Raw genomic sequence first — 54,441 nt, forward strand, 5'->3', positions numbered from 1 at the left:
CCGCCGAGCCACCAACGTCGACGGAAACAGCTTCACCCGTTCGCCGCGGGAGCCGGCCACCCGGATTCCGTCGTCCAGCACCAGGTCCACCGCCGCTCGGGCCATCCCCGTACGGTCCGTCGCGATCGTGGTCAGGGGCGGGTCCGTGAGAGCCGCCTCCTTGACGTCGTCGAAGCCGGCCACGGCCAGCTCGCTCGGTACCTCGATCCGCAGTTCGCGCGCGGCGCGCAGAACCCCGATCGCCTGGTCGTCGGTCGAGCAGAAGATCGCCGGGGGCCTGTCCGGGCCCGACAGCAGCTTCAGTGCCACCTGGTACGCGTCGTACCGGTTGTAGGGCGCCTGGAACAGCCGTCCCTCCGTGGAGATCCCGGCCTCGTCCATCGCGCGGCGCCAGCCCTCAACGTGGTCGGAGACGGGGTCGCCGATGAGCGGGGTCTCGGCGACACCGCCCATACAGGCGACGTACGCGTAGCCGTGGGAGAGCAGATGGTCGACGGCGAGCTTGGCGCCGCCGATGTCGTCGGTCACCACGGCCACGTCGTCGATCGCCTCGGGCCGCTCGTGCAGCAGGACGACCCGCGCGTCCCACGCCTCGATCTCGGCGGCCGCGTTGTCGTTGAGGGCGTGGCTGACGAGGATCAGCCCGGAGACGCGCATCCCGAGGAACGCCCGCAGATAGTGGACCTCGCGCTCGGCGACGTAGTCGGTGTTGCCGACGAGCACCATCTTTCCGCGCTCGGCGGCGGCCTGCTCCACGGCGTGGGTCATCTCGCCGAAGAAGGGCTGGCGCGCGTCCGGCACGATCATGCCTATGAGGTCGGTACGCCGGGATGCCATCGCCTGCGCGACCCGGTCCGGGCGGTACCCCAGCTCCTTGATGGCGGCGAGGACACGCTCGCGCGTGGCCGGTGCGACCGGCCGGGGTCCGTTGTTGATGACGTAGCTGACGACGGCGGTCGATGTACCCGCCAGTCTTGCCACGTCATCCCGAGTCACCTTGGCCACGCGCGGAGTCTACGCGGATGGACCGGCCCTGGGCAGGGCGTACGACGGCGCACCTGTGAGTTACCTGTGCGTACGCCGCCGCGGTTCCCCGTCACTACGCCTCGGCCGCGATCTCCACGGCGTCCAGGGGCGCCGTCTCGTCCGCATCCTCCGCCTTTGAGGGGGCGGCCTTGGGCTTCGCCTCGTCAGCGGCGCGTTCCGCCTTCTCCGGCGTAACGAATCGATAACCGACGTTCCGGACGGTTCCGATCAGCGACTCGTGCTCGGGGCCGAGCTTGGCGCGCAGCCGTCGTACGTGCACGTCGACCGTCCGCGTACCGCCGAAGTAGTCGTAGCCCCAGACCTCCTGGAGCAGCTGGGCGCGGGTGAAGACGCGGCCCGGGTGCTGGGCGAGGTACTTGAGGAGCTCGAACTCCTTGAAGGTGAGGTCGAGGACGCGCCCCTTGAGCTTGGCGCTGTAGGTGGCCTCGTCGACCGAGAGATCGCCGTTGCGGATCTCCATGGGGGAGTCGTCGTTGACGATCTGCTGCCGGCCCATGGCCAGGCGCAGGCGCGCCTCGACCTCGGCGGGTCCGGCCGTGTCGAGGAGCACGTCGTCGATGCCCCAGTCGGCGGTGACGGCGGCGAGACCGCCCTCTGTCACGACGAGGATGAGGGGGCAGCCGGGCCCGGTGGACCGCAGCAGCTGACACAGGCTGCGGACCTGTGGGAGATCACGACGACCGTCGATGAGGATCACGTCCGCACCGGGGGTGTCGACGAGAGCGGGGCCTTCCGCCGGAGCCACGCGCACGTTGTGCAGCAGCAGGCCGAGGGCCGGAAGCACCTCCGTCGACGGCTGGAGGGCGTTGGTCAGGAGCAGCAGAGAACTCATGCGTCTGGTTCCTCCTCGGTCCCTGCGAGGACGCGTGTGGCGGCGGCTTGTACAGCTGCGGTCACCTGGCGTTTTTCCGCTCGTATACAAGCTTGCCTAAAGCACGAAAGGACCCGGGGGCGACATTGCCCGAGTCCTCTGTCCAGCAGAATAGCCCACATGAGTGCTGGTCCGGCAGGTCATGTGACGCGATCTTTCGACATTCCGAACTCTGAGACGGCCCGTCGAACCCTTTCGCGGCCGCCACGAACCCCTTTGCGCAGGTTTCTGCGGACTGACGACGGGGTGAATATCGAGGCTGTATACGATCCGAAAGCCGTTGTATACAACGGCTCCGACAGCACCGGGACTTCACCGGGCGGCCACCTCGCCGACCATCTCGCCGTGATCGTCGCGCATGGCTTCACGGGTCACGCTGATCGTCCACATGTTCGAAGGGTGGCGGAGGTCTTCGCCCGGTACGGGTCCGTCGTCACCTTCTCCTTCCGGGGCCACGGAAGGTCCGGTGGCCGCTCCACGGTCGGTGACCGCGAGGTGCTCGACCTCGCGGCCGCGGTCCGCTGGGCCCGTGAACTCGGCCACGCGCGCGTCGCCACCGTCGGGTTCTCCATGGGCGGCTCGGTCGTCCTGCGCCACGCGGCCCGACCGGACGCGGGCACGGACGCCGTCGTCTCGGTCAGCGCCCCGGCTCGCTGGTACTACCGGGGCACGGCCCCCATGCGCCGGGTCCACTGGCTCATCACCCGCCCCGAGGGCCGCCTCCTCGGCCGCTACGGCTTCCGCACCCGTATCCACCACCGCGACTGGGACCCCGTCCCCCTCTCCCCGGTGGAATCCGTGCCGCTCATCTCCCCGACCCCGCTGCTGATAGTCCACGGCGACCGGGACGGCTATTTCCCGCTCGATCATCCGGAGACGCTGGCCGCCGCGGCGGGCGGCCACGGCGAACTGTGGCTGGAGAGAGGCATGGGCCACGCGGAGAACGCGGCGAGCGGGGAATTGCTGGAGAGGGTCGGGGACTGGGTGGTGAAAGGGGTCGCGGCCAGGGGCGTAGCCTGACCCCGTCACGACTCATACAAGAGGAACGCAGATGCCAAAGGGCACCGTCCGCTACTGGGCCGCAGCCAAGTCCGCAGCCGGCGTCGCCGAGGAGCCCTACGACGCGGCCACCCTCGCGGACGCCCTGACCGCGGCCCGCGACCGACACCCCGGCGAACTCGTCCGCGTCCTGCGCCGATGCTCGTTCCTCGTCGACGGAAACCCCGTGGGTACCCGTGCGCATGAGACGGTACGTCTGGCCGAGGGCGGCACGGTCGAGGTGCTCCCGCCGTTCGCAGGAGGGTGACCCCCACATCATGAGCAACCAGCCGTACGGGTACGAGGGCCACCCAGGGCAGCAGGGCCATCAGGGGCAGCAGGGTTACGACGCGTACCAGCAGTCGCAGCCCCAGGCGCAGCCGCACTGGCAGGGCTACGACGAGGGCCAGGCCGCCCACGCCCAGCAGTACACCCAGCAGTGGGAGGGCCAGACCTGGGAGACCCAGCTCCAGCCCCAGACCCCGCCCGCGGCCAACCTGACGGAGACGGCGTACCTGCCCCAGCAGACGGACGCCCCGAACGGCTCCCCGAACGGGCAGTACGGCCGGCACGCGCAGTTCGGCCAGAACGGGCAGTACGGCGGCCAGTACGCCGCTCAGGCCCAGCACCAGCCGCACCAGCACCAGCAGCCCCAGGCGCAGCCCCAGTTCCAGGCGCAGCCTCAAGCGCCGGCGCAACCCCAGGCCGCTCCCGACGCCGCCGCCGATCCCGCGCCCGGCTACGGTCCGCCCACGCTCACCGGCAACACCCGGGTCACCGACGCCCAGCGGGCGCGGGCCGAGGGCCGGTCGCCGATCATCGAGCCCGGGATGCAGCCGGCGCTGATCACGGCCGTCCTGGGACTGCTGCTGGCCGGCGCCGCCGCGGTCGGGGAGTACGCCCTCGCCGTACCCCTGGTGGTCCTCCAGGCCGTGACGGCGGCGGGCTGGTTCCGGCTGAACGGCATGTGGCCGGCCCGGCAGGGCATCGTGCTGGCCTTCGCGGGCGCCCTCGCGGCGGACGCGGCCCTCTTCGCGGCCGGCCGGGAGCACGCGCCCGCCGCGATCCTCGGGACGCTCGGCGTGTGGGTGCTGCTCGGCATCGTGCTGGGGCTGCGCAGCCACGCGGACCCGGACGAGCGGATGTACGGCCTGATGGCGACGGTGGCCTCGTCGGCGCTGGCGATCATCGCGACCGGCTATCTGGCGGCCGTGGCGGACGCGGTGACGGTCGGCGGGGTCGCGGTCGCGGTGGCCGTCCTGGCCCGAGCCCTGCCGCTGCCCACCGCGGCCTCGGTGGTCGTCTCGCTGCTGGCGGCCGCCGGCGCGGGCATCGCCGTCGGCGGTGCGACCGAGCTGGGCACGTCCGGCGCCCTCCTCGGGGCCGGTGCCGGCCTCTGCGCCCTCATCGGCCACCGCGTCGCCGGCTACGACTACCCCTCCCGCTTCGTCCACTTCACCGCGGGCGTCGCGCTCCCGCTGACGGCGGCGGCCCCGGCGGTGTATCTGCTGGGCCGCGCGTTGGTCTGACGAGAAAGCCCAGGCCCCGCGCCCCTGTTTTCAGGGGGCGCGGGGAACTGCGCGAGAAGCCCCACACACCCGCACTCGACACCGCACCCCTGTCACAGCTGATCAACAAGGCGGGCCGAGCCACTCCGGCCCGGCGCCCGCGCGATTACCCTCGCGTAGATACCGTTCGGCCGCCGAGTGGACTACGTGGGGAACACCGAGAGATGCGCGCACTGCGAATACTGGTCATCGTCGCCGTGATACTGGGCGGCCTCTTCGTGGTCGCGGACCGCGTGGCCGTCGGTTTCGCCGAGGACGAGGCGGCCCAGCAGCTGAAGGCGAGCGAGGGCCTGACGAGCACCCCGGACGTGTCCATCAAGGGCTTCCCGTTCCTCACCCAGGTCGCGGGTGGCGAACTGGACGACGTCGAGGTCGGCATCGAGAACTTCGAGGCGAGCACCGGCAAGCCCGACGAGAGCATCCGCATCGCCGACCTGAAGGCGACCATGCGCGGTGTCGCGTTCTCCAGCGACTACAGCTCCGCCACGGCCACCAGCGCCACCGGCACCGCGACCATCGCGTACGACGAGCTCCTCAAGGCCGCCAAGTCGGAGCCCACCGATGTGGGTCTCGGCTTCACCGCCCGCGTCGTCGGCCTGTCCGACGGCGGCAAGGGCAAGATCAAGGTCAACGTCGAGATCGACCCGCCGGCCCTCGACCCCCAGACCGTCTCCGTCCTCAGCACCGTCAGCGTCAAGGGCGACAGGGTCGAGGTGCACGCCGACTCCCTGCCCAGCGTGGGGGGCGCCGACCTCGCTGAGAACGTGGTCCGTTCGATCACCGACTTCCAGCAGGCCATCGACGACCTCCCCGGCGGCATCAAGCTCGACAAGGTCGAGGCGGCGCCCGGCGGTGTGGAGATCACGGTGAAGGGTTCGAACGTCAGGCTGGCGGGGTAGGACGACGGTCGGCTCTCCCCGCGGCGGCACTGCCCCTCGGCGGCACTGTCCTCGGCGGTGTCCGAAAGGCGAGACGACGCCGTCCGTACCGTAGATGTGACGACGGCTACAAAGCTCCGTCCGCCCCGCCACCACAGCCTCGGCAGCCACTTCGTCCCATATTCCGGACGATCGCGTCTCACCATACGACATGCCGGTGACACGCCCGCCCGTCCGTCCCTACGATCGACACTCATGAAGCGACAGGCGGATCTCACGAAGCGGCGGGCAGTAGACCTGTGCCGCGTCGCCGCCATGCTCTGTCGCCCCTTCTGAGCGGCGGCTTTCCGCTGTCGCGTTTCCCCGCGCCCTGTCCAGCCAGGGCCCACCCCTGCGTGCCCCGGCCGACGCCGGAGGCAACCCGCACGCCCCGCCGCAACTGCCCCGGAGGAGAAACATCATGAGCCGCAGCGACGTCCTGGTAGACGCCGACTGGGTCGAGGCCAACCTCGACGACCCGAACATCGCCATCGTCGAGGTCGACGAGGACACGACCGCGTACGAGAAGAACCACATCAAGAACGCGATCCGGATCGACTGGACGAAGGACCTCCAGGACCCGGTCCGCCGTGACTTCGTCGACCAGGAGGGCTTCGAGAAGCTCCTGTCGGAGAAGGGCATCGGCAACGACACCCTGGTCGTCCTCTACGGCGGCAACAACAACTGGTTCGCGTCCTACGCCTACTGGTACTTCAAGCTGTACGGCCACGAGAACGTCAAGCTGCTCGACGGTGGCCGCAAGAAGTGGGAGCTGGACGCCCGCGAGCTGGTCGACGAGGTGCCGGTGCGCCCCGCGACCGAGTACAAGGCCAAGCCGCAGAACACCGCGATCCGCGCCTTCCGTGACGACGTCGTCGCCGCGATCGGCTCGCAGAACCTGGTCGACGTGCGCTCGCCCGACGAGTTCTCCGGCAAGCTGCTCGCCCCGGCCCACCTGCCGCAGGAGCAGTCGCAGCGTCCGGGCCACGTCCCGTCCGCCCGCAACATCCCGTGGTCGAAGAACGCCAACGACGACGGCACCTTCAAGTCGGACGAGGAGCTCAAGGAGCTCTACGCCGAGGAGCAGGTGGACCTCGCGAAGGACACCATCGCCTACTGCCGCATCGGTGAGCGCTCCGCGCTGACCTGGTTCGTCCTGCACGAGCTGCTCGGTGTCGAGAACGTCAAGAACTACGACGGCTCCTGGACCGAGTACGGCAGCCTCGTCGGCGTCCCGATCGAGCTCGGCGCCAACAAGTAAGCACCCAGCGGTACCCGCACACCCCCGTTCGTCCCGACCGGCCTTCCTTCCGGTCAGACCCCTGATGGAGAAAGACATGTGTGGAGCGAAGGCCGGCGGCCCCGACGCCTCGACGATCAAGCCCGGTGAGACCACGATCCAGGGTCAGGTGACCCGCGACGGCGAGCCGGTGACGGGCTACGTCCGTCTGCTGGACTCGACCGGCGAGTTCACGGCGGAGGTCCCCACCTCCGCGACGGGCCAGTTCCGCTTCTACGCGGCCGAGGGCACCTGGACCGTCCGCGCGCTCGTCCCCGGCGGCACCGCCGACCGGACCGTCGTCGCCGAGAAGGGCGGCCTGGCGGAGGTCGCGATCGCCGTCTGAGACGGGCTCGTCGAACAGTCGAACAGCTGAGGGCCGCACTCCACGGAGTGCGGCCCTCAGCCGTGCGCGGACCTACGCTGGAGGTATGTACGCCCGCAGGCGCCACCTGTACTTCGCCATGATGGGCACGTGCCTGGCCCTCTTCGTCCTGGCCTGGGGCGTCGTACGCCTCTGGTCGGTCCCGGTCGCGGTCGGCATGTGCGTGGTCGCCATGGTCATCCCGCCGCTCGCCGCCGTCGTCGCCAACCGGCGCGGCCCCGACGACCGCTGGTGGGACGATCCCTCCGGCGACCCGAAGTCCGACGAGTGGTGGGACGAGCTGGACGGCAAGAGACGCCGAACGTGAGCCCGGACGCCCGGTGGACCGGTGGACCGGCGCGCGCCGGACGGGTGCCGGACGAGTGCCCTCAGTAGACGAGCGCCTGGGTGTCGTCCGTCATGGCCTCCTGCACGAACACCTGGGCGCCGGCGATCCGTACGCCCTCGATGACGTCCTTCTCGGTGATGTCCCGGCGGGCCGCGCACTGGGTGCACAGGGTGATCCGGCCGCCCGCGAGCAGCGAGTCGATCAGATCGGGCAGCGGGGCGGCGTGCGGCAGCTCGAACTCGGCGGCGCGGCCGGGCAGCGCGAACCACGCGGACTCGCCCGTCAGCCACAGGGACACCTCGACGCCGCTGGCGACGGCCACCGCCGCCACCGTGAACGCCTGTGAGCACCGCTCAGGGGCATCGGCCCCCGCCGTCACCTTGATCACGAGCTTCTTCGCCATGCCCGCAGCGTAGTGCCCCGCCGGGCGGCGCCCCCGGTCCCGGCACGGCCGTCTCCCTGCCCGCACCCCGGAGGCGTACCTCGCGGACGGGGCCGGACCCCGGCCGCGTAAGCTGGGGCCCGGCCCTGTGTGCTTACCGCACGTCTCCCGCTCAATCGAGGAGCACCTCGTGATCATCTTCTTCGAGACCCTGCTGGTCCTGGTCGCCGTCGGCGTTCTCGCCTTCACCGGCCTGGCCGTGAAGAAGCTGTACCAGGGCCAGCGCTGACCCGCGTCCGACCGACGCCCAGGACCTCCAGGACTCCCAGGAACCGCCACTCATGATCGAGATCCCGTCCGACCTCCACAAGGACCTCGTCCCCCTCGCCTTCCTGCTCGGCGACTGGGCCGGCGCGGGCGTCCACGACTTCCCCGGCTCCGAGAAGTGCAACTTCGGCCAGGAGGTCACCTTCACCCACGACGGACGGGACTTCCTGGAGTACCGCTCCCACACCTGGGTGCTGGACAAGGACGGCAACAAGGTACGGCCGCTGGAGACCGAGTCCGGGTTCTGGCGGGTGGACGCCGACCGCAAGGTCGAGATCGTCATGACCCGTGACGACGGTGTCGTCGAGGTCTGGTACGGCGAGCTGGCCAAGCAGAAGCCGCAGATCGACCTGGTCACGGACGCGGTCGCGCGTACGGCGGCCTCCGGTCCCTACAGCGGCGGCAAGCGGCTGTACGGCTATGTGAACAGCGACCTGATGTGGGTCGGCGAGAAGTCCACCCCCGACGTCGAGCTGCGCCCCTACATGTCCGCGCACCTGAAGAAGGTCGTCACCGCCGAGGACGTCGAACGCTGGGCCAAGGCCCTCCCGGACGACATGCCGGACGACGGCATCGCGTTCTTCAAGTAGTCCTAGACTCGTGGTGTGGTGAGCACCGACTGGAAGAGCGACCTCAGGCAGCGCGGCTACCGGCTGACGCCGCAGCGGCAACTCGTGCTCGAAGCCGTGGACGCCCTGGAGCACGCGACCCCCGACGACATCCTCGTGGAAGTGAGGAAGACGGCGTCGGGGGTCAACATCTCCACGGTCTACCGGACCCTGGAGCTGCTGGAGGAGCTCGGGCTGGTCAGCCACGCCCATCTGGGGCACGGGGCACCGACCTACCACCTGGCCGACCGGCACCACCACATCCATCTGGTCTGCCGCGACTGCGAGAACGTCATCGAGGCCGATGTCTCGGTGGCGACGGACTTCACGACGAAGCTGCGCGAGACCTTCGGGTTCGACACCGACATGAAGCACTTCGCGATCTTCGGCCGGTGCGAGAGCTGCACCCTCAAGGCTTCAAGTACCAAGTCGTAGGCTTAGGCATATGAAAAGCCCTCTGCTGTCCCTGTCCGGCGCCGTCCCCGCCGAGGGCGTGGACGAAGGCGTCGCCGCCCATTACGGCGACCTGTTCCGTGAACAGCGCGCCCTCGCCGACGGCACCGGATTCGTCGACCTCTCCCACCGGGGCGTGATCGCCGTCTCCGGGGAGGACCGGCTCAGCTGGCTGCACCTGCTGCTCACCCAGCACGTCAGCGAGCTCCCCACCGGCGAGGCCACCGAGGCGCTGATCCTCTCCGCCAACGGGCACATCGAGCACGCCCTGTACCTGGTCGACGACGGGACCACGGTCTGGGCGCACGTCGAGCCCGGCACCCAGGAGGCGCTGCTCGCGTATCTGGAGTCGATGAAGTTCTTCTACCGGGTCGAAGTGGCCGACCGGACGGGCGACTTCGCCCTCGTCCACCTCCCGGCCGGTTCGATCGCCGAGGTCCCGGAGGGCACGGTCGTCCGCGAGACGCCGTACGGCCGGGACCTGTTCCTCCCGCGCGCGGACCTGGAGTCGTACGCGGAGAAGACGGGCCCCGCCGTCGGCCTGCTCGCCTACGAGGCGCTGCGGGTCGAGCACCACCGGCCCCGTCTCGGCTTCGAGACCGACCACCGCACCATCCCGCACGAGCTGGGCTGGATCGGGACGGCGGTGCACCTCCAGAAGGGCTGCTACCGGGGTCAGGAGACCGTCGCCCGCGTCCAGAACCTCGGCAAGCCCCCGCGCCGGCTCGTCTTCCTGCACCTGGACGGCAGCGACGTGCACCTCCCGCCGCGCGGCGCGGAGATCCGTCTGGCGGACGACGGCGCCGAGGGCCGCAAGCTGGGCTTCGTCACCACCTCGGCACGCCACCACGAACTGGGGCCGGTCGCCCTGGCCCTGGTCAAGCGCAACATCCCGGTGGACGCGAGGCTCCTGGCGGACACGACGGCGGCGGCCCAGGAAGTGGTGGTCGAGCCGTAGGCGTCCGCGCTCGGGCTTCCGGGGCGTCCTACATCTCCAGCAGCACGGTGAACGGCCCGTCGTTCGTCAGTGAGACCCGCATGGACGCCCCGAACCGCCCGGTCGCCACCGTCGCCCCCAGCGCCCGCAACTGTGCGACGACCTCGTCCACCAAGGGTTCGGCGACATCACCGGGCGCCGCCGCGTTCCAGGTCGGCCGCCGGCCCTTGCGCGCGTCCCCGTACAGCGTGAACTGGCTGATCACCAGGAGCGGCGCGTCCACGTCGCTGCACGACCTCTCGTCGTGCAGCATCCGCACGGACCACAGTTTGCGCGCCAGCTGCGCCGCCTTCTCCTTGGTGTCGTCGTGCGTCACCCCCACGAGGACGCACAGCCCCTCGCCCTCGATCGCCCCGACCGTCTCACCGTCCACGACGACACTCGCGCCGTCGACCCTCTGCACCACCGCACGCATGCCGACCATCATGCCGCCGCCGTCCATCAGCCGTACGCCAGGGGGTCCTCCTTACGGGGGGTTTGTGATCACAGGGGTTTGAAGAGTGCTTTGCCCGGTCTTTCTCATTGATCCATTACCGACCATCTGGGGTGGATCGCGTGGACTCGGTCACAAAGCGGCCACGGAGAGTGGCACGATGCTCACACACACCGGTCGAGGGGACGGTTGAGGCGCATGAGCACATCGAGTATGGGGCAGCCCCCGGGGACTGCCACGTCTACCCGTACGACTCCGGGGCCCGGCCCCGGAGTCCGTCGGCCACCGGTCCAGCGCACGGACAGCGGACCACTGCCGCCGCCGGACCCGGCCGAGCACGAGTTGTTCCGGCTGCGGCTGCCCGAACTGCGCACCCTGCGCAGGGACGCCCAGCGGGACGAGGCCGACCTCAGTTATCTGCGGCGGCTGCTTCAGGGCCGTATCGACATCCTGCGCGCCGAACTGGCCCGCAGGGGCGGTGCGGCGGACCCCGCGGCGCGGGGCTCGACAGAGCCCTCGGCGCTCGTCGACCGGCTCTCGGCGATCCTCACGGACGCCCCGGCCCGGCACCGTTCGTCGGCCCGCCATGTCACCGTGGGCACGCCGCACGGGGAGGAGCACCGCCGGCTGGCCGCCGAGATGCTGGACGAGGTCGCACTCTCCGACCTCGAAGCCCGCACCGACGACGAACTCACCGCGGGTCTCGCTCGACTCGTCCACCACGAGCAGCAGATCTCCGGCCGCCGCCAGCACCTGCAACGCACCGCGGACGACTGCAGCGCCGAGATCGCCCGCCGCTACCGGGAGGGCGAGGCCCAGGTGGACGACCTGCTGACGTAGGGGGCGCGTTGTCGGCTGCGGCCCCGGTGGGGGCTGGTCGCGCAGTTCCCCGCGCCCCTGAAAAAGCGGGGCCGCGCCCCTGCTTTTCCGGCCTGAAAGGCCGGAGGCCTCTCAGGGGCGCGGGGAACTGCGCGAGAAGCCCCCACCGGACGGACGCCTGGGGGTCGAAGGGGCGCAGTCCCTTCAGGGTGGGACGGGTAGGGGCGGCGGGGGTGAAAAACCCGGAGACACCCGCGCCGGCACCCCCCTAGCGTGACCCCATGAGCCCCTCCCACGACACAGCCGTACGCCCCGTCACCGAGGACGAGATCCCGGCCTGGCTGAACGCTCTGAACATAGGCTTCCTCCGAGCCCCGGAGACCCTGACCCCCCAGGAGCTCAAGGACCGCTCGTTCCACATAGACCCGTCCCGGACGCTCGCCGCGTTCGACCCCACCGCCCCCGCCGGCCAGCCCGTCGCGACCTTCCGCTCGTTCCCCCAGGAGCTCACCGCCGTGGGCGGCCGCGCCGTCCCCGCCGACGCCATCTCGAACGTCACGGTCAGCCCCACCCACCGCCGCCGAGGCCTCCTCACCCGGATGATGGCCCACGACCTCACCGCCGCGAAGGACCGCGGAGACGTCGTCGCCACCCTGATCGCCGCCGAGTACCCCATCTACGGCCGCTACGGCTTCGGCCCCGCCACGTGGACCACCGAGTGGACCATCGACGTCCCCCGCACCGGCCTGGACCCCCGCTGGTCCGGCCCGGCGGACGGCGGCCGGGTCGACCTCGTCGACGGCGCGACCGTACGCGCCCTCGGCCCCGCCCTCCACGACCGTCTGCGCGCCGCCCAGCCCGGCGCGGTGAGCCGCGACGAGCGCTGGTGGCGGATCAACACCGGTGATCTGCGGGTCCACGGCGACTGGACCGAACCGTTCTACGCGGTGTACCGCTCGGCGACCGGCGAGGTCGAGGGCCTGGTCTCCTACGAGGCGGACGACACCTGGCGGATGAAGCAGCCGCAGAACACGGCCGACGTCAACTGGCTGATCGCGACGACCCCGGCCGCCGAGCGTGCCCTGTGGCACTACCTCTGCTCGATCGACTGGATCACCAAGGTCAAGTGCGGCTGGCGCGCCCCCGACGACCTTCTGCCGCACTTCTTCCCCGACCCGCGCGCCGTGAGTGTCACCACCCACGCGGACTGGCTGTGGGTACGGATCCTGGACGTCGTACGGGCGCTGGAGGCGCGTACGTACGCGGGGACCGGGACGTTGGTGCTGGAGGTCGTGGACAGGGACGGCTTCGCGGGCGGACGGTACCGGCTGGACGCCGGCCCGGACGGGGCGAGTTGTGTGCCGACGAGCGAGGACGGCGACCTCGTTCTGGAAGCCGCGGACCTGGCGACGCTGTGGCTGGGCGACGAGTCGGCCGTACGGCTCGCCGCGCTCGGCCGGGTGCGGGAACAGCGGAAGGGCGCCGCCTCCGTGGCCGACGCCCTGCTGCGGACGTCCAGGCGCCCATGGTGCCCGGACATCTTCTGAGGCCTGTGGGGCCTCTGGGGACCTTTCTCGGTGTGTGCGGGTATCCGTAGCTGTTCACTTACTTCGGTGCTGAGCTGTTCAGTTGTGGTTGTGGCTGCGCATTCAGTTGTGGCTGAACCATTCAGTTGTGACGGTGCGAACCGGTCGAACTCCCGGCTCCCCTCCGGAAGGGAGGTCGATCGGTCGGTCTGCGGGATGGTCGGTGGCAGTTGCCGGAGTCACCAACCGTCCGAAAGTTTGACCATGTTGCGAAAGTTGGCGACCAACTTCACCTTACTTATCTCCGCTTGGAGTCGGCTCATAACCACCTTCCCACGAACTGCCCAAAGATGGCGAGAAGTTGTAGTGTTTGTGCGTGGAGCGGGAACGCACGGCCGTCGATGGACGGAAGTCGTCACAGCGGCCCCAGAGGTCACACCACGAGGTGGCCGACGTGTTGCGCGGCCGGATCAGGTCCGGCGAGCTGCGACCGGGACAGCGCATGCCCACACAGGCGAAGCTGGCGGACGAGTTCGGCGTCGAGCGCGGAGCCGTGCGGCAGGCCTTGCGCATCCTGCAGTCGGAGCACCTGCTCACCAACGTTTCCAAGGGCAGTCCGGCGACTGTCGCCCCACGTGTGGGCGCGGCGGCCGTCGGCGGTCCGGGGGCCGCCCCACGGCCGACGATGGTGGAGCTTGCCCCTCGCATATCCGCCGCCTTCGCGGCGCCGCATGTGAAGATCGACGCCCTCTGCCTGACCTCCGTGTCCCTCACGCTCGCCGTGGGTGAGCCGTTGCGCGAGATTCACGCGGGGCGCATAAAACCGGCCAGGGTCGATGTCCGGGTGATGCTGCCCAGCCGCGACATCCCGCTCGCCTTCCCGGCCCCGGTCGACGCGTCGGTCGACGGCCGGCTGCAGCGCCGCTGGCTCGCCCAGCGCAACGCCCAGGGTCAGGTGCTCAAGCACAATCTGCTGGCCCTGCGGTCCACGCACGGTGTGGACGTCCGTGTCTCCTTCCGGGCCCTGCCCTTCACCCCGCCCGTGAAGCTGTACCTCCTCAACGGCCAGGAGGCGCTGTTCGCGTACTACACGGTGCAGCGGAAGGAGGCCGAAGTGGACAGTGAGCAGCTGGAGATGTACGACGCCGAGGGCACCCAGTCCACCCTGTTCGCGTTCGAGCGGAGCGTGGGTGCCGCCGCGCCCCGGGACACGACCTTCGTCGACCAGTCCCGCCTGTGGTTCGACGCGCTCTGGGAGACCATCAGCTCGGACCTGCTGCTCACGAGCTGACGGCCGCGACCACCGGCTGACGGCATCACATCGCCGGTCCGGCGAACATCAGCGCGAGGATGACCGCGCCGATCGAGCTGCACGTGTGGTTGTTCGCCTTCAGCCCGACGGTGAGGAACAGCAGGCCGACGATTCCCATGGTGCCGTAGCGCCACTCGACGAAGCGCTGGAGGGCGACGACGGCGAGGGCGGAGACGAGGGCGATGGCAGCGGGCATGGTGGTACCTCCTCCGAGGGGCTGGCGCGGGCGGGGCGGTGCGGGACGAGCGGTGGAGAACTGCGGAGTGCAGTGGAGTGCAGTGGAGAGCAGTGGAGAAAGCCGGAGAACTTTGCCAACTTCGCCAAGTTGGCAACCAACTTAGTTTAAATGGTTCCCACTTGGTCCATGTTCATAACCACCTTCCCGTGAACTCCCCAAAGATGGGTGAGAGTTGTAGCGTTTGGTCGTGACCCAGGAGAACGTTGCAGTGAACGGCAGCAGAAAGCTCTCGTCCCAGGAGATCGCCGCGACCTTGCGGGACCGCATCCGCGGCGGCGACCTCAGGCCCGGCGAGCGCCTGCCCACCCAGGCCGAACTGGCGGAGGAGTTCGGCGTGGAGCGCGGTACGGTCCGTCAGGCCCTGCGCGCCCTGCAGGACGACGGGCTGCTGAGCAACGTGAGCAAGGGGAGCCCGCCCCGGGTCGCCGAGGTCGGCCACTCCGCGGGCCACGAGCCGCAGCCGACGATGGTGGGCCTCGGCCCCCGCCTGTCCGAGGCCTTCTCCGCGCCGCACGTCCGCGTCGACGCGGCCTGCCTCACCGCCGAGACCCTGATGCTGGCCCTCGGAGAACCAGTGCGCCGTATCCATGAGGGAACGATCCGTCCGGAGTCCATCGACGTCCGCATCCTGCTCCCCTCCCGGAAGATCAACCTGGCGTTCCCGGTGCCGGTGGAGGGGCGCGGCGAGGACGACGAGGAGGACCCCGTCCACAAGCGCTGGCTCGACCAGCGCAACGCCCAGGTCCGCGTCCTGCGCCACAACCTCCAGGCCCTGCGCACCTCGCACAAGCTCGACGTCCGCGTGACCTTCCGGGCCCTCCCCTTCACGCCGCCCGTCAAGCTCTACCTCCTCAACGGCCAGGAGGCGCTGATCGCGTACTACATGCTCATGAAGCGCGAGGAGCAGATGGCCGACGGCCCCCTGGAGATGTACGACGCCTTCGGCACCCAGTCCCTCCTCTTCTCCTTCGAGAAGGGGACCGGCCCCCGCGACGCCGCCTTCGTCGATCAGTCCCAGCAATGGTTCAACGCCCTCTGGGAAACCATCACGACGGACCTGACACTCTCCTAGTGACTCCTGACACGGCTGATACGGCGCAGACTGAACCGGTGACGGAAGAGACAGACTCCCTTCGAGAACTGATCACCCCTGTCCGCTTCGTGCTCTGGGACCTGGACGGGCCGATCTGTCGACTGTTCTCCGGGCATCCCGCGCACCAAGTAGCCCGAGATCTGGTCGCGTTGATCGACCGGCGCGGGCTGGGCGGTCTGCTGACGGAGTCGGAGCGGAGTACGGCCGACCCTCAGGTGGTTCTCCTGGGTCTGGGCCGGCGCCACCCGAGCAGCGACCTGATCATCGACGTGGAGAAGTGGCTCACCCAGCAGGAGCTGACCGCCGCGCCGAAGGCGTACCCCACCACCTGGGCCGACCCGCTCATCCGGACCTGGTCGCGGCGGGCCAGGTTCGCCATCACGACCAACAACTCGGCGCTCGCGGCGGCCCGTTACATCGCGACGCGGGGCCTCACCGACTGCTTCCCGTACATCTACGGCCGTACGCGCGACCTCGACCGTATGAAGCCGGACCCCCACACCCTGCGCCAGGCCCTCACCGCGATGGGCGCCGAACCGTCCCGTTCCCTGATGCTCGGCGACGCCCCCACCGATTTCGAGGCCGCCCGCGAGGCCGGCGTCGCCTTCCTGGGCTACGCGCGTAACGAACGCAAGCTCAAGGCTCTCCTCGAAGCGGGCGTTCCCCTCTCCCACACGGTGAACTCCCTGAAGCCGGTCCTGGACGTCCTCCGCACGCACCTGCCGGATCAGGCCTGAACCATCAGGAGGACGAAGAGGAGGGCCGTCCACCAGGCCAGTCGCGCCTGGCCGACCCGGAGGGCCACGGCCACGACGACCAGCAGGAGGAGCCCGAGAGGGCCGAGGGTCCGCCCGACCAGATGGGCCGCGACGAAGCAGCGGAACCCCCGGCGCCGGTACCGCGGAAGCCGCGGCCTCGTCCTCGTACCGCGTGACGATGTCGCTCGCCGTGCGCAGGACGGCGGGGTCGAGCACATTCCACTTCTCCCGTGCCATGGCCTTGATCTCCATGGCAGACAGGCCGGGTCGACCGTCCGGCGAACAGGTCGCAGACCGGGCCGTCGAAGTCGAGGAGGACGGCTCGGGCCCTGCCGAGCAGCCGCCGCGGTCGGAGCGGCTCGGTCGTCTCGTCGAGCGTGGGGTTCATGGCAGTCATCGTGATCAGTGTGGTGCAGCCGACCGCCCGCCTCCGGGCTGAGACACCTTCGGACAGTCGCGCGACGCGTGTCAGTACGGGGCCGGGCGCGTGAGCGTTCAACCGGTGGACCGCCACCTGCCAATGCCCGGCTTCTGGCACGATGCTCGCCCACGGAGGAGTACCGTGCCTCCACTTCCTGGATTTCACCACGGGTGCGACCACGGCGAGAGAACGGGCAATGCCAGCTGATTCGGATTCCACGGGGCGGCGCCGCGCCGGTGAGATGAGTGCCGACCCGGGTGGGGTGGAGGGACCGCTCAGCGGCTACCACCACGAGACCTATGTCTTCCGCCTGCCCGCCGAGTCCGCCGTCGGTGGGGGCGGACGCTGGAAGTGCCGTGAGCCGCGCGAGAGCCTGCTGTGGTTCGACCGACGCTGCTTCGACTCGGAGGAGCGCCTGCTCACCGAGCTCAAGGGGCGCATCGACAACATTCCCGACCTCATCGAGGTGGAGGGCACCGTCCTCCAGCGGTTCATCGAGGGAGAGACGCTCGGAGAGCTTCACCCGTCCGGCACGACGGTGCCCGACGAGGAGTTCGAGCAGATCCTCACCCTGTTCGGGCAACTGGTCGCCGTCCGCCCCCGGACCCTGCTGGTGAAGCGGAGGTGCGAGAGGCGGGACCGCGCGCGGGAGGGCGACAGCGCGGGCTTCCTCGAACGGCTGATCTGCTTCACCGAGGACCGGGTGTACGGGGACAACCTCCCGCAGTACGGCGACCTGTTCGCGGCCCTGAACCTGGACTCCGACTCCTTCAAGCAGCTCAGGAAGCACGTGTCAGGCCTGCGGGAGCGCCCCTTCTGCCTCCTGCACGCCGACCTGCACCGAGAGAACCTCATCGTCGACCGCGACCGCCGCCTCTGGGCCATCGACTGGGAACTCGCGATGTTCGGCGACCCGCTCTACGACCTCGCCACCCATCTCTACCTGATGCGCTACCCGCCGGACCAGGAACGGCGGATGAAGGAACGCTGGTGGGCGCTCGTGGAGGGCGTCCGGTCGGGAAGCTCCCGGGGCTGGCAGGAGGACCTGCCGAAACTCCTCGACTACAAGAAGGCGCAGTCGGTGTTCACCGACGTCATCCGCACCTCGCAGGCGCTGCGCCTGGCGACGCCCACGGTGGACCCCACGGCGTACCGGTCCCTGCTCCGCCGGGCGAGCCGGACGGTCCGGGACGTGCTGAGCAGGGGCGCGTACCCCTTGGGTGTCGAGAAGGTCCCGGAGGTGCCGGCGATCGAAGCCGCGCTGACCCGGTGGCTTCGGGCGCGCGCCGGCGGTGCCCAGGGGTCCTAGGCTCGACGCCATGAGTGAGAGCGGGAGCGGGCTGCGGGAGCGCAAGAAGCGGCGGACGTACGAGACGGTGTCGGACGTGGCGATCCGGCTGTTTCTGGAGAAGGGGTTCGACGCGGTGTCCGTGGCCGAGGTGGCCGCGGCGGCGGAGATCTCGAAGCCGACGCTCTTCCGGTACTTCCCGGCGAAGGAGGACCTCGTCCTGTACCGGATCGCCGATCACGAGGACGAGACGGCGCGGGTGGTCGCGGGGAGGGCCGAGGGCGAGTCGGTGGTCGGGGCCGTACGGGCGCACTTTCTGGCGGGGCTGGCCCGTCGGGACCCGGTGACCGGGCTGAGCGACCATCCCCAGGTGCTCGCCTTCCACCGGCTGCTCTACGGGACGCCGTCGCTGGTCGCGCGGGCGTACGGCCATCTGGAGCGGGCCGAGGCCGCGCTGGCCGAGGTGCTCGGGGGCGGGCTCGACGCGCGGGTCGCCGCCGGGCAGATCGTGACCGTACGGCGGGTGCTCGCGGAGGAGAACCGGCGGCGGGTGGAGCGGGGGGATCCGCTGGAGGAGGTCGAGCGGGATGCCGTCGCCGCTGCCGAGCGGGTGTTCGGGCGGCTGGAGGAGGCCCTGCCGCTCGGCATGCGCTGAGGGTGGGGTGCCCGTTGCGAGCGGGTGATCCTCGGTAAGAAATGTAACTCGGTTGCGTTTTTCGGTACGCTCGGCGGAATGACGCCTCGCGAAACTGCTGACCCTGCCCTCGGCCCCGCCGACGACCCCGCCCTTCTCCCGGACGTCCTGGCCCACGAACGCGCGTACCACGACACCTGCCGTGCCGCTCTCGCCGCCATGGTCGAAGGGGCGGGCGAGCAGGTCGTCGTCGGCGAGGACGTCTCCGCCTCGGGCGCCGACGCGGAGGTGCTCGGGTACCGGCTGCGCAGCCGAGCCAAGGAGATGCGTGAGCTGCCGGAGGGGCCGCTGTTCTTCGGGCGGCTCGACTTCGCCGCTCGGGCCCGGAGCGACCACGCCGGGCAGAGCTACCACCTCGGGCGGCTGCGGATCAGCGAGGACCCTGCCGTGCCGCCGCTCGTCGTGGACTGGCGCGCACCGGTGTCACGGGCCTTCTACCAGGCGAGCTCCCGTGATCCCCAGGGAGTCGCCGTCCGGCGTCGCTTCGGGTGGGCGCCGGGGAGCCGGGGGGACTCGGCCGACCTCACGGGGCTTGAGGACGAGCACCTGGAACGCCGTGGCCCCTCGGACGGCCTGGAGCCGGAGTCCGGCCACGGCGCCGGCCCCGACCCCGCGTCCGAGTCCGAGTCCACGTCCGAGTCCGACATCGGCGATGGTGCTGGTACTGGAGCTGGAGCTGGCACGTCCTCCCCGGGCAGCCTCCTCGCCGCCGAGATCGAGCGGCCTCGGCTCGGTCCGATGCGGGACATCGCCGCCACCATCCAGCCGGAGCAGGACGATCTGGTGCGGGCGGATCTGGCGACCTCCGTCTGCGTGCAGGGCGCCCCCGGCACCGGCAAGACGGCCGTCGGGCTGCACCGCGCCGCGTACCTGCTCTACACCCACCCCCAGCGCATCCGCCGCGGCGGACTGCTGATCCTCGGCCCCAACCGCACCTTCCTCTCGTACATCGCGGAGGTGCTGCCCGCGCTGGGTGAGACGGGCGTACGTCAGTCGACGGTCACGGACGAGATCGCCCGGCACGAGGTGACGGCGGAGGACGACGAGCGGGCGGCGGTGGTGAAGCACGACGCGCGGATGGCGGAGGTGCTCCGACGGGCGCTGTACGCCGGCGTCGCGGGCGGCGGCGGGTCCGGGGACCGGTCGGGGCGGGGGAAGGCGTCGGAGCGTGGGGAGGTGTTCGGCTCCCTTGTCCTGGCGGAGGGCTCGTACCGCTGGCGGGTGGCCGGGGACGAACTGCGGCAGATCGTGGCGGACGTCCGGGCCGAGGAACTGCCGTACGACGTCGGGCGGGAGCGGGTCCGGGCACGGGTGGTCCGGTTGCTGCAGGACCAGGCGGAGCGGCGGGCCGGGCCGCGCCCGAACGCCTGGCTGTACCGGATCTCGCGGTCGCGGCCGGTCGGCGCGTACGTCGACGCCGTGTGGCCGAAGGTCCGGCCGGAGGAGGTCGTGGCCCGGCTGCTCGGGGACCCGGAGGTGCTCGCCGACGCGGCGGAGGGGCTCCTCGACGCGGACGAGCGGAAGGCCGTCGGCTGGGCGAAGCCCCCGCGCACCTGGCGGTCGCCCCGCTGGTCGGCCGCCGATCTCGTCCTCCTCGACGAGGTCGCCGGGCTGCTCGCCCACCCCGACGGCTACGGCCATGTCGTCGTCGACGAGGCCCAGGACCTCTCCCCGATGGAGTGCCGCGCGATCGCCCGTCGAGCGGCCTACGGCTCGGTGACCGTCCTCGGTGACCTCGCCCAGGGGACGACCCCGTGGGCCGCCCGCGACTGGCGCGGCCTCCTCGCCCACCTGGGCAAGCCGGACGCCCAGGTCGTCCCTCTGACCACCGGGTTCCGGGTGCCGCAGGCCGTCGTGGCACTGGCGAACGGGCTGCTGGGACGCCTGGGGGTGGATGTGCCCGCCGCCCGGTCCCTGCGCGGGGACGGGGAGTTGCGGATCAGGAGAGTGGAGGGTGGAGGGGGTGAGAGGGCGGAGACCGGGCCGGTCGCGGTCGACGGGCCGGTCCTGGGTGAGGATGTCGTCGCCGAGGCCGTGGCCGCCGTGCGGGAGGCGCTCGCGCATGAGGGGTCCGTCGGGGTCATCGCGGCCGATGGACCCGACGTCGTACGGCTGCGGCAGGCGCTCGACGAGGCCGGGATCACCGCGGGTGGCCCGGACGAACTGCGGGCGCGGATCACGGTGTTGGGGGCGGGTGTCGCGAAGGGCCTGGAGTACGACCATGTCGTGGTCGTCGAACCGGCGGCGATCGCGGCCGCCGAGGAACGGGGGCTGCACCGTCTGTACGTCGTCCTCACCCGGGCGGTGTCGCGACTGGACGTGGTGCACGCGCGCGCGTTGCCGTGGTGACGGGGGCCGGGGGCCGGGGGCGGTGCGGTGCCCGGGTGGGACGGCCGGGGCGGGGGTGGCCTGGCGTGTTACCGGAAGGCGGCGGAGTCATGACCGTACCGGCACCTCGGTGATCGAGGCCGTGGCTACGGTGAGCGAGTGCCGGTGAGCGGCGGCACGAGCCCGATCTCCCTCCCCCCAGGGGGCTCGTGCGCCGCTCGCCGGTGGTTCACGCGGTCCGACGGGCCCGGCTCCGCGCCCCTCTCACGAGGCCGCGGTCTCGTCCTCGCGCCCCGCCGCCCATTCCGCGGGTTTCGTCGCGGCCTCCAGGAGCGGGATCAACTGCTCCTCCTCGTAGGTGAGATGGGCTTCGAGCTCATCGATGAGGCGCTCCATCTCGGGGAGCACGGCGACGGGGTCGGCGTTCTCGGCGGTCACCACCCGGCGCAGATCCTCGACGAGGGCGGCGATGCGCTCGTGCTCCTCGTGCAGGCGGGCCAGGGTCGGGGCGAGCTCGGGGTGACGTTCGCCGAGGAAGGGGAACAGGCCCATGTCCTCGCCGGTGTGGTGGTTGTGCAGGCCCTGGCAGAAGGTGAGGCAGTTGACGCGGAGCTGGGCGCCGAGGCCGGCCCTGCCGCCACTGGCAGTCAACTCCTTCTTGATCAGGGCGAGTTCGCGGCGGAAGGCGTCATGGACGACCTTGAGTGCCTCGCCCATGGAGTCGGCGTTGACGTTCGGCGGTCCGGCCACGGGCACCTCGCGCAGGGCGACGACCGGGATCGTACGGTCCGTCTTCGCCTGGTACTCCGCCCACCCCGGCTCATCCTCGACGGCCCGCGCGAACGCCCGGTCCCGCTCCTCGTCCCGCAGTACGACGGCCTCGGCCTCGTAGGTGAAGGCCCCGGTCTCCACGGTGACCCGGGGGTGGGCCGTGATGTTCCGGTACCAGTCGGGGTGGTGGGGCGAGCCCCCGGCCGACGCGATGACCAGGATCGTGCCGTCGCCGTCGGGGAGGTAGCCGAGGGGAGTGGTGTGCCGGTTGCCGCTGCGGGCGCCGGTGGTGGTCAGGAGGATCAGACGGGCGCCTTCGAAATAGCCGCCGACCTCGCCGTGACGGGCGCGGAATTCCTCGATGACTTGCTGGTTGAAGGGGTTGGGCATTCTCTGCTTTCGGTGGACGGCGACGTGGTTCGTCGCGGAATTCGGGCATGGGTGATTGCCGCGGCGCGCGGGTCAGCACATTGCCGACAGGAATGCGTGCCGACGGAACGCGTGCCCACGGAATGTGTGCCTGCGCAATGCACGCCGACGGAAGCGGTGTTGATGAGCGCGCGTCGGCGGAATGCGCGGCGCGATACGGCGCGATACGGCGCGATACGGCGCGCTGCGGTGTGGTGTGGTGCAGCGTGAAGGGGGAGTTCGACGCGCGCGACAGGAACACCGAGGGAGAAGAACGGTGTTGGGGAAAGGTGTTAGGCGCGCGGAACTTCAACGGGCGGGCTCCTGGCCCGCCCCGGCCTCACTCGGAGGCCGGGTAACCCATCCGCTCACGGCTCAAGGCCGACCCGGCAGTCATGTGCCCACGATAAGGGGTCGCGGTCGGGCCGGGCAATGTGTATTCGGCCGGAATCCCGGCCGATTCTGAAGAACTGCGGGGCACGCCTGTGGATTTGTCGTGAGGCGTGCCTGTGGGTGCGGTCCAGGGTCGCGCCGCACCCCTTCACGGGCGCGGCTCACGCCTTTCCGTCGGCCTCCTTGGCCGCCCGTTCCAGCCGCTCTCGATAGTCCTCCCACCACGCCGGGTCGTGCGACGGGATGCTGGTGTTGCCCTCGTTCATGCCCACCACACCGTCGATGATTTCCCGGAGGATGTCGGCATGCCCGGCGTGCCTGTGGGTGTCGGCGATCACGCGGACGACGGCGTGGTGCAGCGTCACCTCGTCCCGGTCGTCGGGCCACCACGGCACCCGGCCGACGGTGTCCAGCGGCAGCGCGTCGATGGTCGCGTCCGCGTGTGCCCAGGCTCGGCGGTAGAGGCCCACGATGTCCTCGCGGGACTCGGCGGCGGTGACCCACATGTCCGCGTTGGGCTCGGCGTCGTCGTCGAGCCAGGGCAGGGGCTCGCCCGACGGCCGTCCGAAGGTGTCGCCGAGGTAGCCCAGTTCGACACTGGCGGTGTGCTTCAGCAGCCCCAGGAGGTTGGTGCCGGTCGGCGTCAGCGGGCGGCGGGCGTCATACTCCGACAGCCCGTCGAGCTTCCACAGCAGGGCGTCGCGGGCGGATTGCAGATAGTGGTGGAGGTCGGCCTTGGCGTCCGTGTCGGCAGCGGTCATGACCTCAGTCTCCCGCCCACACGATCTCTGTCCACCGCCTTTCCCACCTCACTGCGTACGTCGACGACTCCGCCGCCGGGCTGTTCGGCCGAGGCCGGGCGCTGATCCACGGACACCGTGCCGCTGATCGCGGGAGGCGTCAGCGTGCTCAGCGTCTGCGTTCTTGTCGCGGATCGGATCCAGGCCGGCGCAGGACCCGCCGTAGCGCGCGATTCTCAGGCGGCTTCGGCTTCGGCTTCGGCTTCGGCTTCTGGCTCGGGCTCGGGCGCGGTGGACGAGAAGTCGTACACCGTGAAGTTGGTGAGCAGGACGTATCCGAGGCGCTGGTACAGGGCGTTGCTGGTGGGGTTGCCGGGGTCCGTGAAGAGCACGACCTCCTTCGCGCCCGCGTCCAGCGCGGCGCGGCTCGCCTCGACCGTGACGGCCCCCGCGTAGCCACGGCCCCGGAGGTGGGCCGGGGTGTAGACGGGATCCACCCTGACCATGCCGCCGACGATCGAGGTCGAGGCCGCCATGGAGACGGGGGTGCCGTCCGGGGTCTCCCAGAACGTGTAGTTACGGTCGCCGAAACGGGAGTCGGTCCAGGCGTCGGCGTCGATCAGGTCGATCGAGTGCTGCTCCCCGACATCGACGCAGAACTCCCGGCACCAGCGGATGACGTGCTCACGGTCCTGCTCGCCCACGATGCGACCCCGGCCCTCCGGGAAGGGGTCCGGTGGGGTGAGCGTGCCCAGACGGTAGAGGTGCAGCCGCGTGGTGACCACCGGCTCCGCGCCCGTCCGCCGCTGCCAGGCCTCGGCGAACGCGGTCGACGCGTCGTGGTCCGCGCTGACGCCGGGTACGGGGTGACCCAGGTCCGCCAGGCGGGCGGCGAGCGCGTCGGCCTGCTCCCGGGTGACGGAGGTGAGGCTCAGGGGGCCGGTCGGGGTGCGCTGGTAGAAGCCGGCATGGACCTCCCCCTCGCGCTCCAGTCGGCCGAAAACGGGTGCTTCGGTGTGCGTGTGCTTTCCGTTCGCTCGGTGCTTCTCGGTCACCGTCAGCTGCATGGTGTGCAGGGCGGGGCGCGAGCGCAGAAACACCCCGGCTCGGGAGAGGAACTCGTGGACGTCTTCGGTGAGGTGCCAGTCATCCGGGCGCATGCCGCATGATTTCCCGCGCTGCCGAGATGCCTCGCGCTTTTCCGCCAGGGTGAGGGTGCAGTGCTCCCATGAGCGGCAGCTCGGGGCGGGACCGTCGGCGCCACGAGGGACGGGGCGCCGGGCGAGGACGCCACCCCGATCGTTGTCCGGAAAACGACGGACGGTCGGTGGGTGTTCACCACCTCCCGGAACGCGCACGGCGCCCCGGCGCCGCCCTCATGGCGCACCCTGGCGTCGCCTCGGCGTCTCGTGGCGCCATTCGACGCCACCTCGGCGCCATCCGATGTCATGTGGTGCCAGTGGAGGTCGATCGCTGGTCGTCCGAGGGGCGTGGGCAACGTGTCGGTGCCTCGTCGTGTGCCGGGCGTGAAAAGGTGCCTGACCTGCGAGGGGTGCATTCTGCCCAACTCCGTCGGTCGCACCGCCGACATCCCGCCTGTGCCACTTCGGCTTCACATGGCGCCATGCATGTGCCATGATGGCGCCATGGACCTCACGCCCTATGTCGACCGCCTCCGCCAGGAGCTCGTCGTCGCCGCCGAGGCCGGCGGTGACGAGGCCCGTGCGCTGGCCGAGCGCCTCGTCGCGCCCCTGGACTCCGCCGCCCGCCTCACCCTTCTCACCGCCCTCTCGGCGGCGATGGGCGAGGTCACCCGAGAGCTGGCTCCGGGCTCGGTCGACGTACGACTCCGTGGCGCCGACCCGGAGTTCGTGGTGACCTTGCCGCCCACGTCGGCTCAGGAGGCGCCCGCGCCCTGGGACGAGGCACCCGCTCCGCCCCCCTTGCCGGAGAGCGACGACGGCGCCTCGGCCCGTATCAACTTCCGCCTCCCGGCCCACCTCAAGGCCCGTCTGGAGGAGGCGGCCGGCCGCGAGGGGCTCTCCGTCAACGCCTGGCTGGTCCGCGCCACCTCCGCCGCCCTCACCCCGGGACCCGGCGCACGCACGGGCCCGCCCCCCGCCCCCGCGCCGAACCGAGCGACCGGCGACCGCAACTTCACCGGCTGGGTCCGCTGAGCCCCTGGAACAGGCCCCGGGCCGCCCACTCGCGGCCGATCCACCCGCAGCCGCAGCCGCGCCAGGGGGCCCCCGGCATCCGTAGAGCCACCCGCCCTCGTACCGGTACTCGCCCTTCAGCCCTCACGCCACCCTCACCCACCCCAGAGAGGACGGGAGATCCGTCATGCCCTCCTACGACACCCCCAAGGCGATCACCGCGATCGTCGAGTACTCCATCGGCAGCACCCGGATCATCGCCTCCGACCGCACCGACACCGTCGTCGACGTCCAGCCCGCCAACCCTTCGTCCGACGCGGACCTCAAGGCCGTCAGCCAGACGAAGGTGACCTGCTCCGGCGGCGTTCTCACGGTGAAGGGCCCGCGCAAGAACTCGCCCTTCGGGAAGGTCGGTGGCATCGACATCACCATCGCCCTGCCGGCCGGCTCCACCCTGGAGGGCACCACCCAGGTCGGTGACTTCCACTGCTCCGGGCGCCTCGGTGAGACCCGGCTGAAGACCTCGGTCGGCGACCTCCACGTCGAGGAGACCGCCGCCGCCCTGCTGAAGAGCGAACTCGGCATGGTCCACCTGGACCGCGCCACCGCCTCGGTCGAGATCATCGCGGCCGGCCGTGTCACCGTCGGCACGGTGGAGCGCGGCCTGGTCGTCAAGAACGGCAACGGCGACACCGAACTCGCCGAGGTCACCGGCACGCTGGAGGTCTCCTCCGCCAACGGCCGTATCGACGTCGGCGCCGCCCACTCCGACGTGGAGGTCAAGTCCGCCAACGGCGGCATCCGGCTGGGCCGGGTCACCCGTGGCAAGGTCACCCTGCGCGGCTCCACCGGCGACCTGGAGGTCGGCATCCCCGAGACGACGGCCGCGTGGCTCGACGTCCACACCAAGGTGGGTGTCCTGCGCAGCGCCCTGGGCTCCGCCGACGGCCCCGGGGACGCCGCCGACACGGTGGAGATCACCGCCCGCACCTCGGTCGGGGACATCCACATCCGCCGGGCCTGACCGCTACGGGCGACGCCGCCCGAAGCCCCCTGCCCAGCTCTGCCCTGCCCTGTCCCGTCCCCGTTCCGCCCCAGCACTTCTCCGCCGAGCCCGACTCTCCTCCGCTCCCGCAGTCGCCCTGCTCGCACTCGTCCTTCTCGCACTCCGCCAAGGAGCCATCTGTCATGCCCTCATCCATGCCCTCATCAAGTATGTCCAGCGCGTCAGGCGCCCCGAGCACACCACCCCCGAACCGCGACACGACCAGGTCCAGGAGCGGGTCCAGGTCCAGGACTACGACTACGACCACCGGACGTGCCACCGTCACCGCCACCGCCACCGGCGTCACCGCCACCGGCCTCACCAAGTCGTACGGCGACAAGCAGGTCCTGCGCGGTATCGACCTCGACATCCCGGGCGGCACCGTCTTCGCCCTGCTCGGCCCCAACGGCGCGGGCAAGACCACGACCGTCCAGATCCTGTCGACACTCATCGCCGCCGACTCCGGGACCGCACGCCTCGCCGGTCACGATCTGGACCGCGAAGCCGACGCCGTACGCAAACTCATCGGTGTCACCGGCCAGTTCGCCGCCGTCGACAACCTCCTCAACGCCGAGGAGAACCTGATGCTCATGGCGGACCTGCACCATCTGTCCCGCCGTGAGGGCCGGCGCCGCGCCGCCGACCTGCTCGCGCGCTTCGATCTCACCGAGGCAGCCCGCAAGCCCGTCGCCACCTACTCCGGCGGGATGCGTCGCAAGCTCGACCTGGCGATGACGCTGGTCGGTGACCCGCGCATCATCTTCCTCGACGAGCCCACGACCGGCCTGGACCCGCGCTCCCGCCGCACCATGTGGGAGATCATCCGTTCCCTGGTCGACGAGGACGGCGTGACGATCTTCCTCACCACCCAGTACCTGGAGGAGGCCGACCAACTGGCCGATCGTATCGCCGTGCTCGACGGCGGGAAGCTGGTCGCCGAAGGTACGGCGGAGGAGCTCAAGCGGCTGATCCCCGGCGGTCACATCTCCCTCAGGTTCGCCGATCCCGAGGCCCTGGAACTGGCCGCCTCCCATTTCACCGCGACGGCCCGCGACGACGAGGAACTCACCCTCCAGATCCCCTCCGACGGCACCGTCCCCACCCTCCGCGCGGTCCTGGACATCCTCGACGACGTCGGCGTCACCCCGGAGGCGCTCGCGCAGCACACCCCGGACCTCGACGACGTCTTCCTCACCCTGACCGGCGACAAGCAGCAGCAGGAGATCTCCCGATGAGCAGCGTCAGCTACGCGGCCCGTGACTCCGTCACCATGTTCCGCCGCAACCTGAAGCGCGCGATCCGCTACCCGTCCGTCGTCGTCACCATCGTGATGATGCCGGTCCTCTTCCTGCTCCTCTTCAACTACGCCTTCGGCGGCGCACTCGGCGCGGGCATCCAGGGCTCGCAGGCGTCGCAGGGCGACGACGTCGACTCCCTCGCCTACATCGACTACGTCGCACCCGGCATCATCCTGATGACCGTCGCCACCGGCTGCATCGGAGCCGCCCTCAGCGTGTGCATGGACATGACCGAGGGCATCGTGAACCGCTTCCGCACCATGTCGATCTCCCGGGCCTCGTTCCTCACCGGCCACGTCCTGGGCAACCTCGTCCAGACCGTCCTCGGCACCGTCGTGGTCACCGGCGTTGCCCTGGCCATCGGCTTCCGGCCGAACGCCACCGCCCTGGAGTGGCTCGCCGTCCTCGGCCTGCTGACCGTCCTGGCCCTGGCCCTGACCTGGCTCTCGGCAGGAATGGGCCTGGTCGCCAAGACCGTCGAGTCCGCCAGCAACTTGCCCATGCCCATCACCTTCCTCCCCTTCCTGGGCAGCGCCATCGTCCCCACCGACTCCATGCCGGCCGGCTTGCGCTGGTTCGCCGACCACCAGCCCTTCACCCCCATCAACGAAACCCTGCGCGGCCTGCTGATGGGCACCGACATCGGCAACAGTGGCTGGATCGCCCTGGCCTGGTGCACGGCCATCGGCCTCATCGGTTACCTCTGGTCCAAGTCGGCCTTCAAGCGGGGCGTCCGCAATTGAACCCGCGGAGCCCCGCCGACCCTGCGGAGCCCCGCCGACCCAGCGGAGCCCCTCCGTCGAACCCGCAGCGCAGAGCCCCTCCGCCGAACCGGCGGAGGGGCTCGCTGAATCCGGGTCAGTCGTTCCGGGGCGCGTCCGCGTGCGGCACGGACTCGAGCAGGGGCTCGGTGTTGCGGCTGCCGAGGCCGTCGAGGGAGGTGCGCAGGAGGCGTTGGCTCCGGAGGTGGAGTTGCCGTAACACGTCCACCGCCACGTCCCCGGCCCAGTGACCTTCTTCGTTGGTCCTGAGCGCCCCCGTGCTGCTCGAACTGCGGATCAGAGAGTGGACCGACCTCGCGCAGCGACCGTCACAGGGCTCCGGCGTCCCGGGCCGTCCAGACGCTCGGATAGATCGGCCGGAAGCCGAGCTCCCGGCGGATGCGCTGGTTGGACATGATCCCGAACCACGGGTCGGGGTCCGTGAGCTCGTGGAGCCCGGCGGGCACCTCGACGCCGTTGAGCTGGTACAGCTCGACCGTCGTGACAGGGGCGTCATCGGCGATGTTGTAGATCCGGCCGGAGATGCCCGGCGCGTACAGCAGACGCATCAGACCCTGGGCGACGTCAGCGTGGTGGGCCATCTGGAGGCGCTGGTGCGGCGCCCAACCGGTGGCCCAGCGCAAGGAGTCGGCGAGGTGCGGGTCACCCTCGCCGTAGACGAAGGGGAGCCGCCCGATGCGTACGTCCAGGCTCTTGAGCGCGAGCAGTCCGCGCTCGGCCTCGGCCTTGGACGCGGGGTAGGCGCCCCACATCGCGCCGCCCGGCTGGCTCTCGTCCTCCTCGGTCAGCGGGCGGCCCCGTCCGGCGCCGTACACATTGCCCGTACTGACCTGCACGAACCGCTCCACGCCGGAGGCCTGCGCGGCGCGGCCCAGGGTCACTGCGGCGTCCCTGTTGACGGCCCATGCCTCCTCGTCCGGCACCCCGCGGAAGGAGGCGGCGATGTTCACGACGGCGTCCACGCCGGCGAGCGCCTTGCCGAGGGTCTCCTCGTCGCGCATGTCTCCTACGGCGACCTGGGCGCCCAGCTCCGCGAAGGGCTCGCCGCGGGCCGCGTCACGTACCAGCACCCGCACCTGCTCGCCCGGCTGCCGCTGGGCCAGCAGCCTCGGCAGGAAGCGGCGTCCGACCTGTCCCGTCGTACCGGTCACCAAAGTCAGCATCATGTGCTCCTCACGCACGGTGTCGCCTGTCGTCGCTGACCAGCCTCGGCAGATGCGGGAAGGACCGGGAGAGACCTCGTCATCAGGGGATCGGCAGTCCCTGTATGAGCCGACCGGCCTCCGGCACCCTGGAGAGATGAACCGAGCCGAACTCGCCGACTTCCTGCGCCGCGCTCGGGCCCGCCTGGCCCCCTCCGACGTGGGCCTCACGGCAGGCGCCCGCCGCCGTACGCCGGGGCTGCGCCGCGAGGAGGTGGCCCAGATGGTCGGCATGTCCGTGGACTACTACACGCGGCTGGAACAGTCCCGGGGCCCGCGTCCGTCCCGCCAGATGCTCACCGCGATGGCCCGCGCCCTGCGCCTGACGGAGGACGAAGCCGACCACCTCTTCCACCTCACCGGTGAGCAGCCGCCGCGCCGGGAGGCGGCCGGCACGCACGTGCGTCCGGGCCTGCTCCTGGTGCTGGACCGGCTGCACGACACCCCCGCGATGGTGGCGACCGACTGTGGCGAGGTCCTGGCCCAGAACGCGCTGTCACGGGCGCTGAGCGGAGACGTCCTCGCCCGCCCGCCCCGCGAACGCAACATGATCCGCCGCTTCTTCCTGGACCCGGCGGCCCAGGAGCTGTTCCCGCCCGAGGACCGCCCCCAGCGCGCCCGCGAGCAGGTCGCCGGCCTGCGAGCGGTGGCCTCTGCCCGCCCCACGGACCCCGAACCCTCCTCCCTCGTCGCCGAACTACGCGCCACGAGCGAGGAGTTCGCCCACCTCTGGGACGAACACGAGGTCGCTGTACGCCGTGCCTCCACGAAACGCTTCCGGCACCCTGCGATCGGCATCCTCGAACTCGACTGCGAGGTCCTCGTCAACTCCGACGTCAACCAGCAGCTCGTCATCCACACGGCCCGCCCAGGCACCGAGTCGTACGAGCGCTTGCAGTTGCTGCGGGTGGTGGGCTTGCAGGACCTGACGCCGACGAGCCCCTGAACGAAAAAGTCTGCCGGTGTGACACCTGTCGTGCTTCGGCTCACCTCGGCCGCCGGTGGTGTAGCGCACTTTTGCAAGCAGGTGCTTGCAATAGTTAGCGAAGGTGGGGCATGGTGGAGGCATGGCATCGCTCAACGTCGGCAATCTCGGTGAGTACCTGCGTGAACAGCGGCGGAACGCGCAGCTGTCGCTCAGGCAGCTCGCCGATGCCGCCGGGGTGTCCAATCCGTATCTGAGCCAGATCGAGCGCGGGCTGCGCAAGCCGAGCGCGGAGGTGCTGCAGCAGGTCGCCAAGGCGCTGCGGATCTCCGCCGAGACGCTGTACGTGCGGGCCGGCATCCTCGACGCCGAGCGGGACCGGGACGAGGTCGAGACACGTGCCGTGATCCTCGCCGATCCCACGCTGAACGAGCGGCAGAAGCAGGTGCTGCTCCAGATCTACGAGTCCTTCCGCAAGGAGAACGGATTCGAGATCGAGGTCGAGGTCGGGATCGAGGTCGACACCGACCTCGGCGCCGGTGCCGGCACCGGTACCGGTACCGGTACCGGCACTGGCACAGCGACGGATGCCGCGGGCGCCGAAGAACCCTCGGCCCCCGGCCCTCGTACGGCCGACGGCGACGATGCCGGTCCGCGACGAACGGCGAGTTGATCGTGACTGCGACGAAGCCGTCGACCCGGACCGGAACGACACAAAACCCTCAGCTGCAAGCAACCCGGAGGACCTGACCATGGCCATCACCGACGACATCCGCAAGGCCGTCACCGACCCGACCCCCTTCTACTTCGCCGCCGGCACCGCCGACCTCGCCCTCCAGCAGGCGAAGAAGATCCCCGGCCTCGTCGAGCAGCTGCGCGCCGAGGCGCCGGCCAAGATCGACGCCGTGCGCCAGACCGACCCGAAGGCCGTGCAGGAGAAGGCGACCGCTCGCGTCAAGGAGACCCAGGAGAACCTCCAGACCAAGGTCACCGAGATCATCGGCACCCTCGACACCGACCTGAAGAAGCTCGGCGAGACAGCTCAGGACATCGCGCTGCGCAGCGTCGGCGTCGCCGCCGAGTACGCGGTGAAGGCCCGGGAGACCTACGAGCGGGTCGCCGAGCACGGCGAGCAGGCCGTGCGGACGTGGCGCGGCGAGGCCGCGGAGGAGATCGAGGAGCTCGCGATCGCCGTCGAGCCGAAGTCCCAGCCGGTCGAGGTCAAGGACGAGCCGGCCGCGAAGCCGGTCCCGGCCCAGGCCGCGCCCGCCCCCGCCGCCAAGAAGGCCGCGCCGAAGAAGGCTCCCGTGCGGAAGCCGACGGCCGCGAAGAAGACCACCCCGCCCGCCAAGTAAGCGGCACGGCGAGCGCCGCCGAGTGGGCGACATAGCCGGCGACGGAGTCGGCGACAGAGCGAGAGGTACGCGTGCGGTGCCTCTGAGTACCTCGCGGTACGGAGACGGGCCGGGCACCTTTGGGGTGGCCGGCCCGTTCTACGGGTACGGTGACCGCGTGGGAGAAACGGTCGGCATTCGGAAGCGTGAACGGAACGGGCGGTGGTGGGCACCATGCTGATGAGCGGCTTCGCGGGGTTCATGGGGCTGTTGCAGCTCGTTGTGATCGCTCTCGCCGCCTTCGCGCTGATCGACGCCGCGTTCCGGCGGGAGGACGCGTTCCGCGCGACGGACAAGCAGACCAAGGTGTTCTGGCTGGTCATCCTCGGCATCGCGCTCGTTGTGAGCCTGCTGTTCCCGCTCCTGTCGTTCCTGCCGATCATCGGCCTCATCGCCAGCATCGTGTACGTCGTCGACGTACGTCCCGCGGTGCGGCAGATCTCCGGCGGCGGTGGCCGGGGCGGTGGCCGGGGCTCCAGCAGCGACGGCCCGTACGGCCCGTACAACGGCGGTCGGTGACCTCCTCCGAGGGCTGCGAAGGCAGGCCATCCTTCGAGGTCAGGGCCTTCTTCGAGGTCAGGACCTTCTTCGCGGTCAGGCTTCCCGGTCCAGCAGGAGGACCGCCACGTCGTCGGTCAGTTCGCCGCCGTTGAGGTCGCGGACCTCGTTCACGGCGGCGCGCAGCAGTTCCTCGCCGCGCAGCCCCTCAGCGAGCTGGCGGCGGACCATCTCCACCATGCCGTCCTGGCCCAGCCGCTCCTTGCCCTGGCCGATCCGGCCCTCGATCAGGCCGTCGGTGTAGAGCATCAGACTCCAGGCGGCGCCCAGTTCGATCTGGGTGCGCGGCCAGCGGGCGTTAGGGAGCAGACCGAGGGCGGGACCGCCGTTGTCGTACGGCAGCAGCTCGGCCGGTGAGGCCGGACGGCCGCCGTGGCCGTGGCGGGCGATCAGCGGGGACGGGTGGCCCGCGAGGCAGAGGCCCGCGCGGCGGCCGTCGGGGGCGATGTCGACCGTGCAGAGCGTCGCGAAGATCTCGTCGCTCTCGCGCTCGTGCTCCAGGACGCGCTGGAGCGTGGACAGCAGTTCGTCGCCGCAGAGTCCCGCGAAGGTCAGCGCCCGCCAGGCGATGCGCAGCTCCACGCCGAGCGCCGCCTCGTCGGGGCCGTGGCCGCAGACGTCGCCGATCATGACGTGCACGGTGCCGTCCGGGGTGCGGACGGTGTCGTAGAAATCGCCGCCGAGCAGGGCGCGGGACCGGCCCGGCCGGTAGCGTGCGGCGAACCGCAGGGACGAGCCCTCCAGGAGGGGGGTCGGCAGCAGGCCGCGTTCCAGGCGGGCGTTCTCCTGGGCGCGCAGCTTGGACTCGGTGAGCCGGCGCTCGGCCGTGTCGGAACGCTTGCGCTCCACCGCGTAGCGGATCGCCCGGCTCAGGAGGCGGCTGTCCACTTCGTCCCGGAACAGGTAGTCCTGGGCGCCCACCCGTACCGCCTCCGCGCCGCGTTCGGCGTCGCCCGAGTCGGTGAGGGCCAGGACGGCGTGGCGGGGGGCCAGGTTCAGGACGTGCTTGAGGACGGCGAGTTCGTCGTCGGGGCGGTCGGGCGACTCGGTGTCCGGGTCGGTCGGACGGGCCGGGGCCGGAAGCGCCAGGTCCAGGAGGATGCAGTTGACGTCATCGGTCAGCAGCCGCTGGGCCTCGGTGAGGTTGCGTGCGGCACGGACGCGGATCGGCTTGCCCGCCGAGTCGAGCAGTTCGGGCACGTTGAGGGAACCCGCCGGGTCGTCCTCGATGAGGAGGACCGTGAGGTTGGTGGGGCCGGGCTGGGGGGCCGGGCCCGTGGTGCCGGAGGCGTGGGAGCCGGGCGGGTTCGTGGAATTGTCTGCAGGGGCCAGGGCCGAGGCGTTCAGGGCAGCCCCCTCTCCGGACGGTCCACTGGGCGCGGACACGGCGTGCGCCTGACCACTGTCCGCGGCCGGGATCGCTCTCTGCCGCGGTACGGGTACGGGCATCGTGTTGGGTTCCTTCCCTCCCCCCGAGGGCACGGCGGCCGAGGGACCTCGACCCACCGACGGGGACCATAGCGTCAGGCGCCGCCGCAACGGAATGGGCGGCGGGGCGCCGGGTGGCAAACGGCCGACGTCATATGCCGCATCCCGTACCGCACTTGGACATGGCAGGGCTTTCTCCTGGGATGACGTATGTCACGCGGCGGAGGTTGAGCCCGGAGGGGAAGGTGGCGAGAGTCACGTGGGGTGGCTCACGGGGGGGGAGGGGGTGCTGGGGTGGCATACGCGGGGCTTTGGTGAGGCGTGAGAGTGCGGGGTGGCGAGGCGGTGCGGGGGGCGGGGTCGCGAGGCGGTGCTGGTGCGGGGCGCGGCCGTCGCTCGGTTGTCTCAAGCCCCGGCTGACGTCTTGCTCCGGCTCCGGCTCGCGCGCCCGGCTGATGTCTCGCCCCGGCTCCGGCTCGCGGTCCGGTTACGCCTTGCCCTGGCGCAGGGCCGGCCGCAGGTGGCTGCGGGCCTCGTCCGCCTCAAGCCCGCCGGTCACCTGTCCGGCCGGCAGGCCCCGGCTCACGCGTCCGGGCGTACGACGCCCAGGATCTGCATCGTGCCCGCGCCCGCGATCGTCACCTTTCGGTTCGGTCGGGGGGCGTGGACGATGGAGCCGTTGCCCAGGTACATGGCGACGTGGCTGGCGTCGGAGTTGTAGATGATGAGGTCGCCGGGGCGCATGTCCTGGATGTCGATGTGCTTGAGCTGTCGCCACTGCTCCTGGGAGGTACGGGGGATGGTCAGCCCGGCGGCGGCCCATGCTTCGCTGGTGAGACCGGAGCAGTCGTAGGTGTCGGGCCCCTCGGCGCCCCACTCGTACCACTTGCCTATCTGGTTCGTGGCGAACTCGACGGCCTTCTTGCCCTGCGGCGACGCCTTGCCGTTGATCTCGGCGAGTATGCCGGAGTCCAGCCACGCTGCCTGTGACTTCTGTGCGGCCTCCTCCTCCAACTGCGCCAGCCGCTCCCGCTCGTCGTCCTCCAGCTGTGCTTCCAGCTCCTCGGCGGCGGCGATCTGCTTCTTGATCTTCTTCTTGGCCTTCTCCTTGGCCTTGCGGTTGGTCTCCAGCTTCTCCCAGCGCGCGGAGGCGTCCTTGGAGTACTGCTCCAAGTCCTGCTGGGTACGGGTCATTTCGGCGAGCAGACCCTTGGTCGCCAGCTGGCCCTGGCGCAAACGGTCCGCACCCTCAAGGAAGTCCTGGGGGTTCTCGCTCAACCACAGCTGCACTTCGGGCGGGAGACCGCTGCCCCGGTACTGGGCGCGGGCCGCGGCGCCGATGAGATCCTGCAACTTGTCCAGCTTCTGCTGGCCCTTGACGACCTCGTGGGCCAGGTCGACGAGTTCCTTGGACTGCTTGTCGGCCTTCTCCTCGGCCGCGTTGTACGCGTCCGTGGCGACCGCGGCGTCGTGGTAGAGGCCCTCCAGCTTCGTCCGGACGCTCTCCAACTCCTCGTTCGTCACCGGAGTCGACTCGGGAGAGGGTGAGGGCGAGGAGGAGGACGAGGGTGTCGGGCTCGGGGTCGGCTCGGTCGGTTTCGTCTGGCTCGCGTACGCGGTGACCGGTGTGCCCAGGACGGTCATCGCGCAGACCACGGCCACGGCCGCCATGGTCAGCTTCCGCTTGCCGACTCCCATGCCTCTTGCCCCCCACCCAATGGAAACAGAACTGGTTAACCGTCAGTAACTTGCCGGTGCCCGGGTGATCGTGTCACGGCGTCGCGGAATGCGACAGAGGTGGGCAAGAACTCACTTCTCCCCGCCACTTCTTCTCCCCTCTCCGCTCTCACCTGCGTGACATCGTTCCCGACTGTGTGACGAACGGCCTGCGGGGATCGTTCCCGTACGTCACGAGAATGTCGCTCTGCGTAATCATAGGGTGCGGACGGGCCGGGGGAGGAGCCGGCCGCCGCCTAGCGGAACCGCGGCGCCAACGCCTCCCAGGCCACCGTGACTTCGCCCTGGCGCCAGCGCGAGACCCCGTCCCGTACCGGCCAGGCCGCGCTCAGCGTGCGGACGGTGCGGATCCAGCGCTGCCGGGCGCCGTACGAGGCGTACGGTGCCGCGGCCGCCCAGGCGTGGTCGAAGTCGCGGAGGAAGTCGTGGACCGGTTCGCCCGGGACGTTGCGGTGGATGAGGGCCTTCGGGAGGCGTTCGGCGAGGTCGGAGGGGCGGTCCAGGGAGCCGAGCCGGGTGGCGAAGGTGACCGTGCGGGGCCCCTCCGGGCCGAGGGCGACCCAGACGTGGCGACGGCCGATCTCGTCGCAGGTGCCCTCGACGAGCAGGCCCCCGGAGGGGTACGGGGCGGCGGGGGAGTGGGGGCCCGCGGCGGGGCGGGGTGTGCCGGGAGGGGGCGGTGCGGCCGGTTCGAGGCGGGCGCACAGACGTTCCCAGACGGCGGCGACCTCGTCCTCGTCGTACTGGCGGAGCACGTTCGCCGCCCGGATGAGGGTCGGGCGTCCCGGCACCGGTACCTCGAAGCCGCCGTGGCGGAAGGTCAGGCCCTCGCACGCGTAGGGCTTCGCCGCGGTGACCCTGGCCGGGTCGATCTCGACGCCGACGACCTGGGTGCGGGGCGCTGCCGTGCGGAGGCGACGGAGGAGTTCGACGGCGGTCCAGGGGGCGGCGCCGTAGCCGAGGTCGACGGCGAGGGGGGTGTCGGCGCGGCGGAGTGCGGCGCCGTGCGTCGCCGCGATCCAGCGGTCCATGCGGCGCAGCCGGTTGGGGTTGGTGGTGCCACGCGTCACGGTGCCGACTGGTCTTGCCATGAGGTGAGCGTATGTCCGCTGCTCGGGGCCTCGCCCCGGGCCCGGTCCTGCCGCCCCCCACTCCCCAGGGGCTCGAACGGTTGAGCGAAGATCGGCAATAATTTGGCAAAGAGGAAATGGAACTGTCTCATCCGGTGTTCCCCCTCCCGAGAGGGACCCCACGCCCTCCCAACGGCATGCCCGCAGCGAGGAGGAACGCCACGTGAGCCACTACGTCAGCAGGCTCGGGCGACGCTCCCCGGTCGGCACGGGGCGGCTTCGGCTGCACCGGAAGCCGCGCCGGGTCGCGATGCTCTCGGTGCACACGTCGCCGCTGCACCAGCCCGGCACGGGCGACGCGGGCGGGATGAACGTCTACATCGTGGAGCTGGCGCAGCGGCTGGCCGCGCAAGGCATCGAGGTGGAGATCTTCACCCGGGCCACGACCGGTGCGCTGCCCCCCACGGTCGAGCTGGCGCCCGGGGTCCTGGTCCGGCACGTGGACGCGGGCCCGTACGAGGGTCTGGCCAAGGAGGAGCTCCCGGCCCAGTTGTGCGCCTTCACGCACGGCGTGATGCAGGCGTGGGCGGGCCACCGTCCCGGCCACTACGACCTGGTCCACTCGCACTACTGGCTCTCCGGCCACGTCGGCTGGCTCGCCGCCGAACGCTGGGGCGTCCCCCTCGTGCACGCCATGCACACGATGGCCAAGGTCAAGAACGCCGCGCTCGCCGCCGACGACACCCCCGAGCCCGCCGCCCGCGTCATCGGCGAGACCCAGATCGTCCGCGCCGCCGACCGCCTCATAGCCAACACGGCCGAGGAGGCCGACGAACTCGTCCGCCACTACGAGGCCGACCCGTCCAAGGTCGCCGTCGTCCACCCGGGCGTCAACCTCGACCGTTTCCGTCCCGCCGACGGCCGCGCGGCGGCGAGGGCCCGCCTCGGTCTTCCCCAGGACGCCCTGATCCCCCTCTTCGCCGGCCGTATCCAGCCCCTGAAGGCGCCCGACGTCCTCCTCCGTGCCGTCGCCGTCCTCCTCGCCGAGCGCCCCGAGCTGCGGTCGAGGATCGTCGTGCCGGTGGTCGGCGGGCCGAGCGGCAGCGGGCTCGCCAAGCCGGAGGGGTTGCAGAAGCTGGCCGCGCGGCTCGGCATCGCCGATGTCGTACGGTTCCGGCCGCCCGTCGGGCAGGAGCAGCTCGCGGACTGGTTCCGGGCGGCGTCCGTGCTGGTCATGCCGTCGTACAGCGAGTCGTTCGGGCTGGTCGCCATCGAGGCGCAGGCGGCCGGTACGCCGGTGCTGGCGGCCTCGGTCGGCGGTCTCCCGGTCGCCGTGCGGGACGCGGAGACGGGCTTCCTGGTCCAGGGCCACGATCCCGTCGCGTACGCGCGCGTGCTGCGCGATTTCGCCGACGCCCCCGACCTCACCACCCGCATGGGCGCCGCCGCCGCCCGCCACGCCGAGTCCTTCGGCTGGGACACGGCGGCCGCCGCCACCGCGGACGTGTACACGGCGGCACTGCAGGACCACCGCCGCCACCGGGTGCGCGCCCACCACGGATGAGGCCCGCCCGCCTCAGGCGAACGGCTCCGCGCGGCTTCCCCGCCGACCCGCTCGTACCGGCGGGTACGCTCGCCCCATGGCTGACGAAGCGTCGATCATCGAGCAGGTCCTCAACGAGGCCGAGCTGGAGTGGGAGAGCCCCGGACCCGGCTCCTACGTCGTGAAACTCCCTGGCACCCGCAAACTCTCGACGACCGTCTCCCTGATCGTCGGCCGGCACTCCCTCTCCCTCAACGCCTTCGTGATCCGCCACCCCGACGAGAACGAGGCGGGCGTCCACCGCTGGCTCCTGGAGCGCAATCTCAAGCTCTACGGCGTGAGTTACGCCGTCGACCCGCTCGGCGACATCTACGTCACCGCCCGGCTACCGCTCTCCGCCGTCACCCCCGAGGGCATCGACGGCCTCCTGGGCCAGGTCCTGGAGGCGGCCGACGGCGCCTTCAACACCCTCCTGGAACTGGGCTTCGCCTCCGCGATTCGCAAGGAGTACGCCTGGCGCGTCTCCCGAGGCGAACCGACCCGCAACCTGGACGCGTTCAGCCACCTGACGCGGGACGTGGCGGCCGACCGTTCCGATAGCGGCCAGGGGTGACCCCCACCCACCGCCTGAAGTGCCGTGTCAGGTGCGCCTGGTCGTAGAACCCGGCCACCGCCGCCGCCTCGCTCGGCCGCATGCCCTCCAACAGCAGCCGCCGGGCGCGCTCCACCCGCCGGGACATCAGGTACTGGTGCGGCGCGATACCGAAGGCCGCGCCGAACGCCCGTACGAGATGCGTGGGGTGGGCGTGCACCGTCCCCGCGGCCTCCTCCAACGTGATCCCGTCCGCGACCCGCTCGTCGAGGAGTTCACGGAGCCGATGGGCGACGGTACGACCGCCGGCGGGCCCCGACCGACTCCCTGACCGAGCCCCTGCCCGAACCCCCGACGTGGGCGCCGGCCGCAGATGCTCCCGCAACCGCTCCCCGACGAGTGCCAGCCGACTCTCCGCCTCCAACTCGTCGCCCGGCCGCGCGAGCGCCGCGTGCAACTGCCCCACCCGCCGCCGCAGTACGGGATCCCGCAGATCCGGCCCGTCCACGGCCGCCCCCACGAGGCTCGCGTCCAGCGCGGCCAGGGGTGCTTCCGGATCCAGGTACAGCACTCGCTTCCGGAATCCCCGCTCCGTCACCGGCGCCCCGTTGTGCGGCACGAACGGCGGCAACAACGACACCGTGTCGTGCGGAGTCCCATGTTCATGCCGGTCCAACTCGTAGCGCACGGCCCCGTCGTCCACGATCAGCAGTGTCCACACGTCGTGCACATGCATCGGGTACGCGTACTCCGTGTAGTGCGCGTGGAAGACCTCGACGACACCGGGCACGCGCGGCCGCCAGGCGGTGACGTCACGCCGAGGGGAGGCGGACCGCTGGGGACCCATGCAAAGAACGTACAAGACGGGATCGTCCGGCGATCGGCAGTCTCATCCCATGAACAGCGAGACTCTCGACGAGGCCTCGGGCGCGACCTCGACCTCGACCTCGACCTCCATGACCCCGCCCCCCGTCCGCTTCGACACCAAGATCGCCGTCCTCCTCCGCGACGACCTCGCGACCTGGCAGCGCCTCAACGTCACGTCCTTCCTGGTCAGCGGTATCGGACCGATGGTCCCCGAGGTGATCGGCGAGCCGTACGAGGACGCCGACGGGGCGGCCTACATGCCGATGTTCCGGCAGCCGGTGCTCGTCTTCGAGGCCACGAAGGAGGTCCTGAAGGCGGCGCACGCGCGCGTGCTGTCCCGCGGCCTTCCTCGCGCGCTCTTCACGTCCGACCTGTTCCGCACCGGGAACGACCGCGACAACCGGGCAGCCGTACGGGCCGTCGCGACGGGGGAGCTGGACCTGGTGGGGTTGGCGGTCTACGGCCCGCGCAACGGGGTGGACAAGGTGGTGAAGGGGGCGCGGATGCATCCGTGAGGAGGCGGCGCCGGCTGCCGGCTGCCGGTCTCAGACCGAACCGGCGGCCTCCCCCACAGCGGCTGGTCCGGGCACAGCGGCTGGTCCGGGCACAGCGGTTTCTCCGGGAAGCGGCTTCTCGACGACCGGCTCTCCAGGTACTGGCGCTCCTGGGATTCGCTCCCCGAGACCAGTCCCCCCACCGCCAGGCCCGGCACCGCCAGGCCCGGCACCGCCAGGCCCGGCACGGTCAGGTCCGGCACGGTCAGGCTCCGCACCGCCCTGCCCCCCGACTGTCGGCCCCCCGACGGTCGGCTTCTCCCGCGGCAAGGCGACGGCAGCCCCCTCCTCCGGTACCGGCATATGATCCTCCAGCTCCGGCCTCCGGTCCTTCAGCTCCGGCACCCGGTCCTCTGATTCCGGCATCCGGAGCATCAACGCCCAGTACCCCAACCCCGCGACGGTCCCGATCACCGCGCACAACCCCCACAGCCACTCCGCGCCCCACCGGTCGATGACGACTCCGGACATCAGCGGAGCGACCAGCGCGGCGACGGACCACGACATCGTGTACATGCCCTGGTAGCGGCCACGCCCCTGGGCGGGCGAGAGGCGGACCACGACGCCGGTCTGGGTCGGCGCGTTGACGATCTCGGCGAGGGTCCACACGCAGACGGTGAGGGCGAAGACCCCGATCGACCCGGCGAAGGCGGTGAGGCCGAAGCCGTAGCCGGCGAGCACGGACGAGACGACGAGGAGCCGCCCAGGATCCCGGTGCTCGATGAATCGGGTGACCGGGATCTGCAGAGCGACGATCAGCACGCCGTTGACGGCGATGGCGAGACCGTAGTCGGCCGGCGTGAAGCCCGCCGCGCCCATCGCGACCGGCAGTCCCACGGACCCCTGCTGGAAGATCAGCGCGACGAGGAAGGACAGCCCGACCACGCCCATGAACCGCCCGTCGCGGACCACGGTCCCCAGCCCGACCGCGTCCGTGGCACCGGCCCCGCCCACCGCCGTCCCGCTCTCCGGCCGCGACTCCGGCAGCTTCAGGAAGACGAGGATCGCGCAGGTCAGCGTCATCCCGGCCTCGATCAGGAAGCCAGCGCGATAACTGACCTCGGCGATGAACCCGGCGGCCATGGAGGAGACGGCGAAACCGAGGTTGATGGCCCAGTAGTTCAGGGAGAACGCGCGGACGCGGTCCTCCGGCCGGACGATGTCCGCCATCATCGCCTGCACGGCGGGGCGGGACGCGTTGCTGGCGGCGCCGACGAGGAAGGCGACGAAGGCGATCGCGACGGGATCCCGCATGAAGCCGAGCAGCGCCACCGACACCGCTGTCGAGACCTGTGCGACGAGCAGCGTGGGCCGCCGCCCGAGCCGGTCGGCCATGACCCCGCCGCCGAGCGACGAGACGACCCCGCCGAGCCCGTGCAGCGAGGCGACGAGTCCGGCGTACGAGGCGGAGTACCCGCGGTCCAGCGTCAGGTACAGGGCCATGAAGGTGGCGACGAACGCGCCGAGCCGGTTCACCAGCGTGCTGGTCCACAGCCACCAGAAGTCGCGGGGCAGCCCCGACACCGTTTCCCGGACGGCACGTCTGGCAGCGACGAGTGGCATGGAGCTCCCCATGGGCGTAAGCGGCTAAGGCGGTGAGCACAACTTACGAACGTGGGGGAGCGGAGAGCCACCCAATTAACAACTCCGGTCAACTGTCGAGGGCGAGGCCGACGGGGCAGGGCGGGACACGGGCCGGGGCCTGTCCGTCTGTCGGCCAGGCGTGTGGCGGTTCTCGGCCGTCGATTACGCTCGGGGCCATGGCCGACGCACCGTACAAGCTGATCCTGCTCCGCCACGGCGAGAGCGAGTGGAACGAGAAGAACCTGTTCACCGGCTGGGTGGACGTCAACCTCACTCCGAAGGGCGAGAAGGAGGCGACGCGCGGCGGTGAGCTGCTGAAGGACGCCGGCCTGCTCCCGGACGTGCTGCACACCTCCCTCCAGCGACGTGCCATCCGCACCGCGCAGCTGGCCCTGGAATCCGCCGACCGCCACTGGATCCCGGTCCACCGCAGCTGGCGCCTGAACGAGCGCCACTACGGTGCCCTCCAGGGCAAGGACAAGGCGCAGACCCTGGCCGAGTTCGGCGAGGAGCAGTTCATGCTGTGGCGCCGCTCGTACGACACCCCGCCGCCCCCGCTCTCGGACGACTCGGAGTTCTCCCAGGCGGCGGACGCGCGCTACGCGACCATCCCGCCGGAGCTGCGCCCCCGCACCGAGTGCCTCAAGGACGTCGTCACCCGCATGCTGCCGTACTGGTACGACGGCATCGTCCCCGACCTCCTGGCCGGCCGCACGGTCCTCGTCGCCGCCCACGGCAACTCCCTCCGCGCCCTCGTCAAGCACCTCGACGGCATCTCGGACGCCGACATCGCGGGCCTCAACATCCCGACCGGCATCCCCCTCGCCTACGAACTCGACGCCGACTTCAAGCCCCTGAAGCCCGGTGGCACCTACCTCGACCCCGAGGCGGCGGCAGCCGCGATCGAGGCGGTCAAGAACCAGGGCAAGAAGAAGTAGGGTTTGTAATCATGCCCCCGACCTGCGCTTATGGCGCGGATCGGGGGCGTTTTCACGGCCTGGGCCCACTGTGGGCCCTCAGTCCCCCGGCTCGGGCGGCCGGAGCGCCATGCCGAGAGCCTTCCGAGCGCGGTCCCGGCTACTCGGCATGAGGTGCGCGTACACCTTCAAAGTCAGCCCCGGGTCGGAGTGTCCGAGGTACTCGCTGACGGCCTTGATGCTCTCGCCGGCGTCCAGGAGGACGGACGCGTAGAAGTGGCGCAGGGCGTGCATACCGTGCTCGCGGGCGGCGGCGTGCTCGCGGCTCTTGGCCTTCGGGATGACGCCGACCTTCGTGAGGGCGGGCTTCCAGTGATCCTCGTTCAGCGACGTACGCCAGACGTGCCCGCCGTTGGGCCCACTGAAGATCAGGCGCTTCGTCACGGGCTGGCCGTTCGCCCGCATCCACGGCAGCGTGACCTTGACGGGCGGGAAGCGCTCGATGTGCTCCTTCAGAGCCTCCGCCACGGGATCGGGCAGAGGCACATCACGAAGCTTGCCGCCCTTCGGTGGCGCGAACACGGGCTTACTCAGACTCAGCTTGAGCTGCTGCACCACGTGCAAGGTGTTGGTGTCGAAGTCCAGCTCATCGACACACAGGCCGAGGATCTCGCCCTGTCGCAGGCCGCAGCCAGCGCCCATGTCGACCATGGTGCGGAAGCGCTCGACCATGGCAGCCCGCACGGCAAAGACGCGTTCCGGCTGCCACGGGACGACGCGGCGCAGGCCCATCTCGGGGAGCGTCACCGTGCGGGAGTTGCAGGGGTTCCGGCGAAGGTAGCCATCCTCGACGGCCGCGCTGAGAACGGCGCGGACGTTGGAGAAGATCACACGGGCGTACGCGCCGGACATGCCGGAGGCTTCGAGCTGCGTCACGAACTCGCGGATGTGACTCGGCTGGAATGACCCGAGCGGACGTGACCCGATGCGAGGAAAGGCGTGCAGCCTGAGTTGTGACTGTACGCGTCGGCAGCTGATAGACGGCACACGGTGGCGGACCCGGACCGGCGCCCCGCGGCGGGATCCTGTGAGGCTGGATTTCGTCACACTGGGCACCCGCATTTCGTCCTTCGGTCATCTATTGCAGATTTAACTGAAATGGCAATCTGTTGCTACCCGCCCTGTGTGGGCATAAATTCGAAGAGTAGGGGCGAGAGCCTTCCTTGAGGACCGGACTACTGTCAGCGGATCCCACGTCAGCCCATGCCTGATGTCTACCCCTGGAGACAGAGATGCCTGACTACAACCAGCCCGTGAGAGTGACCATAACGAACGACGCGATTGGCGTGGAATCAAAGGCCAACGGTACGGCAATGTCCGGCGTGAGCGCTAAATGGCACGGCGTATACGGCGAATCCAACAGCGTGGTCGGCGGACACGGGGTCAAAGGCTATGCTCTCGGAACTGGGGTAGCCGGAGAGAGTAAGACCTGGTACGGCGTCTACGGCGTTTCCAAGGGTGAGGGAAAAAATGGCGCAGCAGCCGTGTATGCCTTCGGCGACTACACCTATGGCAACAGTGCCGATGCAATGGGAATCTACGCCAAATCCCGAAGCTGGGCAGGAGTCTTCGAGGGGCCGGTCAAGCTCGTTGGGTATGTTGAGGCACCAGGCGCAATGCAGCTCTATCCGGCGCAATTATCGGAAAGGCCCTATCTTCACTGAACAAGGAAACTGGGCTTGTCCGCATGCTCGTAGTGGCAACCGGACACCACCCGCGTACAGAATCGTGGGCTGGAACAGCCAAGCCGCACATTCCTGTGGCAACGTCCAGCACTTCGCCTTCTGAAGCTCGGCGTAGCGCGACTTGCCTGGGGCTCTCCGATAGGGAGAATCGGAGAAGGGGTAGATGTTCAGATCCGTGGCATGCAGGGAATTTGTGCTCCGGACTCCTGGAGGTGCTGTGATGAGTCCCGAAGGCCATGGAGACGACGCGCGAGGTACGGTCAACAGTCGCCGAGCAATAGTAAACCCTAAAGACGTCAGGCATCCACATGAGGGTTCGCGACTCGTGCTCGCATCAGTCGTCCTTCTTCTGTCCGTTCCCATCGTCGTGGTTTTGGTGACCCTTGCCATTTCCCCCTTGATCATTTTCATTGTCGCGCTGCTAATTTTCCTTCGCCTATGGAAGGCTCGGCTGCTTGGCGGGGCAGTCAAGGTCACTCCGGAGTCCTTTCCAGAGATCTATGAAACGCTGGCAACGGTGCGGCAGCAACTGGACTACAGGCGACCTGTCGACCTATATGTCTTGGATGAGGTGAATGGAAAAACGCAGCTGGTCCAGCTGCTGGGGCACCGGGTGATTCTCCTTTCGGGCTCCTTCGCCGCTGGACTCCAGGAAGAGCAATACGCGCGTTTGCATTTCATTATCGCAAGCCACGTGGGTGCACTTAAGTCTAGGCATGAAAGGTTTGCCTTCGTCGGTGTTCTGCTCGACTATCTAAAAATTCTCAAGTTCGTCTCGCCATTTCTCAATCCGTACTATCGGGCCACGTCATATACCGGTGACCAAATCGGATACCTGTGTGCGGGACGTTTGGAGCCGGCTCTCTCCGTACTGGCCAGGCTCATGGTAGGTAACGAAATGTCTGTGCAGGTCTCTGCTGCGGGAATCCTGGGGCAGGGGGTTTTGGTCAACCGTCGATGGATGGTTCGGTACTCTCAGTTGCTCTCGGAGGAACCGCATCTGGTGAATCGCTACATCAATGTGATCGCCTTCGCATCATGGGCGAATCGACAAGATTACGAGAGGTTCGTCGCTGGCTTGGATCGAGAGGCGCAGCAATGTCTCCAAATGTTGCTGGCTAGATCACCCCATGCGAACAGGGCATCGGGATCCATCTCCGTGCACGGTTAGCTTGGCCAACCTTCCATGCGTGGGCCTGAAGAGGCACTGCGTTCACAACCGAGCCCACGATTGAACGCGCGCCCCGTCTGACCTGCCCGTGACTTCCCCCGGACAGCCCCGTACGGTCATGCGGAACAGCTGGAAACCGTGCACTCCGTTGGCGCGCATGAGAGGGACGGCAAGGGGACTCTTCAGTGCCCTGGGCCATGTGTGGGCCAGCAGCACCATCGCGGGAGTCGAAACCTCCGCTGACCAGGACGCACGTACTGCAACCATGACGCTCTTGAAAACCGCTGTGGTGTCGGGTCTCTGGGGAATCGCCGCCCCCGGCAGGTGTGTCGGTCGTGTCGGTTGGGAGAGCAGGACCGACAGGCAAACAACGGAGGGGACGATTCGTGTCGGCATGGGAGCAAAAGGCTGCAGCGCAGGCCAAGCGGGCCGAGAACCGGACGGGCGACGGCCAGTTGACAGACGCGGTTGGAGAGGGCCTCGCTGCGTGACGTACGCCGTGCTACGGGGCGCATTCTTGGCCCAGAGGCCACGTGTCTGGTTGGACACGCGAGGCTCATCAGTCAGCACGTGGGTTCGGGGCGAGGACATCGTGAGCGCCCGCGTGCGCGCGGCTGACGACGATGTGGATGGACAGTTCGTCCTAGAGGTTTTCGTTCCTGGCCTGTCCACTGCTGATAGGTGGTTGACCGTCGCCACAGGTACTAGCGAGTGGTTCGACGACTGTGCTCGCAGGCCAGCCGCGGCCGCTGCTCCTCTTCGTCAATGAGACCCAGGGCGGCGCCTCCGGGCCCACTGTGGGCCCTCCGAGGACGACCAACGACGACAGACAACGACCACTAACAACCACCCGACTGCTGGTCAGTTGGGGTGGTCGCCCCTCTGACCAGGGCCAAAAATCGGGCCCCCCAGACCCAGGGCAAGAAGAAGTAACACGACGCCGTTGAGCCCCCGCCCTGCGATTTCCTCGCAGGGCGGGGGCTTCTTGGTGGTGCTGAGCCGTCTCCGGGCCGTCAGCCGGTCGATCGGGCCGTGCTCAGCGCGTCGGGAAGTACGGCTCCGGCCGCTCTCTCGTCTCCGCCTGGGCTCCCGCATCGTGGAGGGCTGAGACGGCTGCCGCCGCGTCCTCCTCCGGCACGCAGGTGAGAACGACGGCGGGAACCCGCGTCGCCAGAGTCTTGCTGCGCCAGAGGCTCAGCCCCGTCAGCCGACGCACGACCTGGACGACGTCCATCACGCGGACGCCGGGGTCGGTGAGCACCACGTCATGGGGCACGTCGTCGCACACCAGCACGAAGTACTCGTCCGCCATGGCTCTCCCGCCCCTCTACGGTTCGGAGCGTACGAGCCCTCAGCCGTCACGTCGCATCGTTTTGGTGGCGTCGAAGACCGGGGCCACGGCTTTACGGGTCCGCTCCTGGCTGGAGGGTTCCTTCCCCTGACTGAGCTGAGCCCCGAAGAGCGGCGGCAGGTCATCACCCTGCCGCCGAGCATCGCCAGGCTGACGGCGGTCGAACACTTCGTGCTAGCACGGTGAGCACGCGCGCATTGTTCGGCGACTACAAGCTGCGACCGCCTTTCCCGACACACCCTTCCCGAAACTCCAGCCCCCTCCGGGCTCCGCTTCGGATCTTGATCTCGGCGACATGGATCCCCGGAACTGGGGCGCCACCGACGTACTGCCCCTGCTGGTCAACGCCTGCTCATCGGCTTGTGTTGCCGCGCTGCCCGATGGCGCTCGCGAAGCAACGACACGATCGTGTGCATGCCGATGGCTCTGACGTTCGCGCGGGGACGCTGACGCTGCCGAGGGGGAACACATGATGCGGGCGGCGTCGCTCGCTCACGGCAGCCATGCCGGTCATCGTCCCGGCCGTTCGGGGGAGACGCGCGCGGCCTCGGGGGCGTATCTCACCCCGCGGGGCATCCCTTGCTGGGAGGAAAGGGAGACGTGATGCCGCTCTATCTGTCGAGGTTCAGCTATACGCCCGAGACTTGGGCGAGACTCATCGGCCACCCCGAGGACCGCGCGAAGGCCGCTCAGTCGTACATCGAGTCCGTCGGCGGCAAGCTCCACGGCTTCTGGTACGCGTTCGGCACCCGCGACGGCTACAACTTGTGGGAGGCCCCCGACAACGTCTCCATGGCCGCGGTCGCCCTGGCGATCAGCGGAGGCGGCGCACTCAGCTCGTTCGAGACGACCGTTCTCCTGACCGTCGACGAAACCATGGATGCCCTGCGCAAAGCCGGGCAAGTCCGGTACCGGGCCCCGGGCGCTTAGCGGCCCAGGTGGCCGACAGCGACGAGCACCCCAGTTCACCGTTCACCATGAGCCCCACAGCACCCAGGGCTCGTGGCCGGTCGTGGGCCGGGGGCGATCCGGAGCCCGCGCACGCTCGTCGCGGTGCCTGGCCCGCGCCGTAGTCGCTAGATCGTCAGCGGTACCGGGTGGATCTCGTCCGCCTTGTGGCCCGCGCGTTCGTGGATGCGCTGGACCGCGTCGGCGGAGGGGCCCTCGGAGAGGCAGTAGACGGTGCCGGACTTGGGGTCGGCCCAGGCGCGTTCGAAGTGGACGTTCTCGTCCTTCTCGATGTCGAGGTCGGCCTGGTGCGCGGCACGCAGCTGGTCCTCCGTGATGCCCTTCATGTGGTGGTGGACGTCCATGAACTTGGTCATGACCCGCACCTCCTTCGTCCTCGCCCCGCTTCTCTGTCCCCCTCCCCTCCTCATGCTGCGCCCGTACGGCCGTACGGGCGACTCCACGGTCGCAGCCGTGCGCCGCGCCCACACGGGTGACGCGCACATGAGGGAAGGGGCCCGTCACGAGTGACGGGCCCCTTCTCCCGCGTACGAGAAGAACTGCCGCGGCTGATCGGCGTCAGCCGCACTGACACGGGTTGCCGGACTGGCACCCGCACCCACATCCGGAGCCGCAGCCGCACGCGCCGAAGAGAGGCAGGGTCTTGCGGTCGGCGGGTTGATGGGTGTCCCGGACCTGTGTCGGGTCCGGCGTGCTGGGGCTGGCGGGGGATTCGGCCATGGTCCCTCCTCGAAGGGATGGAAGGCGAAGCACGGAAGGCGGAGCACAGTCACACGTGCAGACACGCAGTACAGACACGCAGTACAGACACCCAGTGCGGAGTCGAGCATCGCAAGCTGGTGCCCGTGCCCGTTGATTGCCCCATTCCAAGCCCGTTCAGCCGGGCGCATCAACGGCGCATGGAGGCGCCCACACGCCCTGCCCGACCATCGAGCGCCGGAGCCCCGCCACCAGAGCCCGCGCGCGCCCCGGCCCCGCGCGCCCCGCCTTTAGGCCCCCTCCGCCCCGGCCACCGGCTGGACCGGCTGGATGTCCGCCTGGAGCTCGTCCGCGTGTTCGCCCGTCACCAGGTACACGACCCGCTTCGCGACCGACACCGCGTGGTCGGCGAAGCGCTCGTAGTAGCGGCCGAGGAGGGTGACGTCGACGGCGGTCTCGATGCCGTGCTTCCAGCGGTCGTCCATGAGGTGCTGGAAGAGCGTGCGGTGGAGCAGGTCCATCGCGTCGTCGTCGCTCTCCAGCTGGAGCGCCAGGTCGACGTCCTTGGTGATGATGACCTCGGCGGCCTTCGCCATCAGGCGCTGCGCGAGCTGGCCCATCTCCAGGATCGTGGCGTGCAGGTCACGCGGCACCGTGTGCTCGGGGAAGCGCAGCCGGGTCAGCTTGGCGACGTGCTGGGCGAGGTCGCCCGAACGCTCCAGGTCGGCCGACATGCGCAGCGACGTCACGACGATACGGAGATCCGTGGCCACCGGCTGCTGCCGGGCCAGCAGGGCTATCGCGCGGGCCTCCAGGTCGTGCTGGAGGTCGTCGACCTTCTTGTCGGCCTCGATCACGCTCTCGGCCAGCTTCAGGTCGGCATCGAGCATCGCCGTCGTGGCGCGACCGATCGCCGACCCCACCAGTCGGGCCATCTCGACCAGGCCCTCACCGATCGAGTCAAGTTCCTCGTGGTACGCGTCCCGCATCAGGGTGTCCCTCTCTTACGTACGTCTGCTCGTGGGTAACCAGAAAAGCCGTTCCGGAAGCCGTTCCGCCAGGTCGCGGTCTGGACGGCCGAACCCCGATCACCGCGTGAACGGCGACGGCGAACGGTGACCGGGAGCCCCGGACGAATCCCACGCTCCCACGTTCCGGCCCTTACGCGTCCGTTTCCGCCACCCCAAATGAACCAATACTGGCTCCAAGGTGAACTCTGGGCGACGAGTGTTCGAGGTCGCCCTCCGATCGCTGTGGGGATGTCCGACCTCGTGCCTAACCTGGATGCATGGACGTGAACGCGGCGGTCGCCGCAGCGGCAGCGATCGCCGGAGTACTCACCGGCGTCATCGCCATGCTGGCGTTCCGCGTCAGCGAGCGCGAGCAGAAGCGTCCCACCAGAACCTCCCTGCACACCGACCCGGTGCTGCCGCCCGGCGTCGACACCGTGCTGTCCGTGCTGCGCTCCTCCGCCGTCGTGCTCGACGAGTCGGACGCCGTCGTCAAGGCCAGCTCCGCCGCGTACGCCCTCGGGCTCGTGCGGGGCGGCAAGCTCTCCATCGACCCGATGCTCAAGATGGCCCGCGACACCCGCCGCGACGGCGAGATACGACAGGTCGAGCTGGACCTGCCCCGGCGCGGCACCGGACGCGGCGAGGCGCTCGCCGTCTCCGCGCGCGTCGCGCCGCTCGGCTCCCGGCTCGTGCTGCTCCTGGTCGAGGATCTCACCGAGGCCCGCCGGATAGAGGCGGTGCGGCGGGACTTCGTCGCCAACGTCAGCCATGAGCTGAAGACGCCCGTGGGCGCGCTCTCCCTCCTCTCCGAGGCCGTCATGGGCGCCTCGGACGACCCGGAGGCGGTGGAACGGTTCGCCGGGCGCATGCAGATCGAGGCCACCCGGCTCACCAACCTCGTCCAGGAGCTGATCGACCTCTCCCGGGTGCAGAACGACGATCCGCTGGAGGACGCCGAGCCCGTACGGGTGGACGAGCTGGTCGCCGAGGCCGTCGACCGCTGCCGCCACCAGGCCGGCACCAAGCAGATCACCATGGCCGCCGGCGGCACCGCCGAGCTGCGCGTCTACGGCAACCGCGGTCAGCTGGCCGCCGCCCTCGGCAACCTCGTGGAGAACGCCGTCAACTACTCCCCGGCCCGCACCCGCGTCGGCATAGCCGCACGGCGGGTGACCGCGGCCGGTGGGGACCATATCGAGATCGCCGTGACCGACCAGGGCATCGGCATCTCGGACAAGGACAAGGAGCGCATCTTCGAGCGCTTCTACCGCGTGGACCCGGCCCGTTCCCGCCAGACCGGCGGTACGGGTCTCGGCCTCGCGATCGTCAAGCACGTGGCCGCCTCGCACGGCGGGGAGGTCACGGTGTGGAGCTCGGAGGGACAGGGCTCCACGTTCACGCTCAGGCTGCCGGAGGCGGGCGCGTCCCGCGACCGCGCGGCCCAGCACCCGGACCTCGACGTCGAGGACGGACAGCCTCACACCGACAGATCCCCGTACGAACCGTACGGACCGCTTCCCTCCCCGGAGGTCCTTCCGTGACCCGAGTGCTCGTCGTCGAGGACGAGGAGTCCTTCTCCGACGCCCTGTCCTACATGCTCCGCAAAGAGGGCTTCGAGGTCGCCATCGCGACCACCGGGCCCGACGGTCTCGACGAGTTCGAGCGCAATGGAGCCGACCTCGTCCTGCTGGACCTGATGCTGCCCGGTCTGCCGGGTACCGAGGTCTGCCGTCAGCTGCGCGGCCGTTCCAATGTCCCGGTGATCATGGTGACCGCCAAGGACAGCGAGATCGACAAGGTCGTGGGCCTGGAAATAGGAGCCGATGACTATGTCACCAAGCCCTTCTCCTCCCGCGAGCTCGTCGCCCGTATCCGGGCCGTACTGCGTCGGCGCGGCGAGCCCGAGGAGGTCACCCCGGCCGCGCTGGAGGCCGGTCCCGTCCGCATGGACGTCGACCGCCACGTGGTCACTGTCTCGGGCTCCAAGGTCGACCTCCCCCTCAAGGAGTTCGACCTGCTCGAAATGCTGCTGCGGAACGCGGGTCGAGTCCTGACCCGGATGCAGCTCATCGACCGCGTCTGGGGCGCCGACTACGTGGGCGACACCAAGACCCTCGACGTCCACGTCAAGCGCCTCCGCGCCAAGATCGAGCCGGACCCGGGAGCGCCGCGGTATCTGGTGACGGTGCGGGGCCTGGGCTACAAGTTCGAGCCGTAGGCCGCGGGCCGAGGACCGAGGACCGAGCATTGAGGGCCGCGGGCCGACGGACGGAGCACCTACGCCGAAGGGCGGCACCCCCTGAGAGGGGGTGCCGCCCTTCGGCGTAGGTGGGTGTCGGGCCTCGGCTGCCCGGTGACCCTCGGCGGCCTCAGTGGCCCGTGGTCTCCTCGGAGGACGAGGTGGACGGCGAGGCCGTCGCGCCGGCGGCGGTGCCCTCCTCCGCGGTGCCCGTTCCGTCGGCGGACGGCGTACCCGTGCCCTCCGGGGAGGGGGAGCCGGTGGCTTCCTCGGACGGGGAGGCGCTGGTGGCGGGGGCCTCGGGAATGTCGGTCGGGCCCCACTTCTCGAAGTAGTGCTCGGCGGGGACCACGAAGGTGCGCAGGGCGACCTCGCCGGTCTCGCTGAACTCGAAGGTGACCTTCTGGGCGTTGCCGTCCTTGACCGCGTCGGTGACCTCCGACAGGACCGCGGAGGCGTTGCCCTCGCCGCCCAGGACCACGGAGCCGCCGGCCGGAACGACGACCTTGCCGCCCTTGCCCTTGCCCTTGGCCGGCGTGAGCTCGGCGGTGCCGGCGCCCTCGACGGTGACGGAGTCCAGGGTCTGGTCGGTCGCGGCGGCGTTGAAGAGCGTCGCGGAGACCACGGCGGGGCCCTCGGTCTCGGTGCCGGGCTGGGTGACCACGATCGCGTTCTGGATCTTGATGTCGCCGACGCTGGTGGCGGCGTTGTCCGGCTTGATCTCCAGCGTCTGGGCGTTGTTGCCGGCGGCGCACGCGGCGAGTGAGGCGATCGAGAACGCGATGGCGGCGGCGGCGAGGGCGCCGCGTCGAAGGCTGCTGCTCACGGCGGCGGCAACTCCTAGAACGTGGGCGGTACGTGGTCTGTAGCGGCCTTAGGTTACCGAGCCGTCCCGTCGCCGCCGCACCCGACCCTCCCCAAGTCCCCGACATGTCACCGGAAGCAATTGACGGACACACCACACGCGCCCTGGGTTCGGCATTCGCAATACCACCGTCGATCTCCTCCTCGCCGCGTCCTGGATTTCCGCCGAGGAATGCGCGCCGCCACGAAAAATCGATCAACTGCCAGAACGTCACCGGAACAGCGCAAGAACACGATCCGGTAACGGCGGAACTGGGTCCGCGGATCGCACTTCTTGATCAATTCCGGATTCGTCTCGTACCCGACTCCGCGCACCGAACGGAGTAGCGGAAGTCGCACACTTGGAGTCGGACAAAGCGGGACGTTAGGATGCCGCCGACGCCCTCCGGATGCGTGTAACGTACGCGTTTCACTCCGCCCGGAGAGCCGCTCCCACCTGCGAATACCCTCTTCCGTTCGGGCCCCGCAGCACGTTCCTGTTGCAGTTGTCAAGCCCCGAGATATGCCCTGACCTGCGAAAACGCCATTCAGAACCCGCCGTATCCGTGTTACCCTGGATAGCCACGGAAGGGGTACCTGTCACATGACGTTCAAGGTTGGCGACACCGTGGTCTATCCCCATCACGGGGCCGCGCTGATCGAGGCCATCGAAACTCGCCAGATCAAAGGCGTGGACAAGACCTACTTGGTGCTCAAGGTCGCTCAGGGCGACCTGACGGTGCGTGTGCCAGCGGACAATGCGGAGTTCGTCGGCGTACGTGATGTGGTCGGTCAAGACGGCCTGGACCGGGTCTTCGAGGTGCTGCGCGCACCGTATGCCGAGGAGCCCACGAACTGGTCGCGTCGCTACAAGGCAAACCTGGAGAAGCTCGCCTCCGGCGATGTCATCAAGGTCGCGGAAGTCGTGCGTGACCTGTGGCGTCGTGAGCGTGAGCGCGGACTGTCCGCCGGTGAGAAGCGCATGCTCGCCAAGGCCCGCCAGATTCTGGTGAGCGAGCTCGCCCTCGCGGAGAACACCAACGAGGACAAGGCCGAGGCCCTGCTCGACGAGGTCCTCGCGTCCTGAACTGACTCCTGAGGCAGGCAGCCAGCCCGCTCAGCCGTTCAGCGCAGCACATCGAAATGCCGCGGTGCCCGATGACGTATGTGATGTCGCCGGGCGCTGCGGCATGTTCGTACCCAGGTGCCGTACGCCTGAACGGGGCCCCTGACACTTGGCGATACTTGGCGTGCCCCGGTGCTCATGAGAACGCGGTACTCGTACTCGTACTCTGCGTGCCGGGCCCGGGCAGCTGGCTCGACCAGATGTCACGGAA

The 54,441-nt window shown here is 69.9% G+C and carries 56 protein-coding genes and 1 pseudogene (1 of these 57 running past the window's edge); 37 read left to right on the plus strand and 20 right to left on the minus strand.

All coding sequences use genetic code 11. From position 1 onward, the window contains the following. Together RM704_RS26450 and RM704_RS26455 are read right to left on the minus strand one after the other, a co-directional pair. Positions 1–1,005 carry the 5' portion of a LacI family DNA-binding transcriptional regulator gene (locus RM704_RS26450; protein WP_033526021.1) on the minus strand. The gene continues 18 nt to the left of window position 1, outside the view, so the window shows 1,005 of its 1,023 coding nt (coding positions 1–1,005); it begins with the start codon at positions 1,003–1,005; its stop codon lies beyond the left edge, outside the window. 94 nt (positions 1,006–1,099) lie between these two features. Next, positions 1,100–1,879, minus strand: a complete 780-nt coding sequence (locus RM704_RS26455) for a winged helix-turn-helix transcriptional regulator (RefSeq protein WP_033526020.1) — start codon at positions 1,877–1,879, stop codon at positions 1,100–1,102. A gap of 159 nt (positions 1,880–2,038) precedes the next feature. Between RM704_RS26455 and RM704_RS26460 the strand changes: the two genes are divergently transcribed. From RM704_RS26460 to RM704_RS26490, 7 genes are all read left to right on the plus strand, one after another. Then, positions 2,039–2,938, plus strand: a complete 900-nt coding sequence (locus RM704_RS26460; protein WP_107072242.1) for an alpha/beta hydrolase — start codon at positions 2,039–2,041, stop codon at positions 2,936–2,938. A gap of 31 nt (positions 2,939–2,969) precedes the next feature. Continuing rightward, the gene (locus RM704_RS26465) at positions 2,970–3,224 is read left to right on the plus strand and encodes a MoaD/ThiS family protein (protein WP_033526019.1); all 255 of its coding nucleotides are present in this window, start codon (positions 2,970–2,972) and stop codon (positions 3,222–3,224) included. Positions 3,225–3,234: 10 nt separating this feature from the next. After that, complete coding sequence (locus RM704_RS26470) at positions 3,235–4,485, plus strand: hypothetical protein (protein WP_033526018.1); 1,251 nt, start codon at positions 3,235–3,237, stop codon at positions 4,483–4,485. A gap of 203 nt (positions 4,486–4,688) precedes the next feature. Continuing rightward, the gene (locus RM704_RS26475) at positions 4,689–5,423 is read left to right on the plus strand and encodes an LmeA family phospholipid-binding protein (RefSeq protein ID WP_033526017.1); all 735 of its coding nucleotides are present in this window, start codon (positions 4,689–4,691) and stop codon (positions 5,421–5,423) included. A 439-nt stretch (positions 5,424–5,862) separates the two neighbouring features. Further along, the gene (locus tag RM704_RS26480) at positions 5,863–6,702 is read left to right on the plus strand and encodes a sulfurtransferase (protein WP_033526016.1); all 840 of its coding nucleotides are present in this window, start codon (positions 5,863–5,865) and stop codon (positions 6,700–6,702) included. A gap of 76 nt (positions 6,703–6,778) precedes the next feature. Further along, entirely contained in the window at positions 6,779–7,066 is a 288-nt protein-coding gene (locus tag RM704_RS26485; RefSeq protein ID WP_019755963.1) for a DUF1416 domain-containing protein, read from the plus strand. An 85-nt stretch (positions 7,067–7,151) separates the two neighbouring features. Then, complete coding sequence (locus tag RM704_RS26490) at positions 7,152–7,412, plus strand: DUF3099 domain-containing protein (RefSeq protein ID WP_033526015.1); 261 nt, start codon at positions 7,152–7,154, stop codon at positions 7,410–7,412. Between the two features lie 61 nt (positions 7,413–7,473). Here the strand turns inward: RM704_RS26490 and RM704_RS26495 are convergent, their stop codons facing one another. Next, entirely contained in the window at positions 7,474–7,836 is a 363-nt protein-coding gene (locus RM704_RS26495) for a DsrE family protein (protein WP_033526014.1), read from the minus strand. Positions 7,837–8,156: 320 nt separating this feature from the next. Between RM704_RS26495 and RM704_RS26500 the strand changes: the two genes are divergently transcribed. Genes RM704_RS26500 through ygfZ form a run of 3 tightly spaced genes read left to right on the plus strand, consistent with a single transcriptional unit; the run spans position 8,157 to position 10,161 of the window. Continuing rightward, positions 8,157–8,732, plus strand: coding sequence for a heme-binding beta-barrel domain-containing protein (locus tag RM704_RS26500; RefSeq protein WP_033526013.1), 576 nt, complete (start codon positions 8,157–8,159; stop codon positions 8,730–8,732). 15 nt (positions 8,733–8,747) lie between these two features. Next, positions 8,748–9,185 (plus strand): Fur family transcriptional regulator, encoded by a 438-nt coding sequence (locus RM704_RS26505; protein ID WP_033526012.1) that lies wholly within the window; start codon positions 8,748–8,750, stop codon positions 9,183–9,185. A gap of 10 nt (positions 9,186–9,195) precedes the next feature. Next, the gene (ygfZ, locus tag RM704_RS26510; protein WP_033526011.1) at positions 9,196–10,161 is read left to right on the plus strand and encodes a CAF17-like 4Fe-4S cluster assembly/insertion protein YgfZ; all 966 of its coding nucleotides are present in this window, start codon (positions 9,196–9,198) and stop codon (positions 10,159–10,161) included. 28 nt (positions 10,162–10,189) lie between these two features. Here the strand turns inward: ygfZ and dtd are convergent, their stop codons facing one another. Next, positions 10,190–10,615 (minus strand): D-aminoacyl-tRNA deacylase, encoded by a 426-nt coding sequence (dtd, locus tag RM704_RS26515; RefSeq protein WP_033526071.1) that lies wholly within the window; start codon positions 10,613–10,615, stop codon positions 10,190–10,192. Positions 10,616–10,831: 216 nt separating this feature from the next. On the opposite strand from dtd, the gene RM704_RS26520 reads away from it, so the two are divergent. From RM704_RS26520 to RM704_RS26530, 3 genes are all read left to right on the plus strand, one after another. Further along, positions 10,832–11,473 carry an RsiG family protein gene (locus tag RM704_RS26520; protein ID WP_033526010.1) on the plus strand — a complete coding sequence of 214 codons (642 nt, stop codon included), beginning with the start codon at positions 10,832–10,834 and terminating at the stop codon, positions 11,471–11,473. Positions 11,474–11,733: 260 nt separating this feature from the next. Beyond that, a complete protein-coding gene (locus RM704_RS26525; RefSeq protein ID WP_033526009.1) occupies positions 11,734–12,999 on the plus strand; it encodes a GNAT family N-acetyltransferase in 1,266 nt (421 codons plus the stop codon). Between the two features lie 349 nt (positions 13,000–13,348). Further along, a complete protein-coding gene (locus RM704_RS26530; RefSeq protein WP_192829602.1) occupies positions 13,349–14,269 on the plus strand; it encodes a winged helix-turn-helix domain-containing protein in 921 nt (306 codons plus the stop codon). Positions 14,270–14,294: 25 nt separating this feature from the next. Here the strand turns inward: RM704_RS26530 and RM704_RS26535 are convergent, their stop codons facing one another. Next, the gene (locus tag RM704_RS26535) at positions 14,295–14,486 is read right to left on the minus strand and encodes a hypothetical protein (protein ID WP_033526007.1); all 192 of its coding nucleotides are present in this window, start codon (positions 14,484–14,486) and stop codon (positions 14,295–14,297) included. A 250-nt stretch (positions 14,487–14,736) separates the two neighbouring features. On the opposite strand from RM704_RS26535, the gene RM704_RS26540 reads away from it, so the two are divergent. The 5 genes from RM704_RS26540 to RM704_RS26560 all read left to right on the plus strand — a co-directional run bounded on the left by RM704_RS26540 (position 14,737) and on the right by RM704_RS26560 (position 21,131). Further along, the gene (locus RM704_RS26540) at positions 14,737–15,600 is read left to right on the plus strand and encodes a GntR family transcriptional regulator (protein ID WP_078937012.1); all 864 of its coding nucleotides are present in this window, start codon (positions 14,737–14,739) and stop codon (positions 15,598–15,600) included. Positions 15,601–15,638: 38 nt separating this feature from the next. Next, entirely contained in the window at positions 15,639–16,358 is a 720-nt protein-coding gene (locus RM704_RS26545; protein ID WP_033526005.1) for an HAD family hydrolase, read from the plus strand. A gap of 683 nt (positions 16,359–17,041) precedes the next feature. Next, positions 17,042–18,109, plus strand: a complete 1,068-nt coding sequence (locus RM704_RS26550; RefSeq protein WP_311591314.1) for a phosphotransferase — start codon at positions 17,042–17,044, stop codon at positions 18,107–18,109. Between the two features lie 10 nt (positions 18,110–18,119). Beyond that, on the plus strand, positions 18,120–18,743 hold the full coding sequence (locus RM704_RS26555; protein ID WP_033526002.1) for a TetR family transcriptional regulator: 624 nt from the start codon (positions 18,120–18,122) through the stop codon (positions 18,741–18,743). Between the two features lie 78 nt (positions 18,744–18,821). Further along, positions 18,822–21,131 (plus strand): HelD family protein, encoded by a 2,310-nt coding sequence (locus RM704_RS26560; RefSeq protein WP_033526001.1) that lies wholly within the window; start codon positions 18,822–18,824, stop codon positions 21,129–21,131. Positions 21,132–21,374: 243 nt separating this feature from the next. On the opposite strand, the gene RM704_RS26565 is transcribed toward RM704_RS26560, so the two are convergent. The 3 genes from RM704_RS26565 to RM704_RS26575 all read right to left on the minus strand — a co-directional run bounded on the left by RM704_RS26565 (position 21,375) and on the right by RM704_RS26575 (position 24,582). Next, positions 21,375–22,271: a nitroreductase/quinone reductase family protein gene (locus RM704_RS26565; protein WP_052145906.1), complete on the minus strand. Its 897-nt coding sequence runs from the start codon at positions 22,269–22,271 to the stop codon at positions 21,375–21,377. Positions 22,272–22,843: 572 nt separating this feature from the next. Continuing rightward, the gene (locus RM704_RS26570) at positions 22,844–23,443 is read right to left on the minus strand and encodes a DinB family protein (protein WP_033526000.1); all 600 of its coding nucleotides are present in this window, start codon (positions 23,441–23,443) and stop codon (positions 22,844–22,846) included. 215 nt (positions 23,444–23,658) lie between these two features. Beyond that, a complete protein-coding gene (locus RM704_RS26575; RefSeq protein WP_052145905.1) occupies positions 23,659–24,582 on the minus strand; it encodes a GNAT family N-acetyltransferase in 924 nt (307 codons plus the stop codon). Positions 24,583–25,068: 486 nt separating this feature from the next. Here RM704_RS26575 and RM704_RS26580 point away from each other — a divergent pair, with 486 nt between their 5' ends. The 4 genes from RM704_RS26580 (at position 25,069) to RM704_RS26595 (ending at position 28,664) form a co-directional block, all read left to right on the plus strand. Next, positions 25,069–25,599 (plus strand): toxin-antitoxin system HicB family antitoxin, encoded by a 531-nt coding sequence (locus tag RM704_RS26580; RefSeq protein ID WP_033525999.1) that lies wholly within the window; start codon positions 25,069–25,071, stop codon positions 25,597–25,599. 166 nt (positions 25,600–25,765) lie between these two features. Then, positions 25,766–26,602 carry a DUF4097 family beta strand repeat-containing protein gene (locus tag RM704_RS26585; RefSeq protein WP_033525998.1) on the plus strand — a complete coding sequence of 279 codons (837 nt, stop codon included), beginning with the start codon at positions 25,766–25,768 and terminating at the stop codon, positions 26,600–26,602. Between the two features lie 191 nt (positions 26,603–26,793). Continuing rightward, complete coding sequence (locus tag RM704_RS26590) at positions 26,794–27,858, plus strand: ATP-binding cassette domain-containing protein (RefSeq protein WP_078937010.1); 1,065 nt, start codon at positions 26,794–26,796, stop codon at positions 27,856–27,858. Continuing rightward, entirely contained in the window at positions 27,855–28,664 is an 810-nt protein-coding gene (locus tag RM704_RS26595) for an ABC transporter permease (protein ID WP_033525997.1), read from the plus strand. The genes RM704_RS26590 and RM704_RS26595 overlap by 4 nt, the downstream gene beginning before the upstream one ends. Before the next feature lie 115 nt (positions 28,665–28,779). Here the strand turns inward: RM704_RS26595 and RM704_RS26600 are convergent, their stop codons facing one another. Both RM704_RS26600 and RM704_RS26605 read right to left on the minus strand, forming a co-directional pair. Next, positions 28,780–28,911 carry a hypothetical protein gene (locus tag RM704_RS26600; RefSeq protein ID WP_311591315.1) on the minus strand — a complete coding sequence of 44 codons (132 nt, stop codon included), beginning with the start codon at positions 28,909–28,911 and terminating at the stop codon, positions 28,780–28,782. A gap of 100 nt (positions 28,912–29,011) precedes the next feature. Then, the gene (locus RM704_RS26605; RefSeq protein ID WP_033526067.1) at positions 29,012–29,866 is read right to left on the minus strand and encodes an NAD-dependent epimerase/dehydratase family protein; all 855 of its coding nucleotides are present in this window, start codon (positions 29,864–29,866) and stop codon (positions 29,012–29,014) included. Between the two features lie 136 nt (positions 29,867–30,002). Between RM704_RS26605 and RM704_RS26610 the strand changes: the two genes are divergently transcribed. From RM704_RS26610 to RM704_RS26625, 4 genes are all read left to right on the plus strand, one after another. Continuing rightward, complete coding sequence (locus tag RM704_RS26610) at positions 30,003–30,851, plus strand: helix-turn-helix transcriptional regulator (protein WP_033525996.1); 849 nt, start codon at positions 30,003–30,005, stop codon at positions 30,849–30,851. Positions 30,852–30,972: 121 nt separating this feature from the next. Next, entirely contained in the window at positions 30,973–31,503 is a 531-nt protein-coding gene (locus RM704_RS26615) for a helix-turn-helix domain-containing protein (RefSeq protein ID WP_033525995.1), read from the plus strand. A 79-nt stretch (positions 31,504–31,582) separates the two neighbouring features. Continuing rightward, a complete protein-coding gene (locus RM704_RS26620; RefSeq protein WP_033525994.1) occupies positions 31,583–32,185 on the plus strand; it encodes a hypothetical protein in 603 nt (200 codons plus the stop codon). A 213-nt stretch (positions 32,186–32,398) separates the two neighbouring features. Next, entirely contained in the window at positions 32,399–32,743 is a 345-nt protein-coding gene (locus RM704_RS26625) for a DUF2516 family protein (RefSeq protein ID WP_033526066.1), read from the plus strand. 75 nt (positions 32,744–32,818) lie between these two features. On the opposite strand, the gene RM704_RS26630 is transcribed toward RM704_RS26625, so the two are convergent. From RM704_RS26630 to RM704_RS26640, 3 genes are all read right to left on the minus strand, one after another. After that, complete coding sequence (locus RM704_RS26630; protein WP_033525993.1) at positions 32,819–34,231, minus strand: PP2C family protein-serine/threonine phosphatase; 1,413 nt, start codon at positions 34,229–34,231, stop codon at positions 32,819–32,821. Positions 34,232–34,792: 561 nt separating this feature from the next. Further along, positions 34,793–35,908 carry a C40 family peptidase gene (locus RM704_RS26635; protein ID WP_033525992.1) on the minus strand — a complete coding sequence of 372 codons (1,116 nt, stop codon included), beginning with the start codon at positions 35,906–35,908 and terminating at the stop codon, positions 34,793–34,795. Positions 35,909–36,183: 275 nt separating this feature from the next. Beyond that, on the minus strand, positions 36,184–37,038 hold the full coding sequence (locus RM704_RS26640; RefSeq protein WP_078937009.1) for an SAM-dependent methyltransferase: 855 nt from the start codon (positions 37,036–37,038) through the stop codon (positions 36,184–36,186). A gap of 202 nt (positions 37,039–37,240) precedes the next feature. Between RM704_RS26640 and mshA the strand changes: the two genes are divergently transcribed. Next, complete coding sequence (mshA, locus tag RM704_RS26645; protein WP_033525990.1) at positions 37,241–38,581, plus strand: D-inositol-3-phosphate glycosyltransferase; 1,341 nt, start codon at positions 37,241–37,243, stop codon at positions 38,579–38,581. A gap of 76 nt (positions 38,582–38,657) precedes the next feature. Beyond that, on the plus strand, positions 38,658–39,173 hold the full coding sequence (locus RM704_RS26650; protein ID WP_033525989.1) for a type III secretion system chaperone family protein: 516 nt from the start codon (positions 38,658–38,660) through the stop codon (positions 39,171–39,173). Here the strand turns inward: RM704_RS26650 and RM704_RS26655 are convergent. Next, positions 39,118–39,999 carry a helix-turn-helix transcriptional regulator gene (locus RM704_RS26655; RefSeq protein ID WP_033526065.1) on the minus strand — a complete coding sequence of 294 codons (882 nt, stop codon included), beginning with the start codon at positions 39,997–39,999 and terminating at the stop codon, positions 39,118–39,120. The two genes, RM704_RS26650 and RM704_RS26655, sit on opposite strands and share 56 nt — an antisense overlap. A 109-nt stretch (positions 40,000–40,108) precedes the next feature. Here RM704_RS26655 and RM704_RS26660 point away from each other — a divergent pair, with 109 nt between their 5' ends. Beyond that, positions 40,109–40,534: a DUF2000 domain-containing protein gene (locus tag RM704_RS26660; protein ID WP_033526064.1), complete on the plus strand. Its 426-nt coding sequence runs from the start codon at positions 40,109–40,111 to the stop codon at positions 40,532–40,534. Between the two features lie 30 nt (positions 40,535–40,564). Here RM704_RS26660 and RM704_RS26665 read toward each other — a convergent pair whose 3' ends face one another. After that, positions 40,565–42,136, minus strand: a complete 1,572-nt coding sequence (locus tag RM704_RS26665) for an MDR family MFS transporter (RefSeq protein ID WP_311591316.1) — start codon at positions 42,134–42,136, stop codon at positions 40,565–40,567. Positions 42,137–42,333: 197 nt separating this feature from the next. Between RM704_RS26665 and RM704_RS26670 the strand changes: the two genes are divergently transcribed. Then, on the plus strand, positions 42,334–43,095 hold the full coding sequence (locus tag RM704_RS26670; RefSeq protein WP_033525988.1) for a phosphoglyceromutase: 762 nt from the start codon (positions 42,334–42,336) through the stop codon (positions 43,093–43,095). Between the two features lie 78 nt (positions 43,096–43,173). On the opposite strand, the pseudogene RM704_RS26675 reads toward RM704_RS26670, so the two are convergent. Further along, positions 43,174–44,097, minus strand: a pseudogene (locus RM704_RS26675) (tyrosine-type recombinase/integrase); the annotation flags it as partial. A gap of 269 nt (positions 44,098–44,366) precedes the next feature. Here RM704_RS26675 and RM704_RS26680 point away from each other — a divergent pair. Together RM704_RS26680 and RM704_RS26685 are read left to right on the plus strand one after the other, a co-directional pair. Further along, the gene (locus RM704_RS26680; RefSeq protein WP_157856665.1) at positions 44,367–44,798 is read left to right on the plus strand and encodes a hypothetical protein; all 432 of its coding nucleotides are present in this window, start codon (positions 44,367–44,369) and stop codon (positions 44,796–44,798) included. A 346-nt stretch (positions 44,799–45,144) separates the two neighbouring features. Continuing rightward, positions 45,145–45,990, plus strand: a complete 846-nt coding sequence (locus RM704_RS26685; protein WP_157856664.1) for a M48 family metalloprotease — start codon at positions 45,145–45,147, stop codon at positions 45,988–45,990. 1,036 nt (positions 45,991–47,026) lie between these two features. On the opposite strand, the gene RM704_RS26690 is transcribed toward RM704_RS26685, so the two are convergent. Further along, positions 47,027–47,302: a ribosomal protein L7/L12 gene (locus tag RM704_RS26690; RefSeq protein ID WP_033525987.1), complete on the minus strand. Its 276-nt coding sequence runs from the start codon at positions 47,300–47,302 to the stop codon at positions 47,027–47,029. A 642-nt stretch (positions 47,303–47,944) separates the two neighbouring features. On the opposite strand from RM704_RS26690, the gene RM704_RS26695 reads away from it, so the two are divergent. Next, a complete protein-coding gene (locus RM704_RS26695; protein ID WP_033525986.1) occupies positions 47,945–48,271 on the plus strand; it encodes a GYD domain-containing protein in 327 nt (108 codons plus the stop codon). Between the two features lie 146 nt (positions 48,272–48,417). Here the strand turns inward: RM704_RS26695 and RM704_RS26700 are convergent, their stop codons facing one another. Beyond that, positions 48,418–48,666, minus strand: coding sequence for an SCO4226 family nickel-binding protein (locus RM704_RS26700; RefSeq protein WP_033525985.1), 249 nt, complete (start codon positions 48,664–48,666; stop codon positions 48,418–48,420). Here RM704_RS26700 and RM704_RS26705 point away from each other — a divergent pair. Then, positions 48,665–48,820 (plus strand): hypothetical protein, encoded by a 156-nt coding sequence (locus RM704_RS26705; RefSeq protein WP_157856663.1) that lies wholly within the window; start codon positions 48,665–48,667, stop codon positions 48,818–48,820. The genes RM704_RS26700 and RM704_RS26705 overlap by 2 nt on opposite strands. A gap of 479 nt (positions 48,821–49,299) precedes the next feature. On the opposite strand, the gene phoU is transcribed toward RM704_RS26705, so the two are convergent. Continuing rightward, positions 49,300–49,998, minus strand: a complete 699-nt coding sequence (phoU, locus tag RM704_RS26710) for a phosphate signaling complex protein PhoU (protein ID WP_033525984.1) — start codon at positions 49,996–49,998, stop codon at positions 49,300–49,302. Positions 49,999–50,297: 299 nt separating this feature from the next. Between phoU and phoR the strand changes: the two genes are divergently transcribed. Beyond that, entirely contained in the window at positions 50,298–51,563 is a 1,266-nt protein-coding gene (phoR, locus tag RM704_RS26715) for a two-component system sensor histidine kinase PhoR (RefSeq protein ID WP_033525983.1), read from the plus strand. 5 nt (positions 51,564–51,568) lie between these two features. Then, positions 51,569–52,240, plus strand: a complete 672-nt coding sequence (gene phoP, locus RM704_RS26720) for a two-component system response regulator PhoP (protein ID WP_010985401.1) — start codon at positions 51,569–51,571, stop codon at positions 52,238–52,240. Between the two features lie 151 nt (positions 52,241–52,391). Here phoP and RM704_RS26725 read toward each other — a convergent pair whose 3' ends face one another. After that, positions 52,392–53,087, minus strand: a complete 696-nt coding sequence (locus tag RM704_RS26725; RefSeq protein WP_033525982.1) for a copper chaperone PCu(A)C domain-containing protein — start codon at positions 53,085–53,087, stop codon at positions 52,392–52,394. 621 nt (positions 53,088–53,708) lie between these two features. Here RM704_RS26725 and RM704_RS26730 point away from each other — a divergent pair. Beyond that, entirely contained in the window at positions 53,709–54,191 is a 483-nt protein-coding gene (locus RM704_RS26730) for a CarD family transcriptional regulator (RefSeq protein WP_003953493.1), read from the plus strand. The last annotated feature ends 250 nt before the right edge of the window (positions 54,192–54,441 follow it).

This window comes from Streptomyces gottesmaniae (assembly GCF_031845845.1).
Taxonomy (GTDB): domain Bacteria; phylum Actinomycetota; class Actinomycetes; order Streptomycetales; family Streptomycetaceae; genus Streptomyces; species Streptomyces akebiae.

Excerpts from the sequence above, each read along its gene's own strand:
- RM704_RS26455 (WP_033526020.1), bottom strand. The coding sequence starts at position 1,879 with ATGAGTTCTCTGCTGCTCCTGACCAACGCCCTCCAGCCGTCGACGGAG.
- RM704_RS26460 (WP_107072242.1), top strand. The coding sequence starts at position 2,039 with ATGAGTGCTGGTCCGGCAGGTCATGTGACGCGATCTTTCGACATTCCG.
- RM704_RS26465 (WP_033526019.1), top strand. The coding sequence starts at position 2,970 with ATGCCAAAGGGCACCGTCCGCTACTGGGCCGCAGCCAAGTCCGCAGCC.
- RM704_RS26470 (WP_033526018.1), top strand. The coding sequence starts at position 3,235 with ATGAGCAACCAGCCGTACGGGTACGAGGGCCACCCAGGGCAGCAGGGC.
- RM704_RS26475 (WP_033526017.1), top strand. The coding sequence starts at position 4,689 with ATGCGCGCACTGCGAATACTGGTCATCGTCGCCGTGATACTGGGCGGC.
- RM704_RS26480 (WP_033526016.1), top strand. The coding sequence starts at position 5,863 with ATGAGCCGCAGCGACGTCCTGGTAGACGCCGACTGGGTCGAGGCCAAC.
- RM704_RS26485 (WP_019755963.1), top strand. The coding sequence starts at position 6,779 with ATGTGTGGAGCGAAGGCCGGCGGCCCCGACGCCTCGACGATCAAGCCC.
- RM704_RS26490 (WP_033526015.1), top strand. The coding sequence starts at position 7,152 with ATGTACGCCCGCAGGCGCCACCTGTACTTCGCCATGATGGGCACGTGC.
- RM704_RS26495 (WP_033526014.1), bottom strand. The coding sequence starts at position 7,836 with ATGGCGAAGAAGCTCGTGATCAAGGTGACGGCGGGGGCCGATGCCCCT.
- RM704_RS26500 (WP_033526013.1), top strand. The coding sequence starts at position 8,157 with ATGATCGAGATCCCGTCCGACCTCCACAAGGACCTCGTCCCCCTCGCC.
- ygfZ (WP_033526011.1), top strand. The coding sequence starts at position 9,196 with ATGAAAAGCCCTCTGCTGTCCCTGTCCGGCGCCGTCCCCGCCGAGGGC.
- dtd (WP_033526071.1), bottom strand. The coding sequence starts at position 10,615 with ATGCGTGCGGTGGTGCAGAGGGTCGACGGCGCGAGTGTCGTCGTGGAC.
- RM704_RS26520 (WP_033526010.1), top strand. The coding sequence starts at position 10,832 with ATGAGCACATCGAGTATGGGGCAGCCCCCGGGGACTGCCACGTCTACC.
- RM704_RS26525 (WP_033526009.1), top strand. The coding sequence starts at position 11,734 with ATGAGCCCCTCCCACGACACAGCCGTACGCCCCGTCACCGAGGACGAG.
- RM704_RS26535 (WP_033526007.1), bottom strand. The coding sequence starts at position 14,486 with ATGCCCGCTGCCATCGCCCTCGTCTCCGCCCTCGCCGTCGTCGCCCTC.
- RM704_RS26550 (WP_311591314.1), top strand. The coding sequence starts at position 17,042 with ATGAGTGCCGACCCGGGTGGGGTGGAGGGACCGCTCAGCGGCTACCAC.
- RM704_RS26555 (WP_033526002.1), top strand. The coding sequence starts at position 18,120 with ATGAGTGAGAGCGGGAGCGGGCTGCGGGAGCGCAAGAAGCGGCGGACG.
- RM704_RS26560 (WP_033526001.1), top strand. The coding sequence starts at position 18,822 with ATGACGCCTCGCGAAACTGCTGACCCTGCCCTCGGCCCCGCCGACGAC.
- RM704_RS26565 (WP_052145906.1), bottom strand. The coding sequence starts at position 22,271 with ATGCCCAACCCCTTCAACCAGCAAGTCATCGAGGAATTCCGCGCCCGT.
- RM704_RS26570 (WP_033526000.1), bottom strand. The coding sequence starts at position 23,443 with ATGACCGCTGCCGACACGGACGCCAAGGCCGACCTCCACCACTATCTG.
- RM704_RS26575 (WP_052145905.1), bottom strand. The coding sequence starts at position 24,582 with ATGCGCCCGGATGACTGGCACCTCACCGAAGACGTCCACGAGTTCCTC.
- RM704_RS26580 (WP_033525999.1), top strand. The coding sequence starts at position 25,069 with ATGGACCTCACGCCCTATGTCGACCGCCTCCGCCAGGAGCTCGTCGTC.
- RM704_RS26585 (WP_033525998.1), top strand. The coding sequence starts at position 25,766 with ATGCCCTCCTACGACACCCCCAAGGCGATCACCGCGATCGTCGAGTAC.
- RM704_RS26590 (WP_078937010.1), top strand. The coding sequence starts at position 26,794 with ATGTCCAGCGCGTCAGGCGCCCCGAGCACACCACCCCCGAACCGCGAC.
- RM704_RS26595 (WP_033525997.1), top strand. The coding sequence starts at position 27,855 with ATGAGCAGCGTCAGCTACGCGGCCCGTGACTCCGTCACCATGTTCCGC.
- RM704_RS26605 (WP_033526067.1), bottom strand. The coding sequence starts at position 29,866 with ATGCTGACTTTGGTGACCGGTACGACGGGACAGGTCGGACGCCGCTTC.
- RM704_RS26610 (WP_033525996.1), top strand. The coding sequence starts at position 30,003 with ATGAACCGAGCCGAACTCGCCGACTTCCTGCGCCGCGCTCGGGCCCGC.
- RM704_RS26615 (WP_033525995.1), top strand. The coding sequence starts at position 30,973 with ATGGCATCGCTCAACGTCGGCAATCTCGGTGAGTACCTGCGTGAACAG.
- RM704_RS26620 (WP_033525994.1), top strand. The coding sequence starts at position 31,583 with ATGGCCATCACCGACGACATCCGCAAGGCCGTCACCGACCCGACCCCC.
- RM704_RS26625 (WP_033526066.1), top strand. The coding sequence starts at position 32,399 with ATGCTGATGAGCGGCTTCGCGGGGTTCATGGGGCTGTTGCAGCTCGTT.
- RM704_RS26630 (WP_033525993.1), bottom strand. The coding sequence starts at position 34,231 with ATGCCCGTACCCGTACCGCGGCAGAGAGCGATCCCGGCCGCGGACAGT.
- RM704_RS26635 (WP_033525992.1), bottom strand. The coding sequence starts at position 35,908 with ATGGGAGTCGGCAAGCGGAAGCTGACCATGGCGGCCGTGGCCGTGGTC.
- RM704_RS26640 (WP_078937009.1), bottom strand. The coding sequence starts at position 37,038 with ATGGCAAGACCAGTCGGCACCGTGACGCGTGGCACCACCAACCCCAAC.
- RM704_RS26650 (WP_033525989.1), top strand. The coding sequence starts at position 38,658 with ATGGCTGACGAAGCGTCGATCATCGAGCAGGTCCTCAACGAGGCCGAG.
- RM704_RS26655 (WP_033526065.1), bottom strand. The coding sequence starts at position 39,999 with ATGGGTCCCCAGCGGTCCGCCTCCCCTCGGCGTGACGTCACCGCCTGG.
- RM704_RS26660 (WP_033526064.1), top strand. The coding sequence starts at position 40,109 with ATGACCCCGCCCCCCGTCCGCTTCGACACCAAGATCGCCGTCCTCCTC.
- RM704_RS26665 (WP_311591316.1), bottom strand. The coding sequence starts at position 42,136 with ATGCCACTCGTCGCTGCCAGACGTGCCGTCCGGGAAACGGTGTCGGGG.
- RM704_RS26670 (WP_033525988.1), top strand. The coding sequence starts at position 42,334 with ATGGCCGACGCACCGTACAAGCTGATCCTGCTCCGCCACGGCGAGAGC.
- RM704_RS26680 (WP_157856665.1), top strand. The coding sequence starts at position 44,367 with ATGCCTGACTACAACCAGCCCGTGAGAGTGACCATAACGAACGACGCG.
- RM704_RS26690 (WP_033525987.1), bottom strand. The coding sequence starts at position 47,302 with ATGGCGGACGAGTACTTCGTGCTGGTGTGCGACGACGTGCCCCATGAC.
- RM704_RS26695 (WP_033525986.1), top strand. The coding sequence starts at position 47,945 with ATGCCGCTCTATCTGTCGAGGTTCAGCTATACGCCCGAGACTTGGGCG.
- RM704_RS26705 (WP_157856663.1), top strand. The coding sequence starts at position 48,665 with ATGACCCGCACCTCCTTCGTCCTCGCCCCGCTTCTCTGTCCCCCTCCC.
- RM704_RS26700 (WP_033525985.1), bottom strand. The coding sequence starts at position 48,666 with ATGACCAAGTTCATGGACGTCCACCACCACATGAAGGGCATCACGGAG.
- phoU (WP_033525984.1), bottom strand. The coding sequence starts at position 49,998 with ATGCGGGACGCGTACCACGAGGAACTTGACTCGATCGGTGAGGGCCTG.
- phoR (WP_033525983.1), top strand. The coding sequence starts at position 50,298 with ATGGACGTGAACGCGGCGGTCGCCGCAGCGGCAGCGATCGCCGGAGTA.
- RM704_RS26730 (WP_003953493.1), top strand. The coding sequence starts at position 53,709 with ATGACGTTCAAGGTTGGCGACACCGTGGTCTATCCCCATCACGGGGCC.